Genomic DNA, 43,024 nt, shown 5'->3' on the forward strand with positions numbered 1-43,024 from the left:
TTGAAAGGTCGAGCTAAATGTTTTTTGTAAAGTTTTTCGTAACAACCAGCAGCCAAGATGCAGTAAGCTGCAACTCTTTCGTCAGACGTCGCAATAAATCCTCCTTCACCAGAGTTAAGCATCTTGTAACTTTGGCTGCTAAAGCAGGCTATTTTGGCGGTATGTCCTACATGCTTGCCATTGCTCCACTTTGCACCTAAACTGTGGGCGCAGTCCTCTATTAGGTAAATTCCTTCTTCATCGCAAATTTCTTTAATAGCTTCCATATCCGATACATGTCCTCGCATGTGGGATGCGATGAAGTATTTGGCATCAGGATGTTCTTTGATCTTGCGTTTGAAGTCTTCAACGTCAATTAGATACTGAGAGTTGCATTCCAGATATATGGGAATACCACCAGCATGAACAATACTACTCGGAACTGCAGTAAAGGTAAAAGCATTACTGAATACCTTATCTTGATATTCTAATCCAGCGGCTTTAAGACTCATAAAAAGAGCGCTACCGCAAGAATTCACAGCGATCGCATATTTATGTTCTATATAGCGACTAAATTCATATTCCAATTTAGTGACTTCAGTTGCTAACTCATCATCTAATTCAGAGGGGTCTATTTCTTCCTCGAATTCTGCGTGGAAATTGTAGCGATACATTCGCCCCGTTTCCATCAATTTTACCGCTTGCTCGATACCTGCTTGGGGAACTGGATCGGGAATCTTAAAATCTTTGGTAAATTCCATCATGCTTTTAGTGAATTTCTCACAAGTGAAGTCGGGGTCAATGAACTACGAGAATGCAATTACCACATAGCTTCAGGTAGTTGCAAGCAATGATCCTGACAACTATACAACTATAAAGTTTAACCGATTGTCTGGAACAAACACAGCAAAATTATCGGCATACCTGCAATATTATTTTGCACCCTTGCACAAAAATATCTTCAATTTGGCTGATATAAGTTCTGATAAACCAGGAAAATTTCGTATGGAAAAAATCCTTGAAACCTTTACTATGTGGTGCAACAAGGGGTCATTTATATTTGCTTGTTTATGTCAAATTATTTTATAAGTTAAAAGACAATTAAATGACGTTTATTATTAAAAAAAATGATCTATTGGTTATAAGTGTATATTTTGTGGCATTAAAACAAATGATGCTTATAGTCAAGCATAAATCGGTAGTTTGTTAATGATAAATTAACTACATATAAAACGTCATTAATACTTAGGCTTATATACTACCTATTATTTATAGTTCTAATGTATTGTTCAACTCCAAATAGATTTCAAACTTGGATGATTTTGGCAATTTTTCACTGTTTTCACTTTTAATCTATATAACTTAATACGCAATGAGTTATTATTTTGCTGCTGGATATTTGATTTCAAGAGGTGGAATATAGATCTGAAGCAAGTAAGCAAAATTGCTTATTAGGCTGACAGCGAGACTACATTAACAGTGTCTTCAACTGTTAGTAAATACGAAGAAATGTTAAATTAATTCTGTTCAGATAATTGTTTAACAGGTGCTGTTAATGAGTGTTTTAACAAGTATTGCTTGTTGCTTAATTACCGACCGTCGAGCTTGAGAAGAGCAAAATCTCAAGCAGTTCATAATTGAGAATTACGCGTAGCGCTGTATGAACTCATGATCGCGCAATACTTAAGGTACGCTTTTATCTTTAACCAATACCTTGTGTTAACCGGTCTAATATATATGCTATAGTTGCACTACCTAAAGGAACAGTCAAATTATCAATACCCAATAAAGAAAAGGTTTCTAATGCAGTTGTAATTACTGCAACCATTGTTGATACTAAAGCAGCCTGCCAAAAGTTACCACTCACGAAAATAGAGACTAAAAAACTGACAGTAAAAGTCACAACAGCCATAGTTGCAGATCCTTCCAAGCTTTTCTGTCCGCCAAAAACTTCATACTTGTTTTTTCCAAAACGCCTTCCAATCAAAGCTGCTAAACCGTCGCCCCAAGCCATGACTAAAACACCCAAAACAGCATACTGTGGTTGTTGAATATTCCAAAACCAAGCAATCAGAATTCCAATACTCACAGAATAGAAAAATGTTCCCAAACTTTTACGACCAACACTATTAATTCCCGGAAGAATAGGGAAGCGATAAGACAACAATGTGACAACACTAGCGATCGCTGAAGCTACAATACCGACAATGGCAGGTATGTCTAACCACCAAGCGAGTAAAATCACATTGCCAGTACCAATATGAACTATTTTGCGTATAACCTCTGAATCATCACTCCCTAGACGCCATACAAACCATGCTGCAAGAGCAATTAGCAATATCCAGACAGCAACCAAGCTAATTTGCACCCACAAAGGTGAAATAGATTCCGAGGCAACAGATAAACTCAACAAAATCTACCAAAATGCTAAAAATTTTCCCTTTGTTACCAATTTATTACATCGGCGTTAAATTAATAAAATTATTTCTAATTTTATAATCTAAGTAGGTTAGTAAGAAAAATCATAACTTGTTTGTAATAGTGCTTTAGCCCTTTAGTGCTACTACGAGCCAAATGCGATTATTTTATATTTCTTTACAGAGTTTACTTTTTTCTTGCCTACTTACTTAATTTCATAATCTAATTTCACAAGTATCTTGTCTGTTGGCTGGCTATAGTTAATGATTCATAGTTAATCGATAATAGTATGTTCTCTATTTAATTAAATACCTACAAGCATTATTTTCATTACACCCCGATCAGCCTAATGCTACTAATTACATATTTTGTTGGCTATTGTTAATTCTAAAAATACAACCAATTAAAATCAAGCTAATGTTGATAAAGTAAATTAGACCTGATAGTAGCCTTCAGACCTGGGGATCGATTGTTTTGAGGTTTCACATAAGAAACTGAGTGCAAATAATTTTGTGTTGTTGCCCATTCTTGGGGGAAATCGCGACGATTATAAACAGATAAAGCTTTCTTATAAGCTCTCATCGCCTGTTGGATATTTTCAGGTTGAGAGCCTTTGACCCGATAACGATAAGCATGACCTAAATTATTTTGGATTCTCGCCCATTGTTGTGGGAAAGTTTCCCGAGTAATTACTTTTAATGCTGCATTATAAGCAGCGATCGCCCTTTCTAAATTCTCAAATTGGTTACCCTCGATCCGGTTGCGGTAAGCATTACCCAAATTATTTTGTGTCATTGCCCATTGTTTTGCACAGTTTTCTCGAGTGATTACCTGCAATGCAGCACGATATGCGTTGATGGCTTGCTCTATATTTTCCGCTGTATCCCCGTAAAGTCGATGACGAAAAGCATTACCTAAATTATTTTGCGTCATTGCCCATTCTTCAGGATAAGTATTGCTAGTATAAACTCCTAAAGCTCGTTTATAGGCATTAATTGCTTGTTCTAAATTTTCAGCTTCATTACCCTTCACGCGGTTACGGAAAGCATTACCTAAATTATTTTGGATTGTTGCCCATTCAGTGGGATTAATTCGAGCTGTAATTACTTCTAAGGCCGCATTATAAAACTCAATTGCTTTTTCTAAATTTTGTCCCCGATCACCCTTAATTCTCTCATAATAAATATCACCCAAATAATTTTTAATTCTTGCCCAATCCAAAGGTGAAGTATCCCGCGTGTAACCTGATAGGGCTTCAGTGTAAGCTTCAATAGCTTGTTCCAAATTCTCACTATGGTTACCCCTACTACGATGACGATAAGCATTAGCTAAGTTATATTTTATTGCCACCCATTGCTGTGGTAGGGGAACCTGTTTTAAAGTTTTGAGTGCTTCATTATAAGCTGCAATTGCTTTCTCGATATTGGCTGCCCTGTTTCCATTAATTCTATAGAAAAAAGCTGTTCCCAAATTATTTTGGGTAGTGCTCCAATCAAAGGGGAATTTATCCGGGTCAAATACTGTGAGAGCCATTTTATGGCAAACAATAGCTATTTCAATATTATTAGCTTTATCACCTGCATCAAACTGGCTAATTAAATTACCGAACTCGACTAAAATTGCTGCTAGAGACTCTGCATCTTCTGACTTATTGCCAGATAAGATATTAGTTCCCCACTGGCGTAAAATTCCGGTAAATGATGAATCTAATTTATCAATATTATCCATCATCATAGGATAGACTGATTCTTTTCTACCTTGACTTTCCGCTGTAACTTCCAGAATTTGTAGGATAAATTGTAGGTAGTTTTGTTTTTGTTGTCCGTCTAAATTTTCTAATTTTTTTCGATCAATTGTAGATGATATAGAATCTAACTCTTCACCAATATACATCGCAATTGATAACATCAAGTTACTAACAAAATCATTGCCTTTACTAGATGCTTTATCTGCTTCTGAAAGCAAGATTTGGATTAATTCTTCATCAATTAAATCTTGATTTGATTTTAAAACATCTTTTTCTTGACCTTTTTCACAACTCAATAATTCTTCAATTAGATTTTGATATGCACGGAAGCGCTTTTGATCTGTGACTATCATATGATTATTCTAATTGCTTATAAATATACTTGGGTATTTTTAACTAAAATCCTAGCTTAAACTCAAAATACTGATAAAACGTCAGCAAACTTAAAATTCCTTTGTAGAAAAAACAAAAAGTATTCTATCTTAATTTGTAGATTTTTAAACTATCATGTATCGGAAATGAAATAAATAGATTAGCCTGTTAGTCTTGTTCTGAAAGAGTTTTAGTTAATTTTCAAGTCTTATTTTAAAATTTTGATAATTTTTTTAACTATAAAACAAGTGATATAAATTACTATGTCAAGATGTATAAAATAAAGTGTAAATAATGCAATAAGTAAATAATTGTTGGAGTTAATGTTAATACAAAATTTGTAATTTTTGTATTTTTTATTTATACAATTTTATCTATATTATTTATAGTATGAAGTGGGCATCGCCCACCATACTATAAAGACGTAGGTGCACTGCCATGCGCCCCCAAGATACACTTTCTAAAATAGCTATTTTCGTAACATTTACCCTTAAGTGATTGCTATTGAATCCGAATCTATGATTCTTGTGGTGGAAGCTGATTATTTTTGTATATTTCTAAGGCAGCTAAATAGCATCTGTTAGCAAAATCTAGATTTTCAGCTTCATCTCCACGAATACGATTTCTATAAGTGTTACCTAAATTATATTGAACCATTGCCCATTCGCTGGGAGTACGTTCACGTTGATATACTTCTAATGCTGCTAAATAGTATTCAATTGCCAGTTCAATATTTTCTTCTCTATCATCAAAAATGCGATCGCTATAAGCATTACCAAGATTAAATTGAATTGCAGCCCATTTATAGGGAGTTAGTTCTCGTTGATAGATTTGCAGTGCATTTAGGTAATGTTCAATGGCAATTTCAATATTTTCTGCTTTTTCATCTAAAATACGGTTGAAATAAGCAGTACCAAGATTATTTTGCACCATCGCCCAATCATCAGGATTGCTATCTCTTCCGTAGACTTCTGCAGCAGCTTTATAAGATGCAATTGCTTGTTCTAAATTATCAGATCGGTCGCCCTGCACCCTTTCCACATAAGCGTTACCAAGGTTATTGTGAGTTCCAGCCCATTGTTCGGAAAAGCGATCGCGCTCAAAAATTGTCAATGCTGCATGATATCCACTAACAGCAATTTCCAGATTATCACTATGGTTTCCCAAGGGAAATCTTTGAATCAAGATACTAAAGTGAACAATATCGACAGCAATACTTTGGGCGATGGGGGGCTGGACTCTAGTTGTAATATCCTTGACCCACTCCGTAATTGCTTTAGCTAATGTTAGATTCAGTTTATCCAAATTATTTTGTAATAATGGATAAACCATCTTAGCGTTAGCATTACTGTTAGAAGTTATTCGTAAAGCCTCCGCCAGAAAATCTATATGACTTTTCGAAACATCTGGCGGTAATGAAGTAATTAATCCTTCAGCAAGGGGAGCAGCAATATTTTGTAAGAAATTAGCGGCTCTTTCTTCGCCAATCTCCTCCAACATTCCTGCTACTTGAGTAACTTTAAGAATAAAACCTCTATCAATTAATTCTTGATTTTTACGTAAAACTTCTGCTTCTGAACCGCTAGGACAGTTTAATAAAGTTTCAATTAATTTAATGTAAGCAGAATAACGATCTTCGGGATCACTTTCAAGATTTCCCGATGCTTGTTCTACTGCTTCTTTTAACTGTTGTGCTAAATTTCGTAAAAAATAAGCAGCCCCTTGTGCACCCTGCTCTTCTGCTTGATTTGCTACATGTTCCATAATTTTAATGAAATCAGCATCAAGCAGATCTGAATGTTCTTTCAATAGTGCCAGTTCTTCTCCACTCGGACATCGTAGCAGTTCTTGAATCAGTGTCAGATAAGCGCGCAGACGCTGTTCATCCATTCGGTAAGACCTCAATAGGTACTACCGTAAATTTTTACACTTTTAAACTAAGAATACTATCCATAAAAATACTTCTTTGTTTAAATATTTAATATGGGAATATAAAGAATTTTATGTTCTTGTATTTTGTAATTAAATTAGATTTTTTTGTATATTGAAAAACTATCTTAAATACTCTTAAAAAACAAAATTAAATATCGAATTTATTACTCAAATAAGATACAATACCAAGATTATTTAAGTAAATAAGTATAAACAAACAAGTATTGGTAATTGGTAATTGGTAATTGGTTTTTTCTTATATATTTTTCATGACTTGTTCAATTATTTTCTCCTCAACAATTGAATAAAGTTATCGCTAACTGTATGGTCTTTAGTGTCTGCTGCATATTGAATTAATTTTTCTCGGAGTTCTAATGCTGCAAACCGCTATAATTCCTCCACGATCGGGTTCTTCTTTCAGGAGTTGGGCAACTTGGGGTGCAATTTCCTTAATATGAGATCGTAATTTATTAATCTCATATTCTCCCAACTTATCTGCTGCTAGATTTTGCACTTGTGGATATTCGTTTTGCAGCCCTGTAGCAATAACTTTTCCTTAACCCTCTTAAATACTCTGAAAATATTCTTGTTCAAGCATTAAATATTTGTTGCAAAGCTCCTCAAGCACTTAGAATAAGTCTAAAATATAGTTAGGACAAGGTTGTAATCAAGCCTTAAATCGCAGAGCGTGAAAGAATAGTTCTGTAAAAGCTTCAACTAAACCTCCGAAAATAACCGATTGTTATGATCTGCTGATGGATTTTCGGAGGATAAAAGTAATTTTTATTCTTGGACAGAAAAATCATGAAACTTATTAAGTTAATATTACTACCTATTTTGTTATGTATGCAGTTTGCACCAGTAGCAGAAGTTGTAAGAGCGGGAGAGGTTGATGACCTCCAAAATCTCTGCTCAAAATTTCCTTTGAATTCCAGATGTGAAGGCTATAAAGCTCCGATTTCACTTGATAATCGTCTTGGGAAAAAAGCTAAATGTCTTTTCAGTGGTGACGAAAAAAGTACGAGATGTAAGGTTCATGTTACCAACGATCTAGTCAAGTTCTATGTTGAGACTGGAAAAAGATTGGATATTTTAGAAGGAGAAAAAGATACAAAAGAAGTTGTGATTCCAATGAAGACTATTAAGTCTTTATCTTACTCTGAAAGAAAGAAAATTGATCCTGGTGCAGTCTTTGCTTTCGGAGTCTGGGGATTACTCGCTAAGAAAAAGATGTCGACAATAGGAATCCGTTACCAGGAGGGAGTAGAGCCTTCTGAAAAGCAAGTTGTATTGGTGACTGGTAGAAAAAACGGCAGAAAAATTCGTCAAAAATTAGAACTGCAAACAAATATAGTTGCTGATATTCTCAACGTTGATTGATAGACTATCCTCCAGGGTTTTACCCACTAACGAAAGCAGCAATATTTATGGAGTCCTAAACATTTGCTTGCTGTCTTTGATACAGCGACCAATACAAACCTTTTTGTCGTAATAATTCTGGGTGGTTACCCCGCTCCGCAATGACACCTTTTTCCATCACTAATATCAAGTCAGCACGCTTCAGAGGTGCAAAACGGTGAGCAATCAGAAATACTGTTCTTCCTTCAGAGATTTTTTGTAAGTTTTGCAGAACTTGTTGTTCGGTTTCGCTATCTAAGGCACTAGTTGCTTCATCCAAAATTAAAATTGGAGCATGGGAAAGGAATAATCTTGCAAGGGCGATCCGTTGACGTTGTCCCCCAGATAATGCTGTACCCCTTTCACCCACATTGGTTTCGTAACCGTGGGGAAGTTGACTGATAAAATCATGGGCGACTGCAAGTCTCGCAGCTTCAACAACTTCTTCGGCGCTAATGTCAGGATGTCCCAAAGTAATATTTTCTAAGATGGTACCATTAAACAAAAAATCTTCTTGGAGAACTACAGCTATTTGCTGACGCAAGGATGCAATATCAGCACTTTTAATATCAAAACCATCTACTAAAATCCGACCCGATTCAATTTGGTACAGGCGCTGTAAAAGCTTGGAGAGAGTACTTTTACCAGAACCACTGCGTCCGACGATACCGACAAATTGTCCTGGTTGAGCATCGAAGGAAATTCCCCGTAATACGGGTTCGGTGTTACTTTTATAGCGAAAGAATACTTGCTCGAAGGTAACTTGTCCTTTGAGGGTTGGTAGAACTAAACCCGTTCCTGGTTCAGCTTCGGGAGCAACGTTAAGAATATCCCCAATTCGATCTACTGATAGAAGAACTTGTTGCAAATTTTGCCATAGTTGCACCAAACGTAAAAGTGGTCCCGTTACCCGTCCAGAAAGCATTTGAAAGGCTACCAATTGACCGACCGTTAGCTTCTGTTCGATAACTAATTTGGCTCCAAACCACAGAATTAATAAACTAGAAAAATTAGTTAAAAAATCACCAATATTACTACTGATATTGGAAGTGGTAGAAGCTTTAAATCCAGTACGAACAAACCGAGCAAATAATCCTTCCCAGCGATCGCGAGCTACGGGTTCGGCTGCATGGGCTTTAACGGAGTGAATTCCGGTGACTGTCTCGACTAAAAATGATTGACTATCAGCACTACTATTAAAAGTTTGGTTGAGCCAGTTACGGAGAATCGGTGTGGCGATTAAGGTTAATGTGGCAAATAAAGGTAGTACTGCTAAAGCAACTAAAGTTAGGGAAAGGTTGTAATAAAACATTAACGCCAGGTAGACCACAGCAAAGATGCTATCGAGTACCACTGTTAATGCTGTACCGGTAAGAAATTGACGAATTTGTTCCAGTTCTTGCACCCGTGCTACCGTATCCCCCACCCGTCGCGATTCAAAATAAGCTAAGGGTAAGCGCATTAAGTGGCGAAATAATTGCGCCGATAAACTTAAATCTAAGCGACGGGCTGTATGGGTAAAAATAAATAAACGGAGAATTCCCAGAACCGCTTCAAAAACCGCAACCAATAATAAAGCGATCGCCATGACGTCGAGAGTTGGTAAACTCTCCTGCACCATGACTTTATCAATGATGACTTGAGTAATTAATGGGGTAGTTAAACCCAATAACTGTAGAGTAAAAGATGCTATTAAAACTTCTGAAAGTAAACCTTTATAGCGCCAAACAGCGGGAGTAAACCAACCTAAATTAAATTTTTCTTGTTTTTGAACTAGTTCTGCTTGCCAGAGTTTACCATCCCAGTATTCTTCAACTATCTCTTGGGTAAGACTTTCACAACGTTGCTCTGTATTGAGGGGATTAGCAATAATTAGGCGATCGCCAACCATAGCATAAGCTACCACCCAATTACCGTCATTGTGACCAGATGTACCCCATCGTAGTAAAACTGGATATGAAAGTTGTCGTAATTCCTTCCAACTATTAATTTGCAAGCGACGCAAAACAAAACCTAACTTTTCCGAAGCTTCAATCAAATGTTTTGCACGTTGTCCTCTGAGTTGGCGTTGTACCCATTCTAGTTTTACAGGGTGTTCTAACTGTTGCGCCACCATTGTTAAACAAGCCGCTCCCGTATTGGAACTACTAACAAATGGATAAGCTGCAGAATTCAAACCTTGAGGAGGAAGTATCAGGTTAACTAAACTTTGGCGAGTACTAGAGTAACTATATTCTTGACGAGGAGAATGATTTGACTGGGGTTCTGTATCACCAGAATAGCCACTCTTATTTACTGCTAATTCTGGTATTTTAGGTGGACTTGGCTGACCTTGAAATTGTTGATTTGTAATTGTTTGCTCTGCAGCTTCTTCACCTGTAACTTCAGTATTAATTTGCTGGGAAATGAAACCGTTATGAGTCAAACCTGCATCAATCGTTTTCTCAGAAGTTTTTTTAGATGTTTCCAAACCACCCTCACGCCAGAATTCAACTATTTGAGGCGTAGTGAGTTCCTCCCAAACAGCAGTTTCCCAACGAACAACAATAACTTCCTTACTTGCTGCAACTGCTTTACAATCGATAACTGACTTTTTTAAATCGCCAAACCAATTCCCTGCATCTATTGTTCCTATTGGTTGGCTGGTCTTTTCATCTCGCCAACGCACCTTACCAGAAACAATCAAAAATTGGTATTCTGTCGAGAAAGATGACCAGATTTTTTCTCCTAACTTGTAGCGTAATACTTCCCCGTGTTCTTCCACTCGAGACTGTTGCTCGGTCGTTAACCAAGACAATGGTGGTTGATTCCAAGCCAAAGAAGCTAGCACTTGAGCCGCAAAAGAATCATCAACTGCTGTTACTTCACTTCCAACTTGACTGTCAGTTTTTGAATTTTCTCCGCTAGCCATTTCTCAAATAATTCATTTTGTAGGGCTTTTTTTAACTGAGTATCTTCCAAAGTCGCCGGGAGAAATTGTTCGACCCGAAACAAACCATAGCGTTCCTCTAATTGGATCGGTCCTAATAAATCCCCAGCATTAGCTATATCCACTGCAGCACGCAGTACATCCGGCATTGTTCCCCTACTCACTGCTCCCATCATCCCGTTAAGAATGCGGTCATCTGTGAGCGAATATTCCCTGGCTAATTGCTCAAAGCTAACACCTTCTTGAATTTGAGTTTGTAACTCTTCAGCCAATTCTCGAGTATCAACAATTATCCTTGAGAGAACTACTCGATCCAGAAAAATCTTACGTTCGATGAAATATTCGGAAATTTTTCCCTCTGTAACTAAAACTTTGAGCTTGTCTAACTTAAAACCAAAAGATATAGATTCATGAAAAGTGGTGTAATCAGTATTATTTTTAACTAGCCACTCCTGAAACTTTTGAGGTTCAGTAAGTTGATTTTTGAGCCTAAAGTCGATCGCAGCCTGTTCGACAATTGCAGAATTAAGTTCTATTTCATCTTCTTTAGCTTTAATTTCTTGTTCTATAACTTTTTGGCGGAGAAGATCTCCTATAAAATGTCCTAACTTTCCTGAAGCTCGCAAATATTTTATTACTTCCCCTATACCTATTGGTTGTTCGTCTACGGTCAAAAACTGTAAAGGTTCCATAAAATGAATACGTACAAACGACTAATAAATAGTGCAAGCCTTGATATCAAATAATTTACATTCTAGAAGAATATCCTTTCACAAATTCACCATAGATATCCTAAATCTAGAAGGATTAAACAGCAAGTAATATACGAAGTAATTACGTATAAACACTTAAAATAATTTGCCGAAGATCTTAAGTGTTATGATTCCCCGATATCATTTATCTTTTTGCGCAAAGCAATTTAACGATTCAACTTCAAGAATTGACTGAGCGAAATATCCCGTAATTGTAGCGTTAATTTAGGAATTGGGAACTAGGAATTGAGACTTAAATAAAGGTATTTTCAATATTTCTAGCAGGAGACAGGAGTCAGGATTCAGAAGTCAGGAGTCAGGAATCAGGAGACAGGAGCTAGGAGTGAAACCTGCTTTACATCTAATTTTTAGCTTTTTGGCTGTACCAATCCGCTATACTTTTCCATTACCCATTACCAATTACCAATTACCCATTACCCAATCCCCAATCCCCAACTTCAGGAAAAACTTTTCCACAACAAAGCTAGTGCGATCGCAGCAATTGCTCCGATTGAAGTATTTAAAATATTGACAACGTCATGGGTAAGCCAATCATAGCGTGATTCTAAAGTTGCGCCGATAACACTTTCAATATTAGTCGCAATAAAAGCAGCAAGCGTACACCACAAAACTCCGATTAAATCAATCAGACCAATTCCCCATCCCACAAATGCGATCGCAGCGGAAGCAAAAATACCGGCGATGGTTCCTTCTAAACTCACAGCTCCTTCGGTACCACGGGGAACAGGTTTTAAAGTCGTAATTAAATAAGTACTTTTACCATAAGCTTTACCAACTTCAGTTGCAGAAGTATCAGAAAGTTTAGTACTAAAGCTAGCGACAAATCCTAAAATCAGTAGGGACACTATGGTTTTTTTCAGATCTCCATCGGTTGTCGAGTAAAACAAACGAACTGCTAAGACAGCTAAAGCACAAACCGAACCCGTAAATGCCGAACCCCAAACATTTCCCGGACCTCTGGTTCCAGAACGTTCTTCAGCAATACCCAAAGCTTCTTTTTCTGCCATGCCAATACGGGTAACAGCAGAACCTACCAAGAAATAAAATATTACCAGTAAATATCCTTGCCATCCTAAAGTTAACCAAAGTATTGCACCCAAAAACCAAGCATGTATTAAACCTGCAGGAGTTAAAAGTTTTTTGGGAGCGATCCAGGCTATGAAAACTAAAACTGTATTTAGCCCAATTCCAAGTAGCCCGGAATTCATCACATAATTTTCCAGGAACATCTTTAAAAATTATCAACACTAAGTATTTTTCTCAGACTAGCAGGAGAAGAGGATTTGAGTAAGAAGTAAGAAGTAAGAAGTAAGAAGAACCTAATTTTTTTGCTGTAGAAAGATAGAGTAATATTTTGTCATCAGTATATTTTTCATCAACTCTTCATAATACTGCAAGGACTAAATGTAAAAAAAGTGACTTTATACCAATATAAAAACTTAATAAAATACTGGTTACTGATTCGTAAAAATTAGAACAAGATAGCCTAATAGGTTTGTAAATTAAGAGACAATCGACTTTCATGGAATATGTAGTACCACCACAGGCTTAAAATTATGGCAGTGGAAATTTCAAATCCCTTCGATATAAATCTTGGTACTGACAATGTCATTATTACTGATGCAGTCAGTTCGTTAGAAGGAAGTGACTTCTATAAATTTACTATCGGTGCTAGTAGCAGTTTTAACTTGTACTTGGATGATTTGAGTGCCGATGCTGACGTCACTCTAGTTCAAGATCGCAATTCTAACTTGCAAATAGATGGAGACGAATTAATAGCTTATTCCAATCGGGGTGGTGCAAGATCAGAATCTATCAATGAAATTTTGGAAGAAGGTGATTACTATATCCAAGTTTATCCTTACGAAGAAGACGCGGATATCCGATATAGATTAACTGTTGGTGCAGAACTTTTAGATCTAGGAGGAGATAGTCTTACCGAAGCCTACAAATTAGAAAATCGAGCAACGATTAGCGATCGCATTGGTGGTTTAGATCTAAATGATTATTACCAATTCACTTTAGATGGTAGAAGCGATATTGATATAACAGTAAGCAGTCTTAATAATAATAGGGATAGCGATAGTGATATTGATATTGACATTGATGTACAGTTACTTGACATCAATGGTGATATCGTTTCTAGTTCGATGAATCTAGGTTCTGATGAATCAATTTTTGAAACTTTAGAAGCCGGAAAATATTACATATATATTTATCCATACAGCGTTAACGAAACAGATTATAATCTAACTTTTTCATCACTTCCCAATACAAATTTACCCTTACCAACAAGTAGTAGTCCTTTAGCATTATCAACAGCAGGGGGAGATAGTAATGTTGCAGTATCTCCAATTCCTCAATCAGCAAATGGTAATACACGTCATATCCAAGGAACTCTTGGAGCCGATACTTTTACTTATCAGTCGGGCTACAACTTAAATATTTTCTCTGGTAATGGCAACTATAATTACTCTTCAGGTTTGTTTGACACACTAAACTTGTCCAATTATGTTTCAAACACTGTTGGAATCAACCTTGCAAATAATGAAAACGGAGGTGTTGTTTACAATCCTGGCGATGGCGCACGTGTATTTGATGTGATTAAATTTAGTGACGGTCGTCAGATCCTATTTGAAAATATCGAAGTAGTTCAGTTTGCAGATACTACTCTTAATTTATCCGTAATACCTAACGATCCTTTATTTAATCAGCAATGGAACCTGCATATGACAGGGGTTCATAATGCGTGGCGTTTTACTCAGGGTAATAATAATGTGCTGATGGGGGTTGTTGATACGGGCTTGGGTACCGATAGCAATGGTAATCTTCACCCCGACCTACGAGACACTATTGTTGTTGGTAATAATTATTTAGATGAATGGCAAGGTTTTTCCCATGGGACTCTCGTTCAAGGAACAATGGGAGCAGCAACAAATAACGGTCAAGGTATTGCTGGAATTAACTGGAATTCTTCAATTTATACCATTGATGTTGTAGGGGGCGATTCTGGAGACTATAACCTGGTCGGAGCTATTGACACAATAATCAAAGAAGCAAATTCCCTAGGACAGGTTGCAGTCGTCAACTTAAGTTTAGTTGGTGGTTACTCAGTACAACTCGAACAAATAATTGCTAACAATCAAAATAATGCTCTCTTTGTAATTGCTGCTGGTAATGACGGTGGTAATAGTATTGCTAGCCCTGCTAACTTAGCGGCACAATACAGTAACGTAATGGCTATCGGTGCTTCTTGGGGTGCAGCAGATTGGTATGGTAATCCAAAAACAGCAGGTCAAAGAGTTGATTATTCTGGAATTGGATGGTGGGGTTCAAATTATGGAGAAGGTTTAACATTAATGGCTCCATCGGAGTTTCTTAGTACCAATGCCATAATTGAAGGGTCTAATAGTTTCCATACTCACGGTTATGACCCCCGGTTTAATGGAACTTCTGCATCAACAGCAATGGTATCCGGTATTGCTTCATTACTTTGGAGCGTCAATCAAAATTTAACTGCAGACCAAATTAAATCTATTCTTTCTCAAACTGCAACCGATCTAGGTGCTATTGGTTATGACACGGAATACGGTCATGGATTAATAAATGCTGATGCAGCGGTAAGACGAGCAATGGCAATTTATAGAGGATTTTCTTAGTCAGTTAATAGTTATCCTATAAATCAATACAGTTCAGTTAAGACTTTTTTTAAAACAAATACCACTGTAGAGACGCGACATGTCGCGTCTCTACCAAGAAATTTAGGCTTATCTGTTAGCACGCACCTACGGTGTTAGCGGTAGCGTGACGTTAGTCATACACGTAGTGCGGATAACCGTATTGTCATACAAATAAATTACTTTGGAGCTGATTATTGATTAAATTAATTGATTAGCTCAAATTTAATACAGGGTGTGTCGATCTCGATCACACATCCTGTCACTATTTGATGACAAGTTTTCTCTTTTTAGTAACTAATCTGTAAATCAATTATCTGTTTATTTTTTTTATTTACATTATTTTTAATTTCATAAGCATATAGATAATTAAAAACTTTACTTTGGTGAAGCTTTTAAAATTTTGTGCTGTTAATAAATAACAATTTTTTCTCAAAATTATTTATGTCCATTGATTATCTGAATAATAATCTCGATTATCGCAAAGGGCAAAATATCACTACTTTCTCTTCAAAGAATACTTCCAGTCTTCAAGATCCTAGTTATTCAGGATTAGTTAGTAACAGCAGTTATAACTCTTCAACAGGTTATGGCTCGATCGATACAAAAGAAGCTTTAGAAACAATTACGGGTAAAGAAATTAATGAAGTTCCGGATTCAGGCGGTAACAATTGGGGAGCCGATTTGATAAATGCTCCAACTGCTTGGAATGAAGGATATACCGGAGAAGGTGTGGTTGTTGCAGTGCTTGATGGTGGGGTTGACTACAATCACCAAGATTTAAGAGATAACATTTGGACAAACAGTAAGGAAATTGCTGGTAACGGTAAAGATGATGACGGTAATGGTTTTATTGATGATATTTACGGTTGGAATTTCCACGATGACAACAACGACACCTTAGACAAAGATGGACATGGTACCCACGTTGCAGGTACTATCGCTGGCGTTAATAATAATTATGGTGTAACTGGTATAGCCTATAATGCCCAGATTATGCCCGTGAAGGTACTTGATGATAGTGGTTCTGGTTTTTACAGTTCTATTGTTGATGGAATCTACTATGCAGTAGATAACGGTGCTGATGTTATTAACCTGAGTCTTGGGGGTGAATATCCCAGTTGGGATATAGAATTAGCAATTGCATATGCCGATAAAAGTGGTGTGACTGTTGTCATGGCTGCTGGAAATAGTTCTGGGGAAAACCCTTTGTACCCGGCTAGCTATGCAGATGATTATGGAATTGCGGTTGGAGCAGTAGATAAAAATAATGAATTTGCTGATTTTTCTAATCGCGCCGGTAATGATGAAACTGCTTATGTCACGGCTCCGGGTGTCAATGTCTACTCCACAGTCCCAAACGATGGATATGAATCTTATAGTGGTACATCTATGGCGGCTCCTCACGTTAGTGGGGTAGTTGCATTAATGCTCAGTGCGAATCCAAATCTGACTCCCGATCAAATTCGTCAAATTGTTACTCAGTCGGCAACTAATAGTACCCAAACGATCAATAGTGATCGCAAAATTCTAGGTTTAGATTTTGATTCAGGTTTAGATTTAAATTTAGATCTAGATTATTTAAGCTTTATTGAGACAACTTTTTATAGCTTCGACAGTATTGATTTCAATTTCAATTCTGTTAGTTTTGATAATGTTAATTTTGGGGCTAATAACAGTATTGATTTTGCCGGTAATATTTTTAGTCAAGCAGGAATTAGCAGCGTAATTGACAATTTTAATTTATCAACTTTATCTACTTTAGATATTGATTTTGCTAATAATAGTTTTGCCAATAACAATAACTTGCTGAATAATCCCATACTTTCTAATCCAGCAATTACCTCTGAATTATTGAATTTATATCGCGGTTATTTAGATCTAATGAAAGGTATTGAAGAAATAATGGGAGATTACAATCCTGAGGAATTACCTTCAATTCCAAGTTTATCTAAATAAATTGGTAGTAATTACTATATGGGTTTAATCAAACACACCCACCATAATTTAAACTCCCCACAAAACCAGCAACAAACCTGTGAAGCTCCCCACCCAATAGTTAGCAGGTACAACCTTCTCAATTAGTACGAAAACAGCGAGTACAGCTATCCAAAGAAAATTCATCACTCTTAAGACGAACAGCAGCCAAGAAAGACAGAACATTCCATACTTTAGGCCCATACTTAAGGCACCTTTGACCTTTTCTTACCATTCTGACATGAGAAATCCTATTGGAGATCGACAATGAGCAAGACAGACATATTTAAGTCTGCTCCACTGAAAGATACCTGCTGTTATGAGAAGCAAGCCGCCCACATCTATTTGTTATGAGTGGGGGTTGCAGAATGGTTATGCTGTTGAGGAGTTTGGTTGTGTTCCTCTTGGAAGTGGCGTTGAGAGAGTTAAAATTCCCGGGATAAATTGATTGAGTTTGCTTTTCAAAGTACAGGTTAAATATAAGTATTTATACATATGTTTAAAGTCTTATTCATAACTAAAATAACAATTAATAAATCTCCTAAGATTCCATAGATAAATTTAGTTATGAAAAATCAAAAAGAAACTATCCGTAAGATAGTTACTTATCTCAACAATGAAGAAAACTATGGTGGGTTTTGGTTACCAAACATTCAACGTCCTTTTGTTTGGTCAGAAGAGCAAATCGAGCGACTATTTGACTCAATTATGCGTGAGTACCCTATCAGTACTCTGTTGGTTTGGCGAACAAATGCAAAAATCAAGTGTCGTAAGTTTATCGACCATTATAAACAAAGTTTGAAACTTTTTGATTTTTACATCCCAGAAAATAATCACACTAAATTACTGGTTTTGGATGGACAGCAACGCTTACAAAGTATGTTTATTGCCTTAAAAGGTAGTTACGAGAAGAAAGAATTATTTTTTAATATTCTCAGTGGAGACTTAGTTGCACCAGAAGATATACGTTATCAATTTAAGTTTTTTAATCCTGACACTGCTAAATTCCCTTGGATTAAATTTAAAAATATCGTTTTTAATTATGAGACATTTGATGAGATTGCCGAAATAATTATTGATGATAGTAATGCAGAATTAACTAAAAATGATAAAAAACATATCCGAAAAAATGTTGCTAGGATTGTTAAACAATTTTGTACTGTAGATTTCTTAACATATCAGGAACTTGATAGTGTTGATGATCCAGAAGTCTATAAAGAAGATGACGTTGTAGAAATTTTTATTAGAGCCAATTCTGGTGGAACTCAGTTAGGTAAATCAGATTTACTCTTTTCTTTGTTGACATCTAGTTGGGATGATGCAGATGAAAGATTGGAAAACTTAATAGATGAACTAAATAGAAGTGATTATAGCTTTACCAGAGATTTTATTTTAAAAACTTGCATTACCTTACTTGATCGAGGAGCCCAGTATAAGGTTAAGAAGTTCAGAGATGGAGATACCAAAATAGAAATTATCAAAAGCTGGGATAATATAGCCAATGCCATCAAAGATGTTAAAGATTTCTTACTGGGTAAAACTTTTCTAAGAACTGATAAAGCTGTTCCTTCTTACTTAGCATTAATTCCGATTATTTATTTTCGCTATCATTATCCAAAAAAATGGTCTAGGGTAGAGCAGTTAGACACCTATATTCTCAGAACTTTTATTAGTGGTGCTTTTAGCGGTAATCCCGATAGATTAATTGATAAATTAACCAGGAAAATTAAAGAAACTGAAAATTTTGATGTTAAACAATTATTTAGTGTAATTCGTGCAGATGGCAGAAATTTAGACATTACCCAACATAGTATTATAACACAGCATTACTCTTCTAAATACATTCACTTGTATTTTAACTTGTGGTACCAAGGATTTAACTATTATCCAGCTTATGAAGCAAATTTACCGCAGATAGACCATATCTTTCCTCAATCTCTGCTGCGTAAAGTTAAAACAATTAACCCTACCACAAGTTACAAAAATATTCTCAAATACAAGCAGTTTGAACGCGATCAAATCGCTAATTGCATGTTATTGACAGCCAAAGAAAATGGTGCTGGAGGGAAAAAAGATATGCCTCCTGAAGACTGGTTTCGTAACAAAGATGATAATTATTTAGATTTGCACCTAATTCCCAAAGACCCAGACTTATGGAAGTTAGACAACTACGAACAATTTATTGAAGCTCGGAAAAAACTAATTTTGGAAAAATTTAGTTTTATGATTCAAGCAGACAACTAAACGCTTTCAGTTTCTTTGCATGTCTTTCTCTGGATCTGAAGTATTGAGATAAGTTTGCACCATAGTAGCGACGCGATTCTGACACTTGCATATCGAAAGAATATTAATAAATTTACGAGAACAGAGAATGGTAAACGGTTATTGTACCCAGTGAAATACAATAGTTCCTATTCTCTGTTCTCGTAATAGCTCTTCTAAATTAATTAAGAAAGAACTTCTGTAGAAGTAGGTAAAGTCTCTGGGGAATTACCATTAATTTTCCTACTAATTATCTGTCCTAAAACTCCCAAAATAATTCCAGGCGCAAATAATGCCGCAGGTGGTTTAATCATATGTATGACTTCAAAAAATGTCCGATGTAATTTTGGCTGACGGGTAGATAATAAAATAACTTCATCCATATATTTGTGCATAAAACGAGTCATTCTGTCGGGTTTTCCACCCTCAGTACTTTCCCAACGACAATCATCACTGGTCGCCATTAACCACGGAGTTTTTAACACCTGAGCTAGCTGTTTTTGAAACTTTTTAGTTAATCCTTTAAGTGTATATTCGGAACGACTAAGCTGCTTTTGTAAGCATTTTTGTAGAGTTAAAGCCCCTAAAGCAGCAGTTGTCATTCCTTGACCATATATCGGATTAAAAGCACAAACTGCATCCCCGATGGTGACTAAAGCATCTGGCAAACGCGTTAATTTTTCATAATGATACCAGCAATTTTCTGTGCGGCGATAACCGTACACTTTGGAAATAGGTTTAGCATCTTTGATTAGATCATAAATCGCTGAATTACGTAGAGTACGGGCGTATTCTATAAAACCCTCGTCATTAGTAGGTGGGTAATCTCTAGCAATACCTGCCAAAGTTACAGCCCAACGATTACCTTCTGCAGGGACTAAAACTCCTCCTCGTTTATCATAGGGAGGTTTAGAGAGAACTCCTAAAGCTTGCCAACTTACTTCTAAATTTTGAGGACGTTCGTACCAACGAGTGCTGTAACCCAAAAAAGAATTGATCTCTGTTTTTTCTGGCGTCTGGTAACCCATTGATTTTAACCAATTGCGTGCTTGGGAATTACGCCCAGAAGCATCCACAACTAAATCTGCACTTAATTTTTCTTCTTTGTTCCGATCTAAGTAATATACCTTGACTCCCTTTACTTGAGAATTAGACTCATCACTTAGCAATCCCCGAACTTGAGTCTTTTCCAGAAACTTTATATTATCAAAACTCAAAAGACGACGATGTACCAACCATTCTAAAAATGCACGACTACAAGTGTGGGTAATCAAATTTGATTCAATATGCGGATGCCAACCCCAAAAACCAAAAAGTGCGTATTCTTTAGCCCAATCTATTTTTGGTGCTCCAGCTTCCTTTATCTCTGAATCTATCCCAGGAAATAATTTTTCTAAAATTCTTTTCCCTTGAGTAAGCAGTACATGAACATGATTTGCTTGAGGAACACCTGTACGGGTTTGGGGTTCTTGGGGTAAAGTATCGCGCTCAACTACAATTACACGAGCAAAATAATCTGCTAAAACCCTTGCACTTAAAAGTCCAGCCATGCTGCTGCCGATAACTATAGCAGTGCGATCGTTAATATTTTGCTGTGATATTGACGTGTGCATCTTATTTTACTAACCCAATTTGTAAAACTTGTAATCCGATCTTAGCGAGAATTACCCAAGCTTTACAGAAATTATTACGCCGTAAAGTGTGAAATATGAATTTTAGAACTGAAAAATAAAAATAGGAAACAATTTTGTAAACTCCAGGCTATTACTAGCTTTTAAGGCTTATTTTCTAACATTATAGAAACAATAATCAATTTTCACTTCAAGCCCTATCTAGCAAGTATTTGATATTTTCCTAAGCGTAATAATGATGAAATAAAATTAAAACAATATTAGTAATATCCAAAAATAATACAAGTATTTTTACTGGTTACTAGTTAATTCCGAGTCGGTTAAAACCCATAATATGGGTGAAAATAGATTAAGATTAACATGAATAACTTAGTAAATTCTCTACCACCTAAAATAATTTTAATAGTTGATGATAATCCCAATAATTTACAGCTTTTATCTCAATCTTTAAAAAAAGTTGGTTATAAAATTCTCATTGCTCAGAGTGGAAATAGAGCGATTGAAATTGCCAAAGTTAATCATCCCGACCTAATTTTATTAGACGTGATGATATCGAATTTTGATGGATTTGCTACCTGTCATCATTTAAAAAGTAACCCCAGCACCAAAGATATCCCGGTTATTTTTATGACTGCCCTAAAAGAAACCAAAAATAAAGTACAAGGCTTTAAATTAGGGGCGGTAGATTACATAACTAAACCGATTAAGGAAGAAGAATTATTAGCACGAATTGAAACCCATCTTTCCCTTCAGAGCTTACGTCAAAATTTAGCTCAAGATGCTGCTCAACAAAAATTACTAGGGAAAATTAGCGATCGCATTCGTCAATCACTAGATTTAAAATTAATCTTAGAAACTGCAACTGAAGAAATAAGAGCTTTCTTAGACTGTGACCTTGTTTGGTTGGCTCAAATAAACAATCAAAGCATATCGATTAAAGCCTATGCTTCTAGTGGTATTACCATTGATTTTGAAGAACAAATACCCTACGATTGCTTTCTCATAAATCTAAAAAATCATCAACATATCTGTTGCACAAATAATGTAAATGGCAACATATCTTACAGTAAATCCGATCTACAAAACAAAACTCATAAAATTGAAGTAAATAAAACAAAAAACAGAAAGCAGAAAATAGAAACTATCTTAGATGCGCAATCTTTGCTTAATCCTCAAGCACGATTAATAGCTCCAATCTTAATTAATGCGAATCAATCGGCAGATCCTGCTACTGTTAAAAATACCTTGTGGGGATGGCTAATTGCAGACCAATATAAATTGTCCCGACAGTGGAAAATAAGAGAGATTGACTTACTAGAAAAGTTGACAACCCAATTATCTATTGGTATTAAACAAGGATTACTTTACCAACAATTATCCAAACTAGCGATTGTAGATTCTTTAACTAATCTCTATAATCGTCGTTATTTCGACCAACAACTATATAAAGAGTGGTACAGGCTTAAACGCACCTCTTCCCCTCTGTCATTAATTATCTGTGATGTGGATTGTTTTAAAAACTACAATGATACCTATGGTCATCAACTTGGAGATGAATGCTTACAACAAGTAGCTAAAGCAATTGCTACCACAATTAAACGACCTGGAGATGTTTTAACTCGTTACGGAGGAGAAGAATTTGCTGCAATTTTACCCCACACACCCGAATCTGGAGCAATCAAAGTTGCCGAAGACATGAGGATTGCTGTTAAAGAATTAAATATCCCTCATCTTGATTCCTTAGCAAATTCTGTTGTCACCATTAGTGTTGGTATAGCTAGTGTAATACCCAACTGCGAAAATAATCCCGATCTGCTGCTCAAAGCTGCCGATCTATCTTTATATCAATCTAAAGAACGAGGTCGAGATTGTATTACTGTTTATTCAGACCCCATCTCTACCTTCAAAGAACGTCAAGAAAAAACTAAATGCTGGGTTAAACAACTTCGCCAAGCTCTCCAAGAAAATTTGTTTAGCCTCTATGCGCAACCCATTGTTCCTTTGGAAGTAGATGACAAAAAAAGATACTTTGAAATTTTATTGCGTCTTACAGATAAAAATAATGGAGTTATTTCCCCCAATGTCTTTTTAGACATAGCAGAGCGTAACTTCCTAATTACTGATATTGATACTTGGGTCGTTAATAATTTAATGGAAAAGCTTAGCAATTTTCATTCGGAGGGTGAATCTTCTGGAACTAACTTTGATTTGCAAAATTACCGCTTTTCCATTAATCTTTCGGGAGCATCACTCAATAGTGAATCTTTTCTAGAGTTTTTGTCACAAAAACTGACTGATTCCCATCTTCCTCCAGACTTATTCTGCTTTGAAATTACTGAAACTGTAGCAGTTTCCAATCTGAATAGAGTCTCAAAGTTTATTAAATCTCTCAAAAATCTTGGCTGCAGTTTTGCTCTCGATGATTTTGGTAAAGGTATGTCTTCTTTGACTTATCTAAAGAATTTACCTGTAGATTATTTAAAAATTGATGGCTCTTTTATCAAGGAATTGAATAGCAACAAAGCCTCAAAGGTGATGGTGGAAGCAATTAATCATATAGCCGAAGGGATTGGTCTCAAAACCATAGCTGAATTTGTCGAAAATCAAACTATTTTAGATGCTTTACGCAAATTAAAAGTAGATTATGTTCAAGGATTTCATTTAGGTCGTCCAGGAATATTGACGGATGTTTTATCCCATCCAATCCCTAATCCCTAATCCCCAGTCCCTAGTCCCCATATGCCGCTAAGAACGCGCGGCTGCTAACGTAGTGTACCGTAGGTATTGCGCCACGTTCGCGCAGCGCCTTCTCAGCGGCGGCACGCAGTGCTATCCCCAATCCCCAATCCCCGCTAATTCAAAATCGCTTTTTCTACTTTTGCTGCTTGAAGCTCCCGACCAATAAATACTAAACGAGTTTGACGAGGTTCTTCATCTAACCACATGCGATCGTAAAAAGAATCAAAGCGATTACCAACTCCTTGAAGAATCATCCGCATTGGCTTTTGAGGAACGTTAACAAAACCTTTGATGCGGTAGATTTCTTCTTGTTGCACTAACTCTTGTAGTTTATTAATCAAAATTTTTGGTTCAAATTCTTGGTCTAAAACAAATTCCACCGAGTTAATTCCATCATCATGTTCGTGTTCTTCTTCATGGTCGTGATGACTGGGACGACTATCGAGATTATCTTCAACTGCAGCATTAAAACCTAACAATAAATCGGTATTAATTTCTCCGCGATCGCAGGGTACAATTTTAATTCCTGATGGAACTTGCTTTTGTAATGATTCAGTAACTCGAGCAACAACAGCCTTATCAACTAAATCTGTTTTTGTTAATAAAACTAAATCTGCAAAAGCTAACTGGTCTTCAAATAATTCTTCGATGGGAGTTTCGTGCTCGATACTTTCGTCAGATTCCCGTTGTTTTTCCAAAGCAGCAAGATCGGTAACAAGATTTCCCATCGCTAAGGCTTGACAATCTACAACCGTGACAACGCCATCAACCGTTGCAGCATTACGAATTTGATGCCAGCGAAAGGCTTGGACTAAAGGTTTCGGTAAAGCTAAACCAGAAGTTTCTACAAGAATACAGTCAATACTATCTCGCCTCTCAACTAACTGTTGCATCACTGGATAAAATTCTTCCTGGACGGTACAGCAAAGACATCCATTATTCAGTTCAACAATATTAGTTTGTGGGTTTCCTTTTTCATCACAAACTTGACACCCACGTAAAATTTCGCCATCAATACCAACTTCGCCAAATTCATTGACTAAAACAGCAATGCGACGCCCTTGATTATTTTTGAGAAGATTGCGGACAAGAGTAGTTTTACCAGCACCGAGAAATCCAGTGATAACAGTTACAGGAATTTTATGCATTTTTAAGTGTTCGCGAAAAATTATTGACTCAAATTACAAAAAGTTAATTTATTCTCGTTTGGGGATTTACCAATTCAGCCCCATTTGTAGACGAGATAGTTTAGCGCCAGCACTGCGCTCTGAAGTATGTGTACATTTCTTCAGCTAACCGTATGCAAGAAGTCTCATCAAAGATGAGCGATAGTACAGTGTTTTTGAAAGTAGAACAAAATAACTAAGTTTTGTAGAGCAAGTAGAGCATAGATGTAGAAACAAATTTAAGAGGAAGTTTTTCAAGTAATTGTTTCTGCATCGATACTTTGAAACACAAAAAATTAATGTGCGTACAGATCTAATAACTTAAAATCTGCTTATCAAATGGGATACCCTCTGGGTATATATATTGGATATTTCTTTGATTTAATTGCAATAAAAATTGATTCGACATCATCTGTACCTCGCAGACCTTTTACCTGATTCAGAAAAAATACGGCGGGCATCCTGACTTAGAGACAAAGCTCTTGTTTTATCTCATCACAGTTGCGGGACAGTGTCGGATTTTCACCAATCTTTCCCCATTACCTCTGATAGCTGTTCCCTACCAGAACCGATATTACGTACCTACAGAACATAGCACAATATGAGTTAGTAAAGCTTTGGATTTTAGCCCCATAGGTAATATTTTCAAGATTTAGGGTTAATTAACGGCTGATAATTCAACAATTTATCCACCGCCGCGATCGCTCTCTAGGGTTAATGCACGGACTTAGTAGTTTTCGTGCAATGAAGGCTAACTAATTTTTTTGGTTTACCAAAATACAAACAATGATGAAGATCGTAAAACCGACATAAGAGAAAACAGTTAGCCAGTCTTGCCAATTAACGGGAATTTCTGCAAATAGATTTATCATTTAAATTAATTTTTATTTTTTGCTGGCGAATTATCGGTCCCTAATATCCATCAGCGATCGATAAAAACTATTTTTGAAATTTAAATTTATTTTTCAGGGTCTACTTTTTAAAATATTTGCATATCAGCTTACCCGCTCCATTTTCTTCAAATGGAACAACTTTACCATTACGCTGAATCTTGAATCTTCCGCGACAGTTGTATACTTCAACGGGTTTCTTCTCCCCATCAACACTAATTGCAACTCTGTAGTTCCAGTATCTTTTTGCACTACGTTGAATATTGAGAATACAAATCTCATGCCCATCATGATTACTGCACATTGCATCCTTGTTAGGAATGATCCCGAAAACGGGAATTCCCGAAAATAGAAAATGTATTGACAACAGTAAGGCAGTAAATTTCATTATAGTTTTGTTAAATTTTATATTCTGGTGTCATTAGGTTTGGGAACAGCGAAAGCTTTTATTTTTAGTAGCTTTATTTCCATAGGCTTCTTTATACTTAAACTACGACAAAAAGATACCTATTACAAATCAAGACTTACGTAAGATTTTAAAAATTATTTGAAATAAATTTCCCTCTAAAGAAGCATTTTTGCTTTTTTTCGCAAATTTTTGCCAAAATTTTCCTTTATCTTCGATGGATGCTATCCTTATATACCAGGCTTTTGAGAAATCATCAGCCCCAGTAGTGGTTGTCAAATAATTTTTTGGCAAATCAGCAAACGCTACAAACAAATGTCCAAAATTTTGCAAAGATAATATTATTTCTTAAATTATTTTCCAAACAAACCTCTTGGCAACGATGGGCATGAGTGAAAAAACGATAGAAGGTTACGGGAAAGGTTTTCTCGTTTTAATTTTGCCAATTTCGGTTGCAATTATTTTCTTTGTCAACACTTGGCGAATTTGGATAGTGCTTGTAGCACTATTAATTGGTTTGAGATTAATTCAGAGCTATCGATGGCAACAATGGTGTACAAAAGTTAATCCAACATTTCACCAGCTAGTTGAAAGCAACCAAGGCAGAATTACAACCATAGACTTAGCAATTAAGGGTAATTTTTCTGGAACAAAAGCAAAACGTTACCTGGATACAAAAGCCAGAGAATTTGGTGCCAGAATCGTTAAAGTTGAAGATGGCAATCAAGTTTATCACTTTATTACGGCTAAAACTTTGAGCAGTTTGTTGGATTCTAGCGAACCAGACGCAGAAGAATTTTCTGCTCCAGCGCTAAAATCAAGTACCCAGATTTTGGCAGAACTAGAGCCTAAAAAGGAAGTTAGTCATGCTGAAAGCTTGGTAAATGAAACCATCTCCGAAGAAACTAGCGTCGAACCAGAGCACCTACACACAGAAGATAAGAAACCTTTAGAAAAGCAGCTACTATTTGGTTCTTTAATTCAATCAGAGCTTGCTAAACGTTTAGGTGTGTATTCAAGTACTGTCTTTAAACGGCGAAACGATCCACAGTTTTCCGAATGGTCTCGTAATCGCGATCCTGACGGTATTGCTTGGACCTATTCTAAGGAAACTAAAGAATTTTTCCCTGTGGATGGAGAAGCATAGTTGTGTGTTCTAGTTCGGTAATTAGTTCCAAGCTAATTTTTTTTGGATTGATTACTCTAGATCGATTTTTGCTGTTTAACTTGCAAACCTACAGCTTCGGAGATGGAATTTAGTTGGTTTTGCTCTAATTTAACAAGCAAACCTTCAAGAATCTGACGTATCATCATTGGACCTTGATAAATCCAACCCGTGTAAACTTGAACCAAAGTTGCACCCGCTGTGATTTTCTCCCAAGCATCTTCGGCGTTAAACACACCACCAACACCAATAATCGGCATTTCACCTCCGGTTTGTTGGTAGATATATCGAATGACCTCCGTAGAGCGATCGCGTACTGGTGCACCACTGATACCGCCAGCTTCTTGCTGGGGTGAGTTACCAGTTCTCTCGATCGCTTGGGTTTTAAGACCTTCACGACTAATGGTAGTGTTTGTGGCAATAATTCCAGCCAATTCAAATTTTTGTACCAGGGAAATAATGTCGGCGATCGCTTCCCATTCCAAATCTGGAGCAATTTTAACAAAAATTGGTTTGCGTAGAGAATTTTCTGCTCGTAATGCAGTTAAAATGGAAGCTAAAAATGAGGCGTCTTGAAGTTTTCGCAAGCCGGGAGTATTAGGAGAAGAAACGTTAACAACAAAATATTTCCCGTAATCTTTGAGTAGACGAAAACTATTCAAATAATCATCTGCAGCATCTGCGAGTGGTGTAACTTTTGATTTACCTAGATTTATTCCTATAGGAATAGAACAACTATTAATACCAATAGATTTTAATCTTGTTGCCATTGCTTCTGCACCACGGTTATTAAAACCCATTCGATTCAAGGCTGCATAATCTAAAGGCAAACGAAACAAGCGAGGTTTAGGATTACCCGGTTGTGCTAAATATGTTACTGTTCCTAGTTCTGCAAATCCGAATCCAAAGTGAGACCAGATCGTAGCAGCAACACCGTCTTTATCAAAACCTGCAGCTAAACCCATGGGATTAGGGAAATGCAGATCAAATAAATTTTGTTCTAGCTTCCGGTCCGAAACACATAAATTCTTTTCTAAGCTACGAGCGATCGAGCTTACACCTACAATATGACGATTTTGCTCCAGCCAACTCAAACTACTGAGGGTTGATGAGTGTAACTGTTCTGGGTCAGCTTTAAGGAGGTTAAATAAAATTGGGCGAACTAAAGATTGATAGATGTTCAAGGTGATTGGGGATTGGGGATTGGGGATTAGGGATTAGGGATTGGGGATTAGGGATTGGGGATTAGGGATTAGGACGCATCTCGACAGATGAACGATAAGTAGGAATTCGTTCCAAAGGTAGCGAAGAAGATGATAGATAGCTAGAATCTGCGGCGTCGACGGATCGATCCGTAGGTAGCGCAGCTATAAGCCTTTAGCGTAGGGGAGATGATGATTAATGTAGATTATCTTCCCCTTCCCAGTCGCCAGTCGCCAATCCCCAATCTCCAATAAAATTTTATCGATTGAGATGCTTTTATGGGAACCCTATATATTAACAAGGTATTTCGACTTAAAGCCGGATGGTGCAGCTAAACAAGATTACCACCGAACAAAAAATTCTTTCTCTAGGACGTATTCTCCAAAATTTAAGGGAAGAAGACAACGTTGATGCTCTAATTGAAAAAACTATTTCTTTTTTTCAAGAGTATTTTCAATACAGCCTAATTTGGGTTGCGCTTTACGACCGTTTAAACCATATTTTATTTGGTAAAGGCGGCATTACTCCGGGAAACGAAACCAACATTTTGCGGCAAAGACTGGTGCTGAGTCCTGGAGATTTATTAGAGCAAGTCACAATTGAACAACGTCCCTTAGGTGTGGCTGATTTAAGGCTGGAGACTAGAGCTGAGGGATGGCAAGAATTAGCCGAAAAACATAATCTCAAAGGAACAGTTATCTTACCAATTCGTTATCGTGACTGTTGTTTGGGTGTCGTTTTAATGGCATCGGAACGCTGGGGATACCTACTTTCTTCAGAGATAAAAGTCATGCTGATGACTATCTTAGGCGAGTTGGGAAGCATACTTTATCATCATGAATTAGATTTATTTCACAAGCAAACCAAGCATACAGATGAACCATTATTGGAATTATTGCAAAGTTTACCAAATCTGAACAATCTCGAACAAAGGCTAGAAGCAGTAGTTCATACTACCCATGATTTTATTTCACCTAGCCGCACGAATATTTACTGGTTTGAGCGTAAAGGTAATTATTTCTGGAAGCGAAAAAGAAACCAAGGGAAAAAATTAGGTTTAAATGCTTTAAATAAACGTGGAATTTCGGCGCAGACGCAAATCAATGCTCAAGATTTTAATGACTTTTACTATACATTGTCAGGCGGTCACACAATATTTATCGGTGACGGTAAAAGTTCCTTAAATAGCTATTCAACAACTAAATTATTACAACAACTACAAGCACGAAGTTTATTGGCTGCTCCGATTATTTGGCAAAAAGAATTATTAGGTTTTTTGGCGGTAGAAAATAAGGAACCTCGAATTTGGGTAGAAGCAGAGCAAAATTTTATTAAATGTGCTGCAGGACTAATTTCCTTAACCGCGCCAGTTGACTCAATGGAAAATACCATTCAACAGGTGAAGGAAGATGCGCGCATTACTAGAGGAATGCTACAAGGAATTTATCAAGAACAAGACATTCAAGATATTCAAAAAATTTTCAGTGATGCTGCGTCAACTATATTAGGGCGACTTGACGCTAATCGGTTTTTAGTGTTGCAGTTAAATCCTGAACGGGATTGTTATCAAATTCTTTACCAAGGTCAAAGAAAACATCAGCGGCTTTTGCCTTTAAATACTACCTTTGAAGCTCTCAGGGAAGTAGACCGACAACTTTTGGAATATGAAAAACTGGCAGTAGGAATTGAAAATTTAGAAGAAGATTTATGTTTATTTAACTGGCGCACGACTTTACTTTCCCAGGGCGTGCGATCGCTATTAATTGCGAATTCTACTCCCAACCGCTTCCCCAATACATTACTGATAGTAACCACTGACATAAACCGTTATTGGTCTAACCTAGAAAAAGAATTAATCCAAGCAGTTAGCCGACAAATTGGCACAATTGTCAGACAATGGCAGTTAAATCAATCAAATCAACAACAACAGCAATTTTTAGATGGTTTAGGCAAATCTTTGGGTCTTTTAGGAAAAACCCAAAATATCCCAATATTAGGTGAAGAACTAGAAGAACAAACATTAGAAAAAATAGGAATGGAGCAAATAGCTTCTTTTCTTGATGCTCCTTTAGTATTATTACTCTCTTGGATGCCAGGGGAAGAGATTGCAAAGATTACTCCTGGAGTAGTTCTCAATAATAAATTTGCGATTTCTCAAGATGCGATCGTTCCTCGCAAAACAGAGGTTTTAATTGAATTGGCATTAGGGAATGAAGGTATGCTTAGCCTGACCATTGATAAGCTACCTGAGGGTACCAAAAAATGGCTTCATGGTTCCGATATTGGAGAAATTTTGATTATGGCATTAAGCACAGGAGGGGGACGAGAACCCTCAGGTGTTTTAGTGATCGCAGATCGGCGAGGACGTCGGTGGTCAAAACAAAGTCTTGATGCCATAAATATATTAATTCGGCAATTAGCATGGTCGCGACGTCAGCAGCAAATAACTCAACTACTAGTAGCCAAAACTGAAAATTTACAACAACTAAATTGGTACAAACATCGACGTTTAGAAGAAAATCACAGAACTGTAGCAGCACTACTTGGACAAATAAAAGAATTGAAAATGAGTGGTAATGAAGTCACCCATATACGTTACCAACAATTACTTTGCCAATTAGAGCAAGCAACAATGTCAGCCAACAAAGCGATCGTTCAAGAACAATGGGATTTAATGTTTGGTCCAGGGAAAATACCCATGGCTAGTATTCTCAAGCGTTCCTTGGAAAGAGTTGATAGTTTGCTCAAACAAAAAAAATTATGGATCGGCGTACATGGTTTGGGAAAACAGTTTGAAGAGAATTCTTCAACCCAAACAAAAACTGAAAACTATCAATCTTCGCCTCAATCCTTAATCGTTGCTGGCGACACCATGAAAATAGAATTAGCAATCTATGAAATTTTGCTTACTGTATGCGATCGCTCTATTACCGATGGCAGAATTGATATTTGGTGTCGTCCGATCGATGAAAAACATTTGGAAGTATCAATTACAGATAATGGCAGTATTGAGGAAGGACTATTAGAAGAATTAGAAGGAAAAACAGTATCAGATATCCTTGCTCCTTCTAAAACTAAATATCCCCCAGGCTTACATTTACAAATTTGCCAAAAATTAATCCAGCAGTTGGGGGGAGAATTACATTTCTATCAATTAGCGGATAGTAGGTTAGTTAGTCGCTTAGCTTTACCTTTAGCTACTAAAGATTAAAAACTGCTACTTTTTACATTTACCAAATCCCAAAATCACCTTGGGTTTAATGAAAAAAATGAAGTAGAACCCTAACATCAAAAGTAAACACATTCCTAAAGAAACTTTCGGGTCTCTAGATTTGAGCTGTAGCAAAGCTGTTGAAAAAGGTATATCTGTTCCTTACCGAATATACTTATTTTCAGACAATAATGTTTTTACGTTAGGAATTCATCACCAAATCAGCGAAGACAACTATATGGCGAGTTGTTTTTCTAATCAATTCGGTTTTCTGAGGAGAAAAAACCTTATATTATATCTTCTTAAGTAGTTATAATTAACTTCCACCCCACTATTATTCATATTTGATAAATCCAGAATCAATATGGGACGTTCTCGTTCTAAATCTGACTTACCGGAAAAAATCTGTCCGGTTTGTCAACGCCCCTTTTCCTGGCGAAAGAAATGGGAAGACTGTTGGGATGAAGTTAAATACTGCTCGGAACGTTGCCGTCGTCGTCGTTCAGGAGCTAAAACAAAAAACAACGATACAAACTCTATTTAGATATCAACAGTAAAAAACAGAAATGAAACCAAAGGTGCAACCAAAGTTAATTATTCACGGTGGGGCTGGAAGTTCCCTAAAAAGTAAAGGCGGAGTTGAAGTCATACGTCGAACTCTTCATCAAATCGTAGAGGATGTTTACACACTGTTAGTATCAGGAGCCTCTGCAAATGAAGCTGTTGTGAGAGGCTGTCAATTGCTGGAAGATGAACCCCGATTTAACGCTGGAACTGGCTCGGTACTCCAATCAGACGGACAAATTCGCATGAGTGCTTCTTTGATGGATGGTACATCCCAAAGCTTAAGTGGCGTAATTAATGTTACTAGAGTTAAAAACCCAATCAACTTAGCTAAATTTTTACAAACTTCTTCCGACCGCGTGCTTTCGGATTATGGTGCAGCAGAACTGGCACGAGAATTACAAATTCCTAGTTACAATGCTTTGACTGAATTACGCTTGCAAGAGTGGTTACTCGAAAGACAAGATAATTTTCAACGTTCCATGGCTGGAGTTGTTGCCGAAGAAGAATTGGTAGCTAGTGAAACTGCCCGACGTGGAACTATCGGTGTAGTTGCTTTAGATACTAACGGAAGGTTGTCTGTAGGTACTTCCACTGGAGGTAAAGGCTTTGAGCGGGTTGGTCGTGTTAGCGACTCTGCAATGCCAGCAGGTAACTATGCTAATAAATATGCCGCAGTTAGCTGTACTGGGATTGGAGAAGACATTATTGATGAATGCTTAGCAGCTAAAATCGTCGTACGCGTTACCGACGGAATGACTCTAGAAAAAGCTATGGAACGTTCATTTGAGGAAGCAGAAGGACGTCAGCGAGATTTTGGCGCGATCGCCCTTGATGCTAATGGAAAAATAGCTTGGGGTAAAACCAGTCAGACTCTCTTAGCGGCTTATCATGATGGGAAAAGTATTGGCGATACTCTTGAAGCTACCAAAGAAGTGCAAACAGTTTGTTTATAGAAAAATTTGTTTGTAGAGAAATTTGTTTGTAGAAAAAAATATAGAATTTCTAGAGACGTAGCACTGCTATGTCTCTATTTTTAGTTGGATGTCTATTTTTGTAGTTGTGGAGTCTCTGGTTTGTTTTTAATATTCCAGTCAGATTTAACTTCTTGGCGAGAACGAGCAATCGCCAGGGAATTATTGGGAACATCCTTTGTAATAGTTGAACCTGCTGCTATATAAGCATTATTGCCAATACTAACGGGTGCAACTAATACACTATTAGAACCAGTACCGGTGCGATCGCCAATAATAGTACGGTGTTTGTTAAGACCATCATAATTAGCAGTAATTGTACCAGCACCAATATTTACCTGGCTTCCAGTACTAGTATCGCCAAGATAGGAAAGGTGAGCAACATTAGTATTCTCACCTAATGTCGTCTTTTTAAGTTCAACAAAATTACCAATACGGCACCCTGCAGCAACTTCTACATGATTGCGGAGGTGAGCATAAGGACCAATTCTTGTACCATCTTGAATTGAACTATCAGTAATCACTGAATACTGAGCAGTTACATTTTTACCTAATTTACTATTTTCAATTAAACTTCCTGGACCAATGCGACAACCAGCTTCAATTTTGGTGCTTCCCCGTAAATGAGTTTGGGGTTCAATAATTACATCTGATTCTAATTCTACTGTTTCATCAATAGTGATGCTACCGGGATTAACCATTGTCACACCAGCAGCCATCCACTTTTCTTTTACTCGTCTTTGTAAAATTTCATATGCATTAGCTAGTTGCAAGCGATTGTTGATACCAAGAATTTCTTGACTATCCTCTATATCAACAGCCATTACGGGTGCAACTTTAGTGACTGCATCTGTAATATAGTATTCTTTCTGAGCATTATTTGCTTCTAGATGAGGTAATACACGAGCTAAATCTCGCCAACGAAAGCAGTAAATTCCTGCGTTAACGCGACAATTTTTTTTCTCATCTAGAGTACAGTCTTTATCTTCAACTATTTTTTCTACAATATTTAAACTATTACAGAAAACTCGCCCATAACCTTTAGGGTTTGAGAATTGTGCAGTGAGTATTGTTGCAGCATTCTGATATTTTTGGTGAGTTTCTAATAAATTCTCGATCGTTTCACTGCAAAGCAATGGAACATCGCCGTTTAACACTAATAAATCCCCATCGTACCCTTCCAAGTGAGGAAGAAGTTGTTGAATAGCATGTCCGGTACCCAACTGTTGTGTTTGTTCAACAAATTCTAGGTCTGAAATTGGTTTCATAGCTATTTTAACTTCTTCAGCCTTATAACCAACTATTGCTATGCGGCGTAATGGTGAAAGTGGTTCAACACTATCTATTACTCTTTCTAAAAGTGATTTGCCTCCCAAAGAATGCAAAACTTTGGGCAGGTGAGATTTCATTCTAGTTCCGCGTCCTGCCGCTAAAATTGCTACAACTACCATAATTTAGCTATCGGCTATCTGTAAATTACTATGAATGCTCGACATCAATTAAGACTTCGGCCCAGATCATAGCAGCTCATTAGATTAACCCGAAACCTTAGTAGTTTACAATTATTAAAAAATCTTATAAAGATTCCAAACCGTTCGATATTTTAAAATAATAGTATTTGCCATGAAATCTAAGACCAAATTTCCTGCAATATCCTTGTAGCACTACGCGCAATTCAATAGCCTAAAGTCGAAAGCTCATAACTTGCAAGATTTATTGATGTCTTCAGCTTACTACGTAATTCCATAGTGTATCAAAATAACTAGACTAAATAGTTGTATTGATTTTTATAGCCTTGGAGCACAAAACCCACTTCTTCTAGGGTTGGGATAGACAGAGATGTGAATGCCAGTATTAATATTCTTAAACGAGGACTAAGTACTGTGGGGCACACAGGAACTTACGCTTGGGGAGATTTGCCCTCTTGGGCAGTTGGTGCAAGCCTGCTGTCTAATGGCGAGTCACCGAACCAAGAATCCCACAGCCTTTAAGGCGTGGGAGTGTCAATGCTTTTCACAACAATTAATAAAATCAGCAAAAAGTTTTATAAGCTCTGGATTTCGCCATCCTTTTTCTGTTTCTTCTTGCATTACTTTGAGTGCGTCAATTGGATTATAAGCCTGCTTATAGGGTCGTTCGCTTGTTAAAGCATCATAAATATCAATTACTTGAAATACCTGTGCTAGATAGGGAATTTCATTTCCTTTCAAAGCATCAGGATAACCAGAACCATCCCAACGTTCGTGATGATGACGAATAATTGGGATAACTCCACGCATACTTCTTAAGGGTTGACAAATTTTTTCTCCAATTAACACATGTCCCCTCATGATTTCCCATTCATGAACTGTTAATTTTCCTTGTTTCAATAATACAGCGTCAGGAATTCCAACTTTACCAATATCATGAAGATAACCACCCCACATCAAATCTCTAATTTGATGGCGAGGCAAATTTAAATATTCTCCAAATGCTTGACCGAGACTAACTAAACGTTCACAGTGATCGCCAGTATTAGGATCGCGACTTTCTATTGCTCTGGCAATAGAAAATAAGACTTTTTCCGCATGATCTAAATCTTCATTTAAACGTTTTTGATGAACCAAGGATTTTACTCGAGCAGCTAACTCTACTCGGTCGAAGGGCTTAGACAAAAAATCATCAGCGCCGACTTCAATTCCGCGAATGCGAGAGCGCCGATCGTTAAGTGCTGTAATGAATATCACCGGAATTAACCTGGTTTGTTCGTCTTGTTTGACGATTTGACAAACTTCAAAGCCATCCATCTCCGGCATCATCACATCCAGTAAAATTAAATCTGGTTGTTTGTGATTAACTAAATCTACAGCAGTTGCACCACTTTCCGCCTCGATAACTTGATATCCTTCCATTGCCAATAAGGCAACAGCAGTCATACGACTAGCGGCATTATCATCAACTACTAAAACTTTTGGTGCATCTACTTCAAAGGCATTCACTGTCAGACCTTTGGCTTGTAAATTTGTTGCAAGAATTGAATCATAAATATACTTAACATGAGGGTTATTTTCTATGTCAGAAAATTCTCCTTTCTTTTCTAGTCTTTGTTCTTCTGCTAAGTCTGGTTGAGATAATTCGGAAGAATAATTTTCTAAATTTTCTAAACCTAGGACTGTGGGGTCTGAATCAATAGTATTATCTTGAATCAAAAAATTTGACTCATTAATATTTTCCTCATTAGGAATTCTATAATTGGACTTCCATTGAATCACAAAGGTGCTCCAATATCTTAAAAACGGTTAACGGTAAAATCTAAAAAAGAGTTGCTAATAAATTGAATAACTATATTTAAAGAATTTTTATCAAACATTATAACAATGCATGTTTATACTTTTGAAAGCAAGCAAATATTCTATGTGTTTTTATGAGAACAGATTTGTGGAAATACAAAAAGTGCAAATTTAAATAATACTTTTCATCTTGTAATCCAGTATGAGGAATTTTTGCAAAGGTTAAATCAGGTTTTTTACGGAAATTTATTAGCATAGAATAATTCCGATAATATTTCACTGTTTAAGTTCAAATAAAACTCAAACTCTTTTAACACATCAACAAGTTTTTAGCTGCTTTTCTGATGTCTATTATGATATTACTTACCGGCAATATGAAACTATTATTAAATAGTCATTGCAGTGATATATAACTTGTTTATTTTGTGATATGCATCACAAAATAAAATGCACTATTTGTTTTAAAGGGATCGAAAATAGGGAATGAGGTAATAGACGTTGATGATTAATGTATTTCCCAGTAGGATAAATCATTAATCCAGTTCAAAGCTTGTTTCTTTCTCAAAATAGTATTTAACACAAAATACTGCACGCGAAGTTATTGAGTCTGGTTGCAGCAAAAACCAACACAGCTATTGGTCGAGAAAAGCCAGTACAAAATATCTTCCTTTCCTTGACTCCTGATGTTTGTGAGGTTCTAAGTTAGTATAGCTGGTATAGTTCAGTATTAGCTACATATTATTAGTAAATAAATTTACTAAGCAGAATTGAGCGCAAGTACATTATTCTCTTACTATCTTGATTCCCACCGCTTGCGCCAATGAGAAGTAGGTTCTAATTTTGAGGTTTTTTGTTCTTCCTGTCGTCTTTGAATAATAATGTTTGCAGAATCTGTTAATTTTGGATCGCGGTAAGGTATGCTAGCCCGAGTCAGTAAATGCTCTTGTTCCGATTGAGATAAAGGTGATAATTCTACAGCCTCACTGAGAGTTGCAATTGTTCCGGGAGTTCGTCTACCAACTGGTGCAGTTGAACCTACTTTTAATTGGGCTACTTTCATCGCCATACGCACAGCTGCAGCACAAGAATAAGTTGCGAGTAAACCGTCAGTTTTTAAGCATTTAGACACTAGGTTAATAAATTCAATAGTCCAAAGTTGAGGACATTGGGGTGGAGAAAAAGGATCCAGAAAAATTGCATCGGCGCGAAAACCCGAACTATAAACATTTTGAATTGAGGATCTAGCATCATCAATTAGTAATTGAGCGTGAAGATTTTGTCTGTGGGCTTCTTGTTTAACTGCAATTTCGGTCAAAATATCTGTATATTCGTAATTCCAGTTGTCAAACAAATTATGAGCAATCGCAACTTGTGGTACAGAAGTATTTATTTCTAAAGCAATAATCTCAATTTTACAGTTTGGGTTAATCTGCCAAATTGTTTGTAAAGCTGCTGCAGTGTTATATCCCAAGCCATAACAAATATCTAATATTTTTAATTGCGAACGATGGGCTTTTCGATCCAATAATGTTGGTTGAACGAATTTTAAAAAACTTTCTTGGCGAGCTCCATAATGGCTGTGGAAAGATTCATCAAATTCTGTGGAAAAGAAAGTGAAAGAACCATCTCCTGTAATTTGGGGTGTAAAACATTCTTGTTCTGACATGGGTACAAAAAATTGATAATAGTAAATATTAACTAGACATATTAATTAGAAACCTTAATTGCAAAATAACCAAAATATTTGTGATGAGTAGTGATCGATTTGTTGTTTCTTGTGAATGGCTATCAAAACATCTCGAAGACCCGGATGTTGTAATAGTAGATTGTCGTTTTTCCCTACCCGATCCCCAACTAGGACGAAAGCAGTACCAAACTTCCCACATTGACGGAGCTTACTACTTGGATTTGAATGAAGATTTGTCTTCTCCAGTGAAAGAACATGGTGGAAGACATCCTTTACCAAATATTACGGAGTTAGCTAATAAGTTATCCAAGATGGGGGTAAACTTCCAAAAAACATTGGTGGTAGCCTATGATGACTCCCGTTTAGCTTTTGCTTCGCGCTTGTGGTGGTTGTTGCGCTACTTGGGACACGATCATGTCGCTGTACTCAATGGTGGATTTGCTGCGTGGGATAAAGCTGGTTATCCTTTGACAGAGAAAATTCCTCCTATTGAGCAAGCTAAATTTGATCCCCAAATCCAGTCAAACATAAAAGTCGATATTAATGGGGTGAAAAATCGTAAAAATTTACCAGGAGTAACTTTGGTAGATTCTCGGGATCGCGATCGCTATGAAGGAATTAGAGAACCAATAGATAAAATTGCTGGACATATTGATGGCGCAGTTAATTATCCTTGGAAAGAAGTAACAGATGAAAATGGTTATGTAATTCCTCAAACAGAACTACGTCGTCGATGGTTAGATTTAGAGGGTAAGGAAGAAATTTTGGTTTATTGTGGTTCTGGTGTTACTGCTTGTGTGAATTTACTCTCGCTAGAACTCGCACAAATCCATACCGGTAAACTTTATGCTGGTAGCTGGAGTGATTGGATTTCTTATATGTAGTTAACAGTTACCAGTTACCAGTTACCTGGTTAATGCGCAATACTTACAGTACGCTTGCTTACGCTAGCCGCTAACCGCTAGGCGCTAACAGTTACCAGTTACTAGTTGATGTACTATTTACACTCACGTGTACCACTGCGATATCTACGGAACGGAGTCACTAACAGTTATTAGTTAAACTGTTACTAATCTCTAGTCACCAATTCCTAGTTCTAAAATTTACCTAAATTAAAACTTACCTAAATTAAAACTTACCTAAATCTAAGTTGTAATTAATACTGAAAAACCAACCATCAAAGTCAATATTATCTTGGGTTGAACTACCAAGAGAAATTCCTGTCTGTAGGCTGAGATTGCTATAGTCAGACATTTTATAGTTGAGACTAGCTAGGAATCTGTGGTAATTGTCTTCCCGTATACGTTCGGTAAAATCTGAGTAGTTGAACTGATAACCCAAACCAACTTGCAAAGGTTTTTGTAAATAATAATTCAAGAAAATTGAGAGATAATTAATAACACGATCCCGCTTCCTGGGAATATCAGTTAAACTTACACGCAATTCATAAAAGCTATCTAACATTAATTTTTTACTTAATGGATCTCGTCTTCCCAAAGACAAGCGGAATGCATTTTCATTCAGAAATTTTTCTCCCGACCCAATATTGTAGCGATCGCTATCTCTGGCATAAAATAACTGCTGGTTTCTCCAACCAATTTCTGCATACATTTTTGGACTAAGTCGTTGGAAAATTCCTAGATTAAATCGAAGCTGGTTATAGTTAAAATCCGTTTGATCCATGTAGCGAAATATATTGCCATCGATAGATCCTCGCAAGTAAGTTTTACCCCCGATTCGGAGGGGAAGGCTTGATAGTGTAAGTCCCGAATAAAATAGACCATCTGATTGTGGATCTACCTCTGCAGAAAAAATATTACTTGTCTGAAAATAACCAAAGCGGGCTAACAAATAACCTACAGGCTTAAATTTTGCTACTGGTTGTTCTGGTATTGGTAATTGTTCTAGTGGTCTTTCTAAGACTCTAACAACTCCTAATTCAGTATCAGAATCTGTATCTACGCCATTCTTTACATCTTTCTTACTACTTGAATTTGCGGACTGTTGTTGTTGATTTATTTCTAATACTTGTAATAGCCTTTGAATTTTTTTATTTCTTTTAGATTCTGTTGTATTTAAATTTTTTTCTATTTCTGCGGGGGATGGATTGCTGTCAATATTCGCTGCTTCACCTTCTACTGGTGGTGGGTCTACTATTTGAGAATTTTCGATTTGAGAATTTTCTGGGGTTGGATTGGGATTTTCCTCATTTTTAACTGGTGATTCTACGGGAGTTTGTGGTGGTGATTCAGTTGTCTGGGAAAGCAAGTAAGGGAACGAGGTTGGTAAGTAACTCTGATTATTTTTGTATAGCTGAGAATCTTCTTGGATAAATTGATTGACTGGAATTTGACAAAATTGCAAAGCATTTATGCTTTCAAGTTTCCCAAACTGACTTTCACGGTCAGACTTTTTTTTAAACTCAGTATTTATACAGTTATAAATCAATTTAATATCAGTATTTTTTGTTTTATGTTCTAAATCAATTCCCTCAGTAACAGCATCAACAATTGAAGCGTTTCTCAATCGAGATTTTAAATTAAATTGGTCTATGGGACCTACTGAATGCACTAAAAATTTTGTATTTTTGAGTAGAATTTTCTTTGGGAATTTTTCCTCTTTGGGGAGTATTTCTCGAGAATAACGCTGTGGATTTAATACATCATTTTTTTGTTCTACAATATCATGCTGGTATTGATTACATGTATAAGTTTTTTGTAACCTAAATTGAGAAAGTGCTATATTTGGGTTCGTGCAGACTTGAATTTGATTGCCCATATACAGACTTGTTTCATTTGCTGAAGCTGCATTTGGTTGTATAACAAAGCTTAATACTCCATTGGCAGTAATAAGAATTGGTAACCAGGAATTTTTTTCTTTCTTGGTTCGCATACTTAGTAGTTTGTACTCACAAAAAAAGTATATTTTTAAACTATACTTCCAATATAAAAATCTAATTTATCAGAAGTTTAGTTTTTTGTTGCCATTCTCGTACTCAGTTTTTCAAAAATCAAGCAAAAATAAAAGTGACAAATAATACTTTTTGTCAAATTGTGCGATTCTGTATTGTTACTTGTGAAAATAACTAATAAATTTATTATGTTGATATTTTGAAAAGTTTTTAAATAGTCAGCGTAATCACTTATTAATTTTGTTATAAATAGTGTCAGGGGAAAAGCTATATATAGGATCCGCATCTAACTGGTTTGAGTATCAGTTAAAACATTAAGGTTCCCAGATAAATATGTTTTGCAAAATATTTTCAATTTTAATTCTTGGTGCATGGGGAGTGACACTTCTACCTTTTTCTGGGGTAGCCCATGCTAAGGTTCCGTTGACAAAAGCAGAAATCCACAAGCTTCGGAATCTAGTGCAACTCAGGTTAAAAAAACAACCTTGGCGCAAAGCACGCATAACAGATCGCATGATACCCGGAGATAGTCTATCTACGGGTAAAGCTTCCCTAGCCGATTTACGCTTTAATGATGGCTCTCTCGCAAGGGTAGGAGAGCGGGCTATATTTCGTTTCCTACCGAAAACAAGGCGTTTCTTTCTTTCCAACGGTACGGCTTTATTACTTATTCCACCGGGTAGGGGAGGAGCACGTATTCGCACCCCGAATGCTGCTACTGCAATTCGTGGTTCCGCATTATTTGTACGTTACGACAAAGTAACAGATACTACTATCGTCGGAGCATTAACAGATAGTGGGATTCAAGTATCTAATAAAGATGCATCACAAACTCACGGGTTAGCTGCGGGTCAGTTATTAGTAATAGTTAAAGACAGAATCGCAGGCTTGTATGATTTCGATCTAAGAACATTTTATGAGACTAGCGAGTTGGTACAGGGGTTGGATCTAACAAACTCCACAGTACCGAATCCAGACCCAGCGATCGCTAGCGTTCAAGCTGAAACTACAGATGCTCTAGCTAAGCAAAAGCCTTTGATTAGTGCAAAGGTTGAAAAAAATCCATCTTTTATTAAATTAAGTACTCAAAATCCTAGGAAAACAACAGTAAGTCCAATTACTCAAAGTCAACAAGCTGTAGATGTAATAGATGCATCTCAAGTAGGGTCAGGAGTTAGAAGAAATAATCCAAATTTTCCAAGCAATAATAACAAACCTGTAACTCAACCTTCAACAGATCTCTTACCTGCAACACCTGTTGCACCGGTTACTTCAACACCGGCAACGAAACCTGAACCGATAAAATCACCATCATCAGGACCAAATGTAATAATTAGGACTAACCAGCCAACACAACCTCAACCTGCAACTCCAACTCCACGAACGCAGGAAATTCCTTCACAACCTCAACCTGCTACTCCAACTCCACCAACTCAGGAAATTCCTACACAACCCGAACCTGCTAGTCCTGTAACTCCACGAACGCAGGAAATTCCTTCACAACCTCAACCTGCTACTCCAACTCCACCAACTCAGGAAATTCCTACACAACCCGAACCTGCTAGTCCTGTAACTCCACCAACTCAGGAAATTCCTACACAACCAGAGCCTGCTACTCCCGTAAATCCACCAACTCAGGAAATTCCTACACAACCAGAGCCTGCTACTCCCGTAACTCCACCAACTCAGGAAATTCCTACACAACCAGAGCCTGCTACTCCCGTAACTCCACCAACTCAGGAAA

Annotated in this window: 29 protein-coding genes, 2 pseudogenes and 1 riboswitch; of the genes and pseudogenes, 13 read left to right on the forward strand and 18 right to left on the reverse strand. The window is 36.8% G+C overall.

Annotation, left to right across the window (positions count from 1 at the left end):
• The 5 genes from QNJ50_RS16385 to QNJ50_RS16405 form a co-directional block, all read right to left on the reverse strand.
• A partial coding sequence (locus QNJ50_RS16385; protein ID WP_300637085.1) for an aminotransferase class I/II-fold pyridoxal phosphate-dependent enzyme occupies positions 1-743 on the reverse strand: 743 nt, incomplete at its 3' end.
• Between the two features lie 938 nt (positions 744-1,681).
• Entirely contained in the window at positions 1,682-2,392 is a 711-nt protein-coding gene (locus QNJ50_RS16390; RefSeq protein ID WP_300637087.1) for a diacylglycerol/polyprenol kinase family protein, read from the reverse strand.
• A gap of 419 nt (positions 2,393-2,811) precedes the next feature.
• A complete protein-coding gene (locus QNJ50_RS16395) occupies positions 2,812-4,497 on the reverse strand; it encodes a tetratricopeptide repeat protein (RefSeq protein WP_300637089.1) in 1,686 nt (561 codons plus the stop codon).
• Between the two features lie 535 nt (positions 4,498-5,032).
• Positions 5,033-6,406, reverse strand: coding sequence for a tetratricopeptide repeat protein (locus tag QNJ50_RS16400; RefSeq protein WP_300637091.1), 1,374 nt, complete (start codon positions 6,404-6,406; stop codon positions 5,033-5,035).
• Positions 6,407-6,779: 373 nt separating this feature from the next.
• Positions 6,780-6,962: a hypothetical protein gene (locus QNJ50_RS16405; RefSeq protein ID WP_300637093.1), complete on the reverse strand. Its 183-nt coding sequence runs from the start codon at positions 6,960-6,962 to the stop codon at positions 6,780-6,782.
• A gap of 290 nt (positions 6,963-7,252) precedes the next feature.
• Here QNJ50_RS16405 and QNJ50_RS16410 point away from each other — a divergent pair, with 290 nt between their 5' ends.
• The gene (locus QNJ50_RS16410) at positions 7,253-7,828 is read left to right on the forward strand and encodes a hypothetical protein (RefSeq protein WP_300637095.1); all 576 of its coding nucleotides are present in this window, start codon (positions 7,253-7,255) and stop codon (positions 7,826-7,828) included.
• 55 nt (positions 7,829-7,883) lie between these two features.
• Here QNJ50_RS16410 and QNJ50_RS16415 read toward each other — a convergent pair whose 3' ends face one another.
• The 3 genes from QNJ50_RS16415 to QNJ50_RS16425 all read right to left on the reverse strand — a co-directional run bounded on the left by QNJ50_RS16415 (position 7,884) and on the right by QNJ50_RS16425 (position 12,756).
• Complete coding sequence (locus QNJ50_RS16415) at positions 7,884-10,757, reverse strand: peptidase domain-containing ABC transporter (protein WP_300637097.1); 2,874 nt, start codon at positions 10,755-10,757, stop codon at positions 7,884-7,886.
• Entirely contained in the window at positions 10,706-11,467 is a 762-nt protein-coding gene (locus QNJ50_RS16420; RefSeq protein ID WP_300637099.1) for a peptidylprolyl isomerase, read from the reverse strand. The genes QNJ50_RS16415 and QNJ50_RS16420 overlap by 52 nt, the downstream gene beginning before the upstream one ends.
• A 518-nt stretch (positions 11,468-11,985) precedes the next feature.
• Positions 11,986-12,756, reverse strand: a complete 771-nt coding sequence (locus QNJ50_RS16425) for a TIGR00297 family protein (protein ID WP_300637101.1) — start codon at positions 12,754-12,756, stop codon at positions 11,986-11,988.
• Positions 12,757-13,104: 348 nt separating this feature from the next.
• On the opposite strand from QNJ50_RS16425, the gene QNJ50_RS16430 reads away from it, so the two are divergent.
• Together QNJ50_RS16430 and QNJ50_RS16435 are read left to right on the forward strand one after the other, a co-directional pair.
• Positions 13,105-15,207: a S8 family serine peptidase gene (locus tag QNJ50_RS16430; RefSeq protein ID WP_300637103.1), complete on the forward strand. Its 2,103-nt coding sequence runs from the start codon at positions 13,105-13,107 to the stop codon at positions 15,205-15,207.
• Positions 15,208-15,669: 462 nt separating this feature from the next.
• Positions 15,670-17,184: a S8 family peptidase gene (locus QNJ50_RS16435; RefSeq protein ID WP_300637105.1), complete on the forward strand. Its 1,515-nt coding sequence runs from the start codon at positions 15,670-15,672 to the stop codon at positions 17,182-17,184.
• 48 nt (positions 17,185-17,232) lie between these two features.
• Here QNJ50_RS16435 and QNJ50_RS16440 read toward each other — a convergent pair.
• Positions 17,233-17,541: pseudogene (locus tag QNJ50_RS16440) on the reverse strand (DUF2182 domain-containing protein).
• Here QNJ50_RS16440 and QNJ50_RS16445 point away from each other — a divergent pair.
• Positions 17,522-17,650, forward strand: coding sequence for a hypothetical protein (locus QNJ50_RS16445; protein WP_300637141.1), 129 nt, complete (start codon positions 17,522-17,524; stop codon positions 17,648-17,650). The pseudogene QNJ50_RS16440 and the gene QNJ50_RS16445 sit on opposite strands and share 20 nt — an antisense overlap.
• Positions 17,651-17,769: 119 nt before the next feature.
• Positions 17,770-19,446 carry a DUF262 domain-containing protein gene (locus tag QNJ50_RS16450; protein ID WP_300637107.1) on the forward strand — a complete coding sequence of 559 codons (1,677 nt, stop codon included), beginning with the start codon at positions 17,770-17,772 and terminating at the stop codon, positions 19,444-19,446.
• 203 nt (positions 19,447-19,649) lie between these two features.
• Here QNJ50_RS16450 and QNJ50_RS16455 read toward each other — a convergent pair whose 3' ends face one another.
• Entirely contained in the window at positions 19,650-21,077 is a 1,428-nt protein-coding gene (locus tag QNJ50_RS16455) for an FAD-dependent monooxygenase (RefSeq protein ID WP_300637109.1), read from the reverse strand.
• 378 nt (positions 21,078-21,455) lie between these two features.
• On the opposite strand from QNJ50_RS16455, the gene QNJ50_RS16460 reads away from it, so the two are divergent.
• Positions 21,456-23,813 (forward strand): EAL domain-containing response regulator, encoded by a 2,358-nt coding sequence (locus QNJ50_RS16460; RefSeq protein WP_300637111.1) that lies wholly within the window; start codon positions 21,456-21,458, stop codon positions 23,811-23,813.
• A 134-nt stretch (positions 23,814-23,947) separates the two neighbouring features.
• On the opposite strand, the gene cobW is transcribed toward QNJ50_RS16460, so the two are convergent.
• The 3 genes from cobW to QNJ50_RS16475 all read right to left on the reverse strand — a co-directional run bounded on the left by cobW (position 23,948) and on the right by QNJ50_RS16475 (position 26,629).
• Positions 23,948-24,982, reverse strand: coding sequence for a cobalamin biosynthesis protein CobW (gene cobW, locus QNJ50_RS16465; RefSeq protein WP_300637113.1), 1,035 nt, complete (start codon positions 24,980-24,982; stop codon positions 23,948-23,950).
• Between the two features lie 452 nt (positions 24,983-25,434).
• Positions 25,435-25,588, reverse strand: a riboswitch (cobalamin riboswitch).
• 384 nt (positions 25,589-25,972) lie between these two features.
• The gene (locus QNJ50_RS16470; protein WP_300637115.1) at positions 25,973-26,278 is read right to left on the reverse strand and encodes a hypothetical protein; all 306 of its coding nucleotides are present in this window, start codon (positions 26,276-26,278) and stop codon (positions 25,973-25,975) included.
• A gap of 129 nt (positions 26,279-26,407) precedes the next feature.
• Positions 26,408-26,629: a hypothetical protein gene (locus tag QNJ50_RS16475; protein ID WP_300637117.1), complete on the reverse strand. Its 222-nt coding sequence runs from the start codon at positions 26,627-26,629 to the stop codon at positions 26,408-26,410.
• Between the two features lie 55 nt (positions 26,630-26,684).
• Between QNJ50_RS16475 and QNJ50_RS16480 the strand changes: the two genes are divergently transcribed.
• Positions 26,685-27,443 carry a hypothetical protein gene (locus QNJ50_RS16480; protein WP_300637119.1) on the forward strand — a complete coding sequence of 253 codons (759 nt, stop codon included), beginning with the start codon at positions 26,685-26,687 and terminating at the stop codon, positions 27,441-27,443.
• A gap of 56 nt (positions 27,444-27,499) precedes the next feature.
• Here the strand turns inward: QNJ50_RS16480 and QNJ50_RS16485 are convergent, their stop codons facing one another.
• Positions 27,500-28,645 (reverse strand): quinone-dependent dihydroorotate dehydrogenase, encoded by a 1,146-nt coding sequence (locus QNJ50_RS16485; protein WP_300637121.1) that lies wholly within the window; start codon positions 28,643-28,645, stop codon positions 27,500-27,502.
• A gap of 341 nt (positions 28,646-28,986) precedes the next feature.
• On the opposite strand from QNJ50_RS16485, the gene QNJ50_RS16490 reads away from it, so the two are divergent.
• From QNJ50_RS16490 to QNJ50_RS16500, 3 genes are all read left to right on the forward strand, one after another.
• On the forward strand, positions 28,987-31,875 hold the full coding sequence (locus tag QNJ50_RS16490) for an ATP-binding protein (protein WP_300637123.1): 2,889 nt from the start codon (positions 28,987-28,989) through the stop codon (positions 31,873-31,875).
• A 364-nt stretch (positions 31,876-32,239) separates the two neighbouring features.
• Positions 32,240-32,419, forward strand: a complete 180-nt coding sequence (locus QNJ50_RS16495; protein ID WP_300637125.1) for a DUF2256 domain-containing protein — start codon at positions 32,240-32,242, stop codon at positions 32,417-32,419.
• A 22-nt stretch (positions 32,420-32,441) separates the two neighbouring features.
• On the forward strand, positions 32,442-33,395 hold the full coding sequence (locus QNJ50_RS16500) for an isoaspartyl peptidase/L-asparaginase (RefSeq protein WP_300637127.1): 954 nt from the start codon (positions 32,442-32,444) through the stop codon (positions 33,393-33,395).
• A gap of 92 nt (positions 33,396-33,487) precedes the next feature.
• Here the strand turns inward: QNJ50_RS16500 and glmU are convergent, their stop codons facing one another.
• Complete coding sequence (gene glmU / locus QNJ50_RS16505; RefSeq protein WP_300637129.1) at positions 33,488-34,864, reverse strand: bifunctional UDP-N-acetylglucosamine diphosphorylase/glucosamine-1-phosphate N-acetyltransferase GlmU; 1,377 nt, start codon at positions 34,862-34,864, stop codon at positions 33,488-33,490.
• A gap of 381 nt (positions 34,865-35,245) precedes the next feature.
• Here glmU and QNJ50_RS16510 point away from each other — a divergent pair.
• Positions 35,246-35,404 (forward strand): annotated as a pseudogene (locus QNJ50_RS16510) (RNA-guided endonuclease TnpB family protein); the annotation flags it as partial.
• A gap of 12 nt (positions 35,405-35,416) precedes the next feature.
• On the opposite strand, the gene QNJ50_RS16515 reads toward QNJ50_RS16510, so the two are convergent.
• Both QNJ50_RS16515 and QNJ50_RS16520 read right to left on the reverse strand, forming a co-directional pair.
• Positions 35,417-36,664 carry a two-component system response regulator gene (locus tag QNJ50_RS16515; protein ID WP_300637131.1) on the reverse strand — a complete coding sequence of 416 codons (1,248 nt, stop codon included), beginning with the start codon at positions 36,662-36,664 and terminating at the stop codon, positions 35,417-35,419.
• A gap of 811 nt (positions 36,665-37,475) precedes the next feature.
• Positions 37,476-38,348: an MnmC family methyltransferase gene (locus tag QNJ50_RS16520; RefSeq protein WP_300637133.1), complete on the reverse strand. Its 873-nt coding sequence runs from the start codon at positions 38,346-38,348 to the stop codon at positions 37,476-37,478.
• An 83-nt stretch (positions 38,349-38,431) separates the two neighbouring features.
• Between QNJ50_RS16520 and QNJ50_RS16525 the strand changes: the two genes are divergently transcribed.
• Positions 38,432-39,253, forward strand: a complete 822-nt coding sequence (locus QNJ50_RS16525; RefSeq protein WP_300637135.1) for a sulfurtransferase — start codon at positions 38,432-38,434, stop codon at positions 39,251-39,253.
• 244 nt (positions 39,254-39,497) lie between these two features.
• Here QNJ50_RS16525 and QNJ50_RS16530 read toward each other — a convergent pair whose 3' ends face one another.
• On the reverse strand, positions 39,498-41,261 hold the full coding sequence (locus QNJ50_RS16530; RefSeq protein WP_300637137.1) for a hypothetical protein: 1,764 nt from the start codon (positions 41,259-41,261) through the stop codon (positions 39,498-39,500).
• A gap of 352 nt (positions 41,262-41,613) precedes the next feature.
• Here QNJ50_RS16530 and QNJ50_RS16535 point away from each other — a divergent pair.
• A partial coding sequence (locus QNJ50_RS16535; RefSeq protein WP_300637139.1) for a FecR domain-containing protein occupies positions 41,614-43,024 on the forward strand: 1,411 nt, incomplete at its 3' end.

Source organism: Mastigocoleus sp. MO_188.B34, assembly GCF_030065675.1.
GTDB lineage: Bacteria > Cyanobacteriota > Cyanobacteriia > Cyanobacteriales > Nostocaceae > Mastigocoleus.

Coding starts and splice junctions, on each gene's coding strand:
- QNJ50_RS16395 (WP_300637089.1), bottom strand. CDS start 4,497: ATGATAGTCACAGATCAAAAGCGCTTCCGTGCATATCAAAATCTAATT.
- QNJ50_RS16400 (WP_300637091.1), bottom strand. CDS start 6,406: ATGGATGAACAGCGTCTGCGCGCTTATCTGACACTGATTCAAGAACTG.
- QNJ50_RS16410 (WP_300637095.1), top strand. CDS start 7,253: ATGAAACTTATTAAGTTAATATTACTACCTATTTTGTTATGTATGCAG.
- QNJ50_RS16415 (WP_300637097.1), bottom strand. CDS start 10,757: ATGGCTAGCGGAGAAAATTCAAAAACTGACAGTCAAGTTGGAAGTGAA.
- QNJ50_RS16420 (WP_300637099.1), bottom strand. CDS start 11,467: ATGGAACCTTTACAGTTTTTGACCGTAGACGAACAACCAATAGGTATA.
- QNJ50_RS16425 (WP_300637101.1), bottom strand. CDS start 12,756: ATGAATTCCGGGCTACTTGGAATTGGGCTAAATACAGTTTTAGTTTTC.
- QNJ50_RS16430 (WP_300637103.1), top strand. CDS start 13,105: ATGGCAGTGGAAATTTCAAATCCCTTCGATATAAATCTTGGTACTGAC.
- QNJ50_RS16435 (WP_300637105.1), top strand. CDS start 15,670: ATGTCCATTGATTATCTGAATAATAATCTCGATTATCGCAAAGGGCAA.
- QNJ50_RS16445 (WP_300637141.1), top strand. CDS start 17,522: ATGAGAAGCAAGCCGCCCACATCTATTTGTTATGAGTGGGGGTTGCAG.
- QNJ50_RS16450 (WP_300637107.1), top strand. CDS start 17,770: ATGAAAAATCAAAAAGAAACTATCCGTAAGATAGTTACTTATCTCAAC.
- QNJ50_RS16455 (WP_300637109.1), bottom strand. CDS start 21,077: ATGCACACGTCAATATCACAGCAAAATATTAACGATCGCACTGCTATA.
- QNJ50_RS16460 (WP_300637111.1), top strand. CDS start 21,456: ATGAATAACTTAGTAAATTCTCTACCACCTAAAATAATTTTAATAGTT.
- cobW (WP_300637113.1), bottom strand. CDS start 24,982: ATGCATAAAATTCCTGTAACTGTTATCACTGGATTTCTCGGTGCTGGT.
- QNJ50_RS16470 (WP_300637115.1), bottom strand. CDS start 26,278: ATGAAATTTACTGCCTTACTGTTGTCAATACATTTTCTATTTTCGGGA.
- QNJ50_RS16480 (WP_300637119.1), top strand. CDS start 26,685: ATGAGTGAAAAAACGATAGAAGGTTACGGGAAAGGTTTTCTCGTTTTA.
- QNJ50_RS16490 (WP_300637123.1), top strand. CDS start 28,987: ATGGTGCAGCTAAACAAGATTACCACCGAACAAAAAATTCTTTCTCTA.
- QNJ50_RS16495 (WP_300637125.1), top strand. CDS start 32,240: ATGGGACGTTCTCGTTCTAAATCTGACTTACCGGAAAAAATCTGTCCG.
- QNJ50_RS16500 (WP_300637127.1), top strand. CDS start 32,442: ATGAAACCAAAGGTGCAACCAAAGTTAATTATTCACGGTGGGGCTGGA.
- glmU (WP_300637129.1), bottom strand. CDS start 34,864: ATGGTAGTTGTAGCAATTTTAGCGGCAGGACGCGGAACTAGAATGAAA.
- QNJ50_RS16520 (WP_300637133.1), bottom strand. CDS start 38,348: ATGTCAGAACAAGAATGTTTTACACCCCAAATTACAGGAGATGGTTCT.
- QNJ50_RS16525 (WP_300637135.1), top strand. CDS start 38,432: ATGAGTAGTGATCGATTTGTTGTTTCTTGTGAATGGCTATCAAAACAT.
- QNJ50_RS16530 (WP_300637137.1), bottom strand. CDS start 41,261: ATGCGAACCAAGAAAGAAAAAAATTCCTGGTTACCAATTCTTATTACT.